We start from the raw sequence: 53,849 nt of genomic DNA on the forward strand, positions 1-53,849 counted from the left end.
TTTCGGTGAGGGATTCGTTGTTGCCCGAGGTCCGCACGACAACTTCGCTCAAGGCGAGAGCCTGGCTGACGGAAAGCCCCAGACCGGCAGCCGCGATCAAGGCCGCGTTGCGTAATCCGTTGGGATACGGAAAGAAAAGGCGCCTGTTGCCCACCACGAATGCCCCCCACTCGAAAACACTTTTCTCAAGCCCCGGTTTTTGCCCGCAAGGGCTTCCGGTTTTCAGGGTCCATATGATGCGATTTGGGGCTTTCGGGCAACCTCTATCCCCGTCCGGAAGCCGATCCGCGGCGGATCGTGTCAGTCCGGCACGTCCCAGTCTTCCGGCGTCATCTCTTTGCCCCGGCCCCGCCAGAGCGGCACGCCGGTGCGCACGGCGGCGCGGCCAATCATGTGGCTGCCGACGGGGGCGGTGAAGAGGATGAAGGCCACCACGGCCACCACGCGGAAGCTGATGGCGAGATCCCAGAAGGCCACCGCCGCACCGGCGAGGATCAAGCCGCAGGCCAGCGTCCCGGCCTTGGTGGAGGCATGCATCCGCACCAGAACATCCGGCAGGCGCAAGACGCCAAGGGCGGCGATGAAGGCGAAGAATCCGCCGGAAAGCACCAGAAGCCCGGCCAGAATATCAAGCATCGCTGCCCCCTTTCACGCTCTCATCGGCGGCCTCGACAACCTCTGCCACCTGCTCGTTCAGCCGTGCCGCCCGCCGCCGCCGCCGCACGCGGCGCTCGGCAAAGCGCGCCAGCGCCACGGTGGCCAGAAAGCCCACGAGCGCCATCACGAGGGCCACATCGAGGAAGGTCTGATCCCGCGTCGCCACGGCGAAGAGCCCGCAGAAGGCCACGATGAGGATCGTCATCATATCGAGCGCCACCACGCGATCCGGCAGGCTCGGCCCCTTGATCAGGCGGATGAAGCCCAGAACCAGCGCCAGCACGATCATCACGAAACCGGCGTTCACGGAGAAGGCAAGAAAACCAGCGCTTGTCATGTTTCGATTGCCTCCTTCACCCAGCGTTCCATCCCGTTTTTCAGCGTCTTGCGCAGCGCCTCGGGATCGTCTGAGAACATCGCGTGCACGAAGAGCGTCTTGCGGTCCTCGCTGACATCGAGGCTCAGCGTGCCCGGCGTGAGCGAGATCAGGTTGGTCACCAGCAGGATGCCGACCTCGGTCTCGATGTCCAGCGGCACCTCCACGATGCCCGGCACGGAATGCTGCGTGGGGGTCAGCACGTCCCACACCACCACAAGCGAGGAGACGATGAGTTCGTAGTGGAACATCACCAGCAGCCGCGCCCAGTAGTAGGCGCGCAGGAAGTACAGGTTTTTCCCGCCCAGAAGCGGCTGCAGAAGCCACAGGACGGCGAAGCCGATGATGAAGCCGGTGAACAGCGTCAGCAGGCTGAAACTGCCCGCCCAGGCCGCCCAGACAAGCGCCAGCATCACGTTGAACAGCAGAAGGTTCATTGCGCGGCCTCCTCACCCAGCCCCAGCACAGTCTGCACGTAATCGCTCGGATCCAGCAACTGCGCGGCGGCGGTTTTGGCGAACTCCATGAAGGGTTCGGGGTTCAGGCCGATGAGGATCGTCAGCAGCGCAAGGCCGATGATCGGCAGCAGCAGCGCCACCTGCGCGAAGCTCGACAGGCTCTTGAGCGTCGGGTTGATTTCCTCCGGGTGCGGCTCCCAGAAGGCCTGCGCCCAGATCTTCGTCATGGAGTAGATCGTCAGCAGCCCCACGAAGAGCGCGATGCCTGCAGCCCACCACATCTCCACCTCCAACGCGGCCTTGATCAGGATGAACTTGGCCCAGAAGCCCGAAAGCGGCGGGAAACCGGCGAGCGAGAAGGCCGGGATCAGGAAGAGGATCGCGAGGAAAGGCGCTGTCTTGTAGAGCCCGCCCATCTTGGACAGCTCGGTGGAGCCGGTGATCCGCCGCGCCACGCCCGAGATCAGGAAGAGGTTTCCTTTCACGATGATGTGGTGGACGAGGTAGAAGACGCTCCCGGCCAGCGCCAGCGGCGTATAAAGCGCAAGGCCAAGGATCATGTAGCCGATCTGGCTCACGATATGGAACGACAGGATCTTGCGGAAGTCGCTTTGCGCCGCCGCACCCAGAACGCCGGTGAGCATCGTGAGACAAGCCACCCACAGCAGGATCTGGTGGGTATAGGCCACATCCTCCACGAAGATCAGCGTGAAGGCGCGCACCAGCGCGTAGACGCCCACTTTGGTGAGAAGCCCCGCAAAGACGGCCGAGACGGAAAAGCTCGGCGTGTGATAGGCGGCGGGCAGCCAGAAGAAGAGCGGAAACAGCGCCGCCTTTACCCCGAAGGCGACCATGAACATCATCGCCACAACGGTGAGAAGCGACTGGTTTTCAACGCCCTGCACGGCAAGGCTCAGATCCGCCATGTTGAGCGTGCCTGTCATGCCGTAAAGGAAGCCAACGCCTGAAAGGAAGAAAATCGTGGAGACGAGGTTCATCGAGACGTAGCGGATCCCGGCGTCGATCTGGCTTTTCTTGCCGCCCAGCACCAAGAGGCCGAAGGAGGCGATGAGCATCACCTCGAACCAGACGTAGAGGTTGAACAGATCCCCCGTCAGGAAGGCCCCGCAGACCCCGGCGATCAGCACCTGAAACAGCGCGTGGTAGCCGAGATAGGTCTGGCGGCCGCTGATTTCGGCGGAGGCATAAACGGAGACCGCCAGCGCAGTGATCGCGGTGATCACCACCATGACGGCGCTCAAGTAGTCGGCCACAAGCGTGATGCCGAAGGGCGCGGGCCAGCCGCCCATCTGCGCGGCCACCACACCCTCTTGCAGGACGACGTAGAACAGCGCGAGCGAGGCCGCGAGCAGCACACCCGAGCCGATCACGCTGGCCCAGCGGCACAGGCCCGAGCGGCGCAGGAAGAAGGCGAAGATCGCCGTCAGGAAAGGGATCAGGATGGGCAGCGACAGCAGCCAGCTCATTTCAGGGGCTCCTGCGGTTCGGCGGCGTCCATCTCATCGGAATAGAGCGTGCCGAGGGTGGTATAGGCGCGGTAGACGAGCACCAGCGCGAAGGCAAACAGGCCAAAGCCGATCACGATGGCGGTGAGCACCAGCGCCTGCGGCAGCGCGTTGGCGACGCCTACTGCGGGCGCATAGGCGCCCTCCTTGATCAGCGGCGGCTCGCCGGGTGTCAGGCGCCCGGCGGTGAAGATCACGAGGTTGGCGGCGTTGCTGATCAGGATCAGCCCGAAGATGAAGCGCAGCACATTGCGCGCAAGCATCAGGTAGACAGCCGTAGCCACCAGCACACCGACGGTTATGGCAAGCAGGAATTCCACCCTCAGATCTCCTCTTCCATGGCGAAGACAAGGGTCAGGATCGCTCCGAACACCACCAGATACACGCCGATGTCAAAGACAAGAACGGTGCTCAAGGGGATGCCCTTGCTCTCATCCGTCGCGCCGATGAACAGCCATTGCCCGGTGAAAGGCGCATCGCCGAAGATGGCGGAGGCGAAGGCCGAGATAAGCGCCGCCGCGAGCCCCGCCATGGCGATGCTCTGGGGCTCCACCATCAGCGTGGCGCGGGCCTCCTTGGTGCCGCAGGCCACGGCGTAAAGGATGAAGCCCGTCGCCCCGATCAGCCCGCCGATAAAGCCGCCGCCGGGCTCATTGTGGCCGCGAAACAGCATGTAGATCGAGAAAACGAGCAGGATCGCGGCCAGATAGCGCGCCGCGACGCGCAGGATCAGCGAGTTCATTGCAGCTCCTCCTCTTCCTCATCGCGGTCGCGGCTGTTGTCGGTGGTGCGCAGCAGAGCATAGGCCGAGAGCGCCGCCACCACGATCACCGCGATCTCGCCGAAAGTGTCGATTGCGCGGAAGTCCACGAGGATCACATTGACGATGTTGCGTCCGAAGGCCTCCGGTGCAGCTGTTTTCTCAAAGTATTCGGTGAGGCGCAGATCCAGGTGGCCCTGCAGCACGCCGATCAGCACGAAGGAGACAACCACCCCCATCAGCACCGCCAGCACCATGTCTTTCGGGCGGTGATCGTTTTTGCCGCGTTCATCAAGGAAGGGCAGGCTCAGCATGGCCACGGCCACCAGCACCACGACGAGGGTCTCGACCAGCAGCTGGGTGATGGCCACATCCGGCGCGCCGAACGAGATGAAGATCAGCGCCACGCCGATCCCCTGCACCCCAAGCGCGGCCACGGCGAGCATGCGCGAGCGGGAGGTGGCCGTCACCAGAGCGGCAACGATGATCAGCACCAGTTCGGGCCAGTGGCGCGGGCTGTTGGCCTCGTCGATGGCGACGCCAAGGTTCACCGCGCCTTTGAGGATCATGGTGCCGCCGACGGCGATGACGAAAGTCGCAAAGATGGTGAAGAGGTAGCGCTGCAGGTTGCCCGATTGCAGGATGCGCGTCTGCCATTTGGCCGCCTTGTAGAGGCCATTGAGGATGTTGTCCCAGCCGTTGTCAAAGCTCGGTGTGGCCGCATCGGCGCGCTCCAGCAGGCGGCGCACGGGGGTGTAGGCCAGCAGCAGGATGAAGCCGATGGCGAAGGTGGCGAGGCTGAGCATAAGCTCGGTGTTGACGCCCGCCCAGAGATGCAGGTGCTTGGCCTTGCTGGCGTCTCCCAGAATGGCGGCCACGGTGGGGGTGGTGAAATTCACCTCCGCCCAGAGCGGCATCAGGCCGAAGGCGAGCCCCAGCAGGGCCAGCACGATGGGGCCTGCGAGCATCGCCCAGCTTGCCTCATGGGGCTTGAGCGGCGTCTCGCCCTTCTTGCCCCAGAAGGGCCGCAGCGCCACGACGCCCGCCACCGCGAACATCAAGGCATTGGCGGCCAGCGCCATGAAGGTGACGAAGGTGGCGGCATCGCCCGCCGTGATCGTGTTGGCGTAGATCAGCTCCTTGCCGATATAGCCGATGAAGGGCGGAAGGCCCGCCATAGACAGCCCCGCAAGCGCGGCGGCGAAAGCGGTGAAGGGCATGGCGCGTGCGAGCCCGCCCAGAAGGTCCGCATCGCGCGTGCCGGTGCCGTGATCCACGCAGCCCACAATGAGGAACAGCGCGGCCTTGTAGAGCGAATGCACCACGAGGAAGGTCGCGAAGGCGGTGATGGCGTAGCCCGAGGACGGCGCAAGCAGCATGGTGAGCGTGCCAAGCGCCATCAGCGTGGAATAGGCCAGCGCTTGTTTCAGATCGTCCTGCCGCAGCGACAGGAAAGAGGTGAACACCGCCGTGACCGCGCCAAAGATCGTCAGCGTCCAGAACCAGACATCGGTGCCCGAGAGCACCGGATGAAGCCGCGCCATCAGGTATACGCCAGCCTTCACCATGGTGGCGGAGTGCAGGAAGGCCGAAACCGGCGTCGGCGCGGCCATGGCGTTGGGCAGCCAGAAGTGAAACGGCACCTGCGCGGATTTGGTGAAGGTGCCCGCAAGGATCAGGATCAGGATCGGCAGGTAGAGCGCATCGCCCTTGATCGCCTCAGCCTGCGGCACAAGCTGGCTGATCTCGAAACTGCCGCCGACCGCGCCCAGCAGGATCAGCCCCGCGAGCATCGCAAGTCCCCCTGCCCCCGTCAGCAGCAGCGCCTGCAGCGCGGAGCGGCGGGATTTGGGGCTTTCGTTGTCAAACCCGATCAACAGGTAAGAGGTGAGCGTCGTCAGCTCCCAGAACACGAAGAGACCGATCAGGTTGTCCGAAAGCACAAGCCCGAGCATCGAGAGCATGAAGCTGAAGAGATAAAGCGCAAAGCGGCCGTATTGCGGGTGCCCCGCCAGATAGCTGTTGGAATAGAGCAGAACGAAGGTGCCAATGCCCGAGATCAGCAGCGCGAAGGTCAGGCTCAGCCCGTCGACGAGGAAAGACAGCTCCACCCCGAGGCTTGGCGCCCAGGCGAAAGCGGTGCGCAGTGTCTCTCCGGCTGCGATTTGCGGCAGGAACCGCAGGAAAAATGCGAAAATACCGGCCGACAGCACCACAGGCAGCCAGCCGACAAACCCGTTGCCCTTCGCTTCATCGTGACCCGCGGCCATGCCATCCCCGTTTGCGCTGCCCCGATTGCAGCCGGGGGTGGTGAGCTTTTCTGCCGGAAACGGTTTTCCGACGCTTTTCCTTTAGATAGGGAAAACCACGGCAAAGGCCAAAGGGAAATCGTCAAAAAATACCCCCAATCGGCGGGGCTCTGCCGCCTTTGGCCTGCACAATCAGCAAAAGCCCCTTGCGAAATGGCGGCCAAACACCGAGTTAGACGCGCAACGCCCCTCGCCGGAGATCCCCATGCGCGCCCGCCTTGCCCGCCTGATCCAAAACCCGTGGTTTGACCGCGTCATCATGGCCCTGATCGTTATCAACGCGATCTGCCTCGCCATGGAGACCTACCCGGCGGTGATGGCCCGCTTCGGCGGCCTGCTTTACGCGCTCGACAAGGCCATCCTCGGCATTTTCGTGCTGGAGATCGCCGCCCGGCTGATCGTCGATTTCCGCGGCTTCTGGCGCGATCCCTGGCGGATCTTCGATTTCTGCATCGTCGCCATCGCCCTGATCCCGGCCACCGGCAGCCTTTCGGCGCTGCGGGCCTTCCGCATCCTGCGGGTGTTGCGGCTTGTCTCCTCCGTTCCGGCGATGCGGCGCGTGGTGGGCGGCCTGCTCTCCGCCCTGCCCGGCATGGGCAGTATCGTGCTGCTGCTGGGGCTGGTTTTCTTCGTGTTTTCCGTGATTTCCACGAAGCTCTTCGCGCAGGCTTTCCCGGATTGGTTCGGCACGCTTTCGGCCTCGGCCTATACGCTGTTTCAAATCATGACGCTGGAAAGCTGGTCCATGGGCATCGTGCGCCCGGTGATGGAGGTCTTCCCCTACGCGTGGATGCTATTTGTACCCTTCATCATCATGACGGCCTTCACCGTGCTCAACCTTTTCATCGGTGTGATCGTGGACGCGATGCAGAGCGAGCATGAGGCCACGGCGCGGGCCGAACGCGATGCGATGATGACGGAGAACGAACTGATTCTTTCTGAAATCAGGGCCTTGCGCGCCGAAGTTCAGGAGATGCGCGCCGGGAAATAGGCCCCGGCGGAACCCACTCTAACCCACCACGGCCCGCAGCAGCCGCTTGCGCGCAGGCGGGATCGCGGCCACGTCGAGGCCGGTGAACACATGCAGCGTGTTCAGATCCCGGTCCACCACCGCGTGATCCGACACCCAGCCCCCCATCAACAGGTAGCTGCGCAACAAAGGCGGCATGCCCTGCTGTGCCCGCCGCGCGTCCGGCTCGCGGCGCAGCCGCTGGGCAAAGCGGAAGACATTGGGCGCTTTCACCTTGGGCAGAAAGCGTTTGGGGCCAAGGTGGCGCTCTTTCAGCAGGGCGAAGGCATCGCGGTAGGCCTCGGTCTCGGTGCCCTTGAAGGAAGAGCAGCCAAAGAGCATCCGCACCCCGTTGTCGTCCACAAAGCGGGTCAGTGCGGCCCAGGCGATGCGGGGAATGTCCGGATCATGGCAAGCGGGGTCCACGCAGAAACGCCCCATCTCGACCATCGGCGCATCGAAGGAGGAAAGCCCTGACAATTCATAGTATTGCGCGGCGTAGCTGCGGTTGATTTCGCCACCGTCGGCCAGTGTCAGCAGCCGGAAACAGCACACCAGCCGCCCGCTTGCGGCCTCCTCTACGAGCACATGGGTACAGGCCTCATCGAAGTCGTCAGCCTCGATCCCGTCGGCCCGCACGCCCCCGGCCTGCGCGCCGCTGGCCTGGATGAAGGCCTTGTAGCGCAGCGCCTGTGCGGCGCGCACATCGGCTTCGCTCTCTGCAAACCGCACCACGTAACGGCCTCTGGAGATACCCGACATCGTGATCCCTCGCTGCCTTGGCGCACGCGCGCCCACGGCCTAAGTATGTTGCCATCGCCTCTATCACACAAGATGTGACAGGCATTTGAACGAAAGGGCCAGATATGGACAAAATCACCAAGTCAGACGCCGAATGGCGCGCCCAGCTTTCCGATCTTGCCTATAAGGTGACGCGCAAACACGGCACCGAACGCGCGCGCACCCATGAGGATTTCCCGAAATCGCCGGGACGCTTCGCTTGCGTCTGCTGCGGCGCGCCGCTCTTCGGGCAGGAAACGAAATACGAGTCCGGCTCCGGCTGGCCCAGTTTCTACGCCCCACTGGAAGATGCGCCCATCGGCACGCAGGAAGACCGCCGCCTCTTCATGCGCCGCACCGAGGTGCATTGCACCCGCTGCGATGCGCATCTGGGCCATGTCTTCCCAGATGGCCCCGCCCCCACGGGCTTGCGCTACTGCATCAACGGTGTGGCGTTGGATTTCAAACCCGACGACGAAGCCTGACGCCTCGCCCTAGCGCGTCGCGTCTTGCGGCGCGCGTCAGTTGCCCAGCAGCTGGTCAGAGGTCACGTTGCCGACGCTGTTGAGGATCTGGGTGATCAGGTTCACGTTGGCGATGTTGGTCTCGGTCACGCGGCGGTTCAGAGTAACGACGCGGCCGTCTTCCAGCCCGAAACGCTCGATGTTCTGGATCACGCCATCTTCCGAGAAGCTTACCGCCACCAGCTGGCGGTCGATCACTTCCGGCGCGCGATAGGCGAAGTGGCGCCAGCGCGAGCCGACGTAGAACCAGGTGTCATCGCCCACCACGCCCGAGATCGACGGCTCGCCGAACAGCTCCGCCATCGTGTCGCGCGTGTCGACGCCCACCGTCACCTGCGCGAGATCAAGCTCGCTTGGGGCAAAGCCGTGGTTCTGGTACGTTGAGGAGCAGGCGGTGAGCCACAGGGCAAGGCCCAGTGCCGCGACGCTTTTACCGGCGATCCAGCCTTTGCGCATTCCGTCCCTCTTGTCTTGCCTTTGCTTGCCTCGTATCCGGCTTTACAGAAGGAATGGCACCGGTTCAAGAATGGATGACGCGAGATGACACAGGCAGAGCACCCCAAGGGCGGCGGACCACAGCGATTTGCGGTGGCCGATCTTTCGCAGAAGAAACCCACCCGCTTCGTGATCGAGCCCTCTGCCGAAGCCCGCACCGCGCTGGCGCAGGAGCTGGGCATCAGTGGCGTGAAGAAACTGCGCTTTGAGGGTAAGCTGACCCCGCGCGGCAAACGCGACTGGATTTTAGAGGGCCATCTGGGCGCCACCGTCGTGCAGCCCTGCGTGGTGACGCTCGATCCCGTGACGACCCGCCTTGAAGAACCCGTACACCGCCACTTCTCCGCCGACTACGCCGCGCCGGAAGAAGAGGAAGTCGAACTCAGTGAAGACGACAGCACCGAGCCGCTCTCCGAGGTGATCGATGCGGGCATCGTGATGGCCGAGGCGCTGGCGCTGGCGCTGCCGCTCTATCCGCGCGCCGATGGGGCGACGATGGAAAACCAGGTCTTTACAGAGCCGGGAAAAGCGCCCATGAGGGACGAAGACGCACGCCCTTTTGCAGGCCTTTCGGCCCTGCGCGACAGCCTCAAAAAAGGCGAGAATTAAGGGTTCAAGAAAACACTTGCGCTGGCCGTGAATCGCAGTATGTTCCCGGCCTCGTTTACATGATGGGTTGGACTCGGGCAGCGCGGTAGCGTATGTAGCCGAAAAACCCGGGAAATCAGGGGTACGCCCCTCCTAGCTTCGAGGTTGAGACATGGCTGTCCCTCAGAATAAAATCACGCGGTCCCGCCGCGGTCAGCGCCGCTCGCACGACGCCCTGGTTGCAGGCAACCCGGCCGAATGCCCGAACTGCGGCGAACTGAAACGTCCGCACCACGTGTGTGGCGCTTGCGGTCACTACGATGATCGCGAAGTGGTCGCTCAGGCCGACGAGATCGATCTGGACGAAGAAGACGCGGCGTAAGCCGGCGTTTTTGTGACGCGCCCGGGCATGGCGACGGAAATCCAAACCACGCAAGACCCGGGTGTGCGCCGCACGATCATATCGGTCGACGCCATGGGCGGAGACCAGGGGCCGGCAGCTGTTGTTGCCGGCATTGCCAAATCTGCCGCGAAGAACGCCGAGATCGGCTTCATCGTGCATGGCGACGCCAAGATCCTGAAAAAGCTGATCGGCAAGAAACGCGGCCTCGCTGAGCGCTGCGAGATCCGCGATTGCGCCGAGGTTGTCACGATGGACGCCAAACCGTCCCACGTGATGCGCAACGGCAAGAACACCTCCATGTGGTCGGCGATTGACGCCGTACGCAATGGTGAGGCCACGGCCTGCGTGTCCTGTGGCAACACCGGCGCGCTCATGGCCGTGTCTATGATCCGCCTGCGCAAGATCCCCGGCGTGAACCGCCCGGCGATTGCCTGCCTCTGGCCCTCGCGCAACCCCGGCGGCTTCAACGTGATGCTCGACGTGGGCGCCGACATCAAGGCCGACGCCGAAGATCTTTTGCAATACGCGCTGATGGGGGCCTCCTACGCCCGCAACGGCATGGGGCTGGCCCGCCCCCGCATCGGCCTGCTGAACGTGGGCACCGAAGAGCACAAGGGCCGCGCCGAACTGAAAGCCGCGCAGGAGCTGATTCAGGAAAAGGCCGAAGAGGCCAATTTCGATTATGTCGGCTTCGTGGAAGGTGGCGACATTCCCTCGGCCCGCGTCGATGTGATCGTCACCGACGGGTTCACCGGCAACGTGGCGCTGAAAACCGGCGAAGGCACCGCCCGCCTGATCAGCGAATTGCTGCGCGAGGCCTTCAAATTCTCGCCGCTCTCCCGCCTCGCAGCGCTTCTGGCGCTGACCTCGCTCAAGCGCCTGCAAAAGCGCATCGATCCGCGCCGTGTGAATGGCGGCGTCTTCCTCGGGCTCAACGGCACCGTGGTGAAATCCCACGGCTCGGCGGATGCCACCGGCGTCTCTGCCGCCATCAAACTTGCCTTCACGCTGGCCCAGTCCGGTTTCACCGAAAAGCTCACCGCTCGGGTTGCATCTGCCGTAACGTCACGACATGATGCGCCAACTCCTGAGCAGTCAGCTGACCGGTAAAAACCAATGACACTACGCGCCGTGGCCACGGGGATTGGCCACTACCTGCCGGAACGCATCGTTCCCAACAGCGAATTCGAAAAAACCCTCGACACATCGGACGAATGGATTCGCTCCCGTTCGGGCATCGAGCGCCGCCATTTCGCCGCCGAAGGCGAAACCACGTCGGATATGGCCACCAAGGCCGCAGAGGCCGCACTGGCCGACGCCGGGCTGACGGCGGCCGATCTGGACGCCATCGTCGTGGCCACTTCCACGCCCGATTTCACATTCCCCTCCGCCGCCACCATGGTGCAGGCCAAGCTGGGGATGGAGCAGGGATTCGCTTTCGATGTGCAGGCCGTCTGCGCGGGTTTTGTCTATGCGCTCACCAACGCCAATGCTCTGATCGTCTCCGGGCAGGCCAAGCGCGTGCTGGTGATCGGGGCCGAGACGTTTTCGCGCCTTATGGACTGGGAAGATCGCGGCACCTGCGTGCTCTTTGGCGACGGCGCGGGCGCGTTGATCCTTGAGGCGCAGGACGGCGATGGCACCAGCGCGGATCGCGGCATCCTCGCCACGGATCTGAACTCCGACGGGCGCTACAAGGATCTGCTCTACGTGGACGGTGGCGTCTCCACGCAGAGCACGGGCCACCTGCGCATGGTCGGCAAGGAAGTGTTCCGCCACGCGGTGGAAAAGCTCTGCACCACGGCCAACACCGTGCTTGAGAAGGCCGGGCTTACCTCGGAAGACGTGGACTGGATCGTGCCGCATCAGGCCAACCTGCGTATCATCAAGGGCACCGCCCAGAAGATGAAGATTCCGATGAGCCATGTGGTGGTGACGGTACAGGATCACGGCAACACCTCCGCCGCCTCGATTCCCCTCGCGCTCTCGGTTGGCAAAGCGCGCGGGCAGATCAAGGAAGGCGATCTGGTTGTCACCGAGGCAATCGGCGGCGGATTGGCCTGGGGAGCGGTCGTCATCCGCTGGTAAAGGCAAATGAAGCTGCCCTGACAAGTGGTTGATATTGACTCGGAATTTCCCCGCCCCTTATTCTGCGCGGATAGATAGGGGGATGGTATGAGTCCGAAAACATTGACGCGTATGGATCTGAGCGAGGCCGTATTTCAGGAAGTCGGGCTCAGCCGCAATGAATCGGCGCAACTGGTCGAGGCCGTGCTGGATCACATGTCCGACGCACTTGTCGCCGGGGAGACGGTGAAAATCTCCTCTTTCGGCACCTTCGGCGTGCGCGACAAAGCCGCCCGTGTTGGCCGAAACCCGAAAACCGGGGAAGAGGTGCCGATCCACCCCCGGCGCGTGCTGACATTCCGCCCCTCGCATCTGATGAAAGATCGCGTGGCGGCAGGGAACAAAAGCTAAGCACGACAAGCCGCAAGCAACGGGACGAGCACAATGGCGAAATCCGCAGACGCCTTCCGGACGATCTCCGAAGTGTCGGACTGGCTGGACACCCCGGCCCATGTGCTGCGATTCTGGGAAAGCCGCTTCACGCAGGTGAAGCCGATCAAGCGCGCCGGCGGGCGGCGTTACTACCGCCCGAACGACATGCTGCTTCTGGGCGGGCTGAAGAAACTTCTCCATGAAGACGGGCTGTCGATCAAGGAAGCCCAGCAGGTTTTACGCGATCAGGGCGTGAAAGAGGTCTCCGGCCTGTCGCGCCCGATCGAGGGCGAAGCGGCTGAAAAGAGCGATGCGGCCTCGGTCAAATCGGCGATGGACCGGGTCACGGCGCGCGGCACCGCCCCTGCCCCCAAGCCCGACATCCTTGCAGATGTGCCCGCCGCCGCCAATTCGCCCAAGCTTGTGCAGCAGGATCTTTTCGCAGCGCCCGAACCTAAGCCTGAGCCTGAAGCGCCCGCTGCCACTGAGGCCCCAGCACCGGACGCGGTTTCGCCCACTGCACCTGAACCGACACCTGTGGTAGCCGAGGATTTGGGCCGCATTCCCCGCCTGCGCGCCGCGCTGCAAGCACGCACGAAGGCCGATGCCGAAGCGCTGCGCCCGCTCTATGAGCGGCTGCGCAAGCTGCGGGCCCAGATGGACGCGCCACTGGCCCGAAATAATGAAAAATAACCGCGCAATTGGCCCTTGCCCCTGCCGCCAAAACCAGTATGAAGAGCCTCAAGTCGGGCTATGGCGCAGCCTGGTAGCGCGTCCGTCTGGGGGACGGAAGGTCGCAGGTTCGAGTCCTGCTAGCCCGACCAAATCAAAACCGCCCGCACCTGTGCAAACAGGCCGCGGGCGTTTTGCTATCTGCTGAATGCCTTGGGAGGACCGATGAGCGGAACCGGCGTACTGCCCTGTCAGACCATCGAAAAGATGATCGAAAACGGCACCTTGGCTGGCGATCCTGCGATCCTTCCCGACCAGATTCAACCTGCCTCGCTTGATCTGCGGCTGGGCCATGTGGCCTACCGCGTGCGCGCGTCCTTCCTTGCGGGCCATGGCCGCACCGTTGCCGAGCGCCTTGCAGAGTTCGAGATGCACCGCGTGGATCTCTCAGGCGGCGCTGTGCTGGAAAAGGGCTGCGTCTACGTCGTGCCGCTGATGGAAAGCCTGCGCCTGCCGGAGGGCGTGCAGGCGGTGGCCAATGCGAAATCCTCCACGGGCCGCATGGATCTTCTGACCCGCACCATCACCGATGGCGGCGTGGAATTTGACCGTATCGCGCCCGGCTACCAAGGCCCGCTCTATGCCGAGATCTGCCCCCGCTCCTTCTCGGTGCTGGTGCGCCCCGGCATGCGGCTGAACCAGATCCGCTTCCGCTCCGGGCAGGCCGTGCTTTCCGATGCTACGCTGCAGGCGATGCACGCCGATGTCGGGCTTGTCTCGGGCGCGGCCCATATTGACGATGGCTTGGGCTTTTCGGTGGATCTGCGCCCCGAGGGCAGCGATCTGGTGGGCTACCGCGCCAAGCCGCACACGGGCGTCGTGGATCTGGACCGGATCGGCCACTACGATCCGGCCGAATTCTGGGAGCCGATCCGCACCTCCGAGGGGCGCATCATCCTTGATCCGGGCGCATTCTACATCCTCGTGAGCCGCGAGGCTGTGCATATCCCGCCCGATTGCGCCGCCGAGATGGCGCCGTACCTTGCCATGGTCGGCGAATTCCGCGTGCATTACGCGGGCTTCTTCGATCCGGGCTTCGGCCATGCCGCAGCTGGTGGCGCAGGCTCACGCGGGGTGCTGGAAGTGCGCTGTCATGAAGCGCCGTTCGTGCTGGAACACGGGCAGATCGTGGGGCGGCTCGTGTATGAGCGCATGGCCGAGGTGCCCGCGCAGCTTTATGGCGCAGGCATTGCCTCGAACTATCAGGGCCAAGGACTCAAGCTCTCCAAGCATTTCCGCGCGCCTTAAGCGGCGCGAGAGGCCCTAACCGGCCAGCATCACCGCCGCTTCGTAGTGTGTGGCCAGCCGCGCGGCGGGCGCGCTGCCCTGCCCCTGCGCGAGTTGCGGAAAGAGCGACAGCAGCTCATCGCGCACGGCGGCTTCAAACGTGTCCAGCACCTCGAGGCCGGGGCGGAAGCTCTCCGTCCAGCAGCCTTCGGCGCAGATGATCTGATGCTCGGCGCACATGATATGGTGGTAGGTCACATCGCCCGCCGGAAGCACGGCGCTGATGCCGGGCTGGCCCACGAGATGCAGCGCCGCCACCAGCAGGCGCTCTTCGCCCGTGGCAAGCTCCGCGCGCCAGTCCTCAAACAGCATCCGGTGCTGTGGCGAGACCATGAGATCGCGCTCAGGCAGGCCGCCGCCGAGCGCGCCTGCCGCGATCAGGATCGGGCGCAGCGCTTCCTTGCGGGCCGCCGCACGGCGCGTGATGCGTGCCTGACCGACCCAGACAAGCGGTTGAAAACCGTTGTCCTGTGTCATCACCCGATCGCCCGGCCGCAGGGCCTCCACGGGCAGGCAGCCGCGATCGGTTTCGATCCGTGTGCCGGGCAGGAAACAAGGCGGCGTGGCGTAGGTGTCATAGCCAGTGGTGGTGCCGCCGGGGCCCTCGGCGGTGCTGACAACCGTGAGCGGCACGCCAATGGGCGGAAACTCCCCTTCGCCACCGATAAAGGCGAGCCCCTCCACGGTGGCGTAGCTCGTGACACCCGGTTCGTTGATGTTGAAGCCGATCAGCGTGTATTGGTTGCCGTCGGGATCTTCCACGGTGAGCGTATATTCCGCCTCCACCCGCCGCCCGGCATCATAGGCCGTGCCATCATAGGTGATCGCATTGGTCAGCGTCTGGCTGCTGTCGGAATCGCCAAAGAAATCATCGGTATCGGTGATCGTCACCGGCTCCCAGGCATTGGAGTTCAGCGTGATCGTCTGCCCCGCGAGATGCACGCCGCTGCCTTGCGAAATCCCGGACAGCTGCTGCCCGCCGGAGATGGTGATCTGCGATTCCGGCAGCGTGTAAACAATGAACTCGGGCATGGGGAAACCTTCTTTTGCACGGCGCAACCCTAGGCGGGAAATCGGGCAGAACTGTGGACACAGCAAGGGGAAAACCCGTTCATTTTCATCAATGTAACGAGATCAGATCCCTTTCCGTTGCGTCACCCCATGGCGCGCCTCATCGCAGGGTTTCCATCGCCTCCAGCGCCACTGTGACTTCGGCCTGCGGGCTGCGCTCCAGATGGGTGGAAAGTGCCACATAGGTCTGGGTGCCGCGCACTTCGGGCAGGTCGTAGATGCGCGACAGCAACCCCTCCAGCGCCAGCGAGGAAGCCACGCGCACCTTCATGATCAGGCAGGTATCACCGGTGGCGGAGTGGATTTCCTCCACCTCCGGCAAATCCGCCAGCGCCATCAGCGCGCGGGTCTTGCCCCAGCCCTTGGTGGTCACATGAACAAAGGCCAGCAAGGGCTTGCCCAGCCGCGCGCCATCGAGCTGTGCCACGGTCCCCTTGATCACGCCCTGCGCCTTGAGCCGCTTCACCCGCTCGTGCACCGCCGGGGCCGAGAGCCCCACTGCCTCACCGAGTTGCGCGAAGCTCTGGCTGGCATCGCGCGCCAATTCGCCTAATATTCTTCGGTCAACCGCATCCACCTCCCGCATTGGGCCACTGCGTTTCTGAAGGCTGTCTGTTTTTTGCGCCATCTGCGGGAATCCTTTTGTCCGAAAACAGTTCGATCAATAGAAGAAAACACTGAACCTCATTCAAGGCAATACATATGAAGCGCGCGATTCTTCTGCTTACTGTGACCGTCGGCGTGATCGGCTCCAACTCGTTGGTGCTGTCTCCCATTGCGGGCGCCGTGGCCGCGGGCCTTGGGGCAGAGAGTGCCGCGGGCGTAATGATCGCCGCCGGGATCTACGGGCTGGGCGTGGCGCTGGCCGCGCTGCTGATCGCGCCGCAGGCCGACAGGATCGGCGCGGACCGCGCCCTGTTCTGGGCCGCGCTCGCCATGGCTGCGGGGCTCACCTGCAGCGCGCTTTCGGTGAATGTGGCCACGCTTTCCGCCGCGCAGGCGCTGGCCGGGATCGGCGCGGGCGTGGGCCTGCCCGCCGCCTACAGCCTTGCCGCCCATGTGGCGCCAAGGGGGCAGGAAAGCCGGGTGATCGGGCAGGTTTTATCGGGCTGGACACTCTCCATGGTGGGCGGGGTGACGCTCTCGGCTTTCCTTGCGGAATTTGCCGGCTGGCGCAGCGTCTACGCGCTTCTGGCGGGGCTTTCGCTGCTCTGCGCCTTCGCGCTGACCCGCCTGCCCCTGTCAGAGCCCGCCCCGCGCGGCAAACCCACGCGCCCGGCCGCCGCCTTGCGCATTCCCGGCGTGAAGCCGGGGCTTTACGCGGTCGCCATGCTGGGCACCGGGTTTTACGTGATCTACACCTACCTCGGCGCACATCTGGACGTGGCCCTGAGCCGCCCTGTGCGTGATTCCGGGCTGATCACGCTCTTCTATGGCGCGGGCTTTGCCAGTGCGATGCTGCTCGATCCCCTGCTGGACCGCACCGGTCCACGCCGGGGGCTTGCGATCGTCTTCTCCCTGCTGGCCGTCTTCTACGTGATCTTCGCAAGCCAGATGGGCCATTACGCCGCCCTGCCCGGCTTTGCCTTCGTCTGGGGCATCCTGCAGCACCTCGGGTTGAATCTGACGGTGAGCCGCCTCACCGCCATCGCGCCCGCACAACGCGGGGCGATCATGGGGCTGAATTCGACGGTGATGTATGTGAGCGTTTTCGTGGCCTCGCTCGCAGGCGAGCGGCTCTTTGCCATGGGCGGGCTACCGCTCTGCGCGCTGGCCGCAGCCGTTCTGGCGGTGCTGGGGCTCAGCGAGGCCGTCTTCGCGCGCTGGCTGGCGGTCAGAAGCGGTTCATCCGCCGCGCCATCCGCGCCGCCTTGCGGGCCTGTTTCGTCCCCTTCCGGGCAGCTCTGACCTGCTTGCGCTCCTCGGGCGTCATTTCTTCGAAGCTCTTGCCCTTGCCGAGCGTGGCATCGATGCCCTTGTTCACACCGGCATTGATGAAACGCCCGATGAAGGGGCGCAGGAACATGCGGATCATTTGTTCGGGTTTCATCGGATCGCTCCTCAATCCTCGAAAAGTTCGCTCTGACCTTCCAGAAGGTCCATATCGTCGTCCTCGTCCGGCTCCGGCGCGCCGGGCAGCGACGAAGGCAGCGGGCGGTTGTCCAGCAACCCTGCAGCCCGCAGATCCTTGAGCCCCGGCAGATCGCGCGCGCTTTCCAGCGCGAAGTGATCAAGGAAGCCCTGCGTGACGACGAATGTCACCGGCCTGCCCGGAGTCATACGCCTGCGGCCGAAGCGAATCCATTCCATTTCGATCAATTGGTCAATGGTGCCCCGGCTCACAGAGACGCCGCGGATCTCCTCGATCTCGGCGCGGGTGACGGGCTGGTGATAGGCGACGATGGCCAGCGTCTCGATCGCGGCGCGCGAAAGCTTGCGGGTTTCCACCGTTTCCTTCTGCATCAGAAAGCCGAGATCGGGCGCAGTGCGGATCGCCCAGTTGTCGCCGACTTTCACCACCCGCACCCCGCGCCCCTCGTAGCGTTTGCGCAGGTGTTGAAGCGCCTCGGCCGGATCCGAGCCATGGGGCATCCGGCTTTCCAACTCGCGCAGGCTCACGGGTTCGGCGGTGGCGAAAAGGATCGCTTCCACCATGCGCTCCTGCTCCCCCATCGGCGGAGCCTCAAACAGGCTTTTCTCTTTTTCCAAAGCCTCTTGCTGGGTGTCGCTCATGTTCTCGTCAGCCATCGGGGTTCGCTTTCCTGCGCAGCTGAATGGGCGCAAATGTCTCGGATTGGCGGATCTCGGCGCGGCCGGATTTCACCAGCTCCAGCGAGGCCGCGAAGGTGGCCGCCGTGGCCGAGCGGCGGCGAGCCGGGTCTTTTTCCCAGCCGTCCGGCAGGTAGGAGGAGATATCCGTCCAGTCACCGGCAAAGCCGATCAGCCCGCGCATCCGCTCCAGTGCCTGCTCCATGGTGAGGATCGACTCCCGGTCCATCACGAAGGGGCGGAATTCATCCTTGGTGCGGATACGGGCATAGGCCTGCATCAGGTCCAAAAGCGTGGCCGTATAGGTCACCCGGCGCACGCGCGTCATGTCTTCGGGGATGCCACGCGCGAAGAAATCGCGGCCCATCTGATCGCGCGCCATCAGCTTGGCGGCGCTTTCGCGCATCGCCTGCAGGCGCTCGAGCTGGAAGGCCAGATGCGCGGCGAGTTCCTCGCCCGAGGGCCCCTCTTCGCTGGGATCAGGCGGCAGCAGCAGGCGTGATTTCAGGAAGGCGAGCCAGGCCGCCATCACGAGGTAATCCGCTGCCAGCTCCAGCCGCAGCGCCTTGGCTTTCTCCACGAAGGCCAGATATTGCTCGGCCAGTTGCAACACGCTGATCTTGCGCAGATCCACTTTCTGGGTGCGCGAGAGCGTCAGCAGCAAATCCAGAGGCCCCTCGAATCCGTCCACATCCACAATCAGAGCTTCGGCTTCGAGCCTTGCCTGAACGCGGGCGCGTTCGTCTTCCGAGAAGAAATCCTCGCTCATGGGGCGGGCACCCTTAAGAGTGCTTCATGCTCCGCCAGAAGCGCCTCCAGATCCGCCGGTTCCGGCGCGCGCCGCGCGGCCATGGCGGCTTTTGCGCGGGCAAGGGCTGCGCCCCCAAGCGCTCCGGCCTCAGCGGCGATGGCCTCCATCTCGGGCAGTTTGCCGTTGCAATGCAGGATCATGTCACAGCCCGCCGCCAGCGAGGCGCGGGCGCGCTCAGAGACGCTGCCCGAGAGGGCCTCCATCGAGAGGTCATCGGTCATCAGGAGGCCGTCAAAGCCGATCTCCTCGCGGATCAGCCGCACCATCGTAGGCGATGTGGTGGCTGGGCCATCAGGCGCAATGTCTTCGAAAACGATATGCGCGCTCATTCCGAGCGGCAGGTCGGAAAGCGCCTTGAAGGGTGCAAAATCAACGGCTTGCAGCTCACGCTTCAGAGCGGAAACGCGCGGCAATTCCTTGTGGCTGTCAAGGCTCGCGCGGCCATGGCCGGGGATATGTTTGAGCACCGGCAGCACGCCTCCGGCCAGATGCGCCTCGGCCACAACCCGCGCCAGCCGCGCGACCTCGCCCGCATCCGAGGACAGGCAGCGGTTGCGCAGAACCGGGTGCGTGTGCGGCGTGGCGACATCGGCGCAGGGCGAGCAATTGCCATCGATCCCCACGGCGCGCAGTTCCGCTGCGATCAGCCGGTAGCGCAGGAAGAGTGCGCGATCGGCAGAGGTGCCAGCGCGGGCGACCTCCTCCAGCGGCGGCAGCCACTCGCGCCAATGGGGCGCGCGCATGCGCTGCACGCGGCCGCCTTCCTGATCGATGAACACCGGCACATCGCGGCCCACGGCGGCGCGCAGATCACTTGTAAGCCGCACCAGCTGCGCCGGGCTTTCCACGTTGCGCGCGAAAAGGATGAAGCCCCACGGCTGGGCTTCGGCAAAGAATGCCTGTTCCTCCGGAGTGACGGCCAGCCCTTCGCAGCCGAAGATCACCGCACCCTGAGCACTCATCGGTAGATGACCGGGATACATTCGGCCCCTTCGGCCTGCAGCGCGGAGCAGAAGCGGCGGGCGTCGTTGATGTCCTCGAAACCGGCGGCGCGCAGGCGGTAGAACACCTTGCCGCCGCGCTCGGCCTTCTCGATCACGCGGGCCTTGGGATCAAGGTAGTCCGACAGGCTCGCGGCCAGCCGGCTCCATTCGTTGCGGGCGGTGTCGAGCGTGTCAAAGGCGCCAAGCTGCACGAGGCTCGTGCCCGGCGCGATCTGCTCCATCGGCACTTCCAGCGCGCCATCGGCCGAGCCCTCTTCCTCGGCCAGCGGCCCCTGCGGCGTGGCTTTGAGCCCGGCAGGGCGCGGGCGCGGCAGGATCGAGCGGGCCACGCCCGGCACGGAGGCGGGAATGACGTCCGGGTTCACGGCGGCGAGTTCGATGGTGTCGGTTTCCTCGGCCTGCAGCGCCTCGGCTTCGGCCTGCGGCGAGGGTGCGGCGACCGCATTAGGCGCGACCTGCCCAAGCGGCTCGGCCTGCGCGGCGATCTGATCGGCGAGCGCCAGAATGGCCTCGGCTTGTGTGTCGGCAGGGGCTGCGGCTTTAGCGGGCTGAACGGTTGCGGCGGCCACCGGTGTGCGCTCGCCTCGGGCGATGCCATCCGGGCGCGGCGCGAGGCCTGCGTTATCGGCGTCGATCACATCCACGGCCACGGGCGCGAGCGCCACTTCCTCGGCCATGCCCTCGGCCTCGCCCTGTGCCTGCACGGCGTTCACTGCAAGGCCCACGTGATCGGCGAGCTGGCCGCCGGGATCAGAAGGCGCGATGCGCATCGGCCCTTCCAGCGCGCGCACCACGGGCACGCCCGTCACATCGCGCAGCGCGAGCTTGTAGCCCCAGAAGCCGAGCCCGGCCATGAGCGCGAGCGACAGCCCCGCCCCGGCCCATTTTACCGCTTTGGAAACCTGTTCTGCCGGAAGCCCATAGGTCTCGGGCTGGGGATCCCCAGCGCCATAGGCCGCCTGATATCCTGAATCGAACTGCGCCATCTCGATGCCTCTATTCCCGCCTTCCAGCAAAGAAAACGGGCCCATAACCTGCCTGACACCGGCTGGCGCTTCTTGTCGTTCAGCGCATTTCTTCGACCGGGGTCACGCCAAGGATACCAAGACCGGCGGAAATAACAACGGCCACGGCACGGATGAGCGCGATTTTGGACTGGCTCGCAGCCTCGTTGCCCTCCTGGAAGAAGCGCAGCTCCGGCTGGTCGTTGCCACGGTTCCAGAGCGCGTGGAAATCGCTGGCCAGTTCGTAGAGGTAGAAGGCCACGCGGTGCGGCTCATGGGTGCGCGCGGCGATCTCCACGAGGCGCGGCCATTCGGCGAGCTTCTTGGCCACGGCGATCTCGGCCGGATCAATGAGGCCGGAGAGATCGGCCTGCAGCAACGCGGCATCGTCCACGCTCATCCCGGCTTCCACGGCCTTGCGCAGCACCGAGCAGACCCGTGCATTGGCGTATTGCACGTAGAACACCGGGTTTTCCTTGGATTGCTCCAGCACCTTGTCGAAATCGAAATCCAGCGGCGCGTCGTTCTTGCGGGTGAGCATCACGAAACGGGTCACATCGGGGCCGACCTGCTCCACCACGTCGCGCAGGGTGATGAACGTCCCAGCCCGCTTGCTCATCTTAAAGGGCTCGCCGTTCTTGTAGAGCTTCACGAGCTGGGTGAGCTTCACGTCCAGCGGCACGGTGCCGCCGGAGAGCGCGGACACCGCCGCCTTCATCCGCTTCACGTAGCCGCCGTGATCGGCGCCGAAGACGTCGATCAGGCTGTCGAAGCCGCGTTCGATCTTGGTGTAGTGATAGGCGATGTCGGGGGCGAAATACGTCCAGCTGCCATCGCTCTTCTTCACCGGACGATCCACGTCGTCGCCATGGGCGGTGGAGCGGAACAGCGTCTGCTCGCGCGGCTCCCAATCTTCGGGCGTCTTGCCTTTCGGCGGCTCCAGCACGCCTTGGTAAATCAGGCCCTGATTTTCCAGCGCCTTCAGCGCGCCTTCGATCTGGCCAGTGCCGTAGAGGGATTTCTCGGAATAGAAGACATCCATCTCCACGCCGATGCTCGCCAGATCCTCGCGGATCAGGTGCAACATGGCGTCGGTGGCGTAATCGCGGATCTCGTCCAGCCACTCGGATTCCGGCTTACCGACGAGCTTGTCGCCATAGACCGCCGCCAGCGCCTCGCCCACGGGGATCAGGTAGTCGCCCGGATAGGTGCCATCCTCGAAGGCGACCTCCTGCCCGTTGGCTTCCAGATACCGCAGGTAAACAGACCGCGCGAGCGTATCGACCTGCGCGCCGCCGTCGTTGATGTAATATTCGCGGGTCACGTCATAGCCGGCGTAGGCCAGAAGGCTCGCCAGCGCATCGCCGAAGACAGCGCCGCGCGTGTGGCCCACGTGTAGCGGGCCCGTCGGGTTGGCCGACACATATTCCACGTTCACCTTCTCGCCCGCGCCCATGGGGGATTTGCCGAAATCCGTGCCCTGGCTCAGCGCGCCCGTGATCACCCCGTGCCAGACGGACGGCGACAGCCGCAGGTTCAAAAAGCCCGGCCCGGCCACATCTGCCTCGGTGATGCGCGGATCCGCCGAGAGCTTCGCCGCCAGCGCCTGCGCGATCTCGCGCGGGTTCATCTTCGCCGGTTTCGCCAGCACCATGGCGGCATTGGTGGCCATGTCCCCATGGGCGGCATCGCGCGGCGGCTCTACGGCGACATTGGCGAAGTCCAGCCCCTCGGGCAGCGTGCCTTCGGCCTGCAACTCAGTGAGCGATTGCAGCACAAGCGTTCTGATTTCGGCGAAGAGGTTCATATCGGCATCCTTTGATCTGATGCCGGGTTTACCACCTGTATCGGCGGGGTCAATCCGCCGTGCGGGGCGCGGTTTGGTGCCCGATCAGCCCGCCTGCCCCGCCGCCGTGGCCTCTTCGGTGGTGGTGCCCTTGGCGGCGGCCACCTTGGGCCGCGGCGGGGCCAGCGCGATCAGGCGGCTTCCCGAAGGCGGCTCCTTGACGTGGAAGGCGATCTCGCCTTTCTCCAGCAGCGCCACCACGACGGCGTCCGGGTGCATCTCTTGCCAGGCGGCAAAGGGGAATTCCTCGGTGATACGGGTGGTGCGGAACTCCCAACCCGCGATCATCTGGCGCTCCAGATCGCCATAGGTCAGCCCCTGCGCAAAGCCGCGCCCGCCCAGGGTGGACGGCAGCGCGTGACGGGGCGCGTCTGCCTTGTAGCGAGCCACCTGGAACACGCGATCCCGCCCGAACTCCGGTGCCAGATCGGTGGCTACGAGCGTGTTGTAGGCGTCATTGTCCGTGACTGTGAGCAGCGTGCCATACTCCACCAGATGCAGCTGCTGCTCGGCGCTTTCCGAAAGAATATCGCCGTAGAACACCGGCACCCCGACTTCGCGCGCCCGGCGCAGGTGGTAGAGATTGCCATCGGCCACGCGCACCGGGATCTCGGCCGCCGCGATCTCCTCGGCCAGCCCCGCGCTGAAGCGCGAGCCGCCCACGATCAGCACGCCGGGCGTGCCCGAGGCGGTGAGCCCGAGGAAGCGGGCAAACGGCGCGAGCGTGAAGCCGTGCAGCACCACCGTTGCCGAGACCAGCACGAAGGCCAGAGGGCCCAGGAGCGCGCCGTCGGCCACGCCGATGTCCACGAGCCGCACGCCAAAGAGCCCAGCAACGGCCACCAACACCACGCCGCGCGGGCCCGTGAAAGCCACGAGGATGCGCTCCTTCCACGGCAGGTTCGTGCCCAGAAGCGCCAGCAGCACCGCCGCCGGGCGCGCGAGCAACACCGTTGCGGCCACGAAAGCCGCCGTGCGCCAGTCCAGCCCGGCCAGAGTCGAGAAATCCAGATCCGCCGCCAGCAGGATGAACACGCCGGAGACAAGCAGGATCGTGGCGTGTTCCTTGAAGCGGCGCAGTTCCTCGTAGGAGGGCAGATTGGCATTGGCGATCACCACGCCCATGACCGTGACCGCAAGCAGCCCGCTTTCGTGCATCACGAGGTCCGTCACCGCGAAGACAGCCAGCAGGATCGCCACCAGCGCAGGCACCTTCATGAACTCCGGCACCCGCCCCCGGCGGAAGGAGTACGACACGAGCCAGCCCGCCGCAAAGCCCGCAAGCCCTGCAAAAACAGTGCCATAGATGAAATGCCACAGGCCATGTCCAAGCGATTCACTGTCGTTCAGCACCATCACGATGCCGAAGGCGAAGACCGCGGCCAGCGCGCCGATGGGGTCGTTGACGATGGCCTCCCACTGCAGAAGCGTCGCCGGGCGGCGCTGCAGACGGGCTTGGCGCAACAGTGGCGCGATCACGGTGGGGCCGGTGACAATCATGATGCCGCCAAACACGGTGGCCGCCTCCCAGCTCAGCCCCGCGCCATAGCGCAGCGCCAGCGTGGAGGTGAGCCAGCCCAGTGGCGCGCCGAGGATCACGAGGCGGCGCACGCCCTTGGCGGCATCTTTCAGAGTATGGAAATTGAGCGTCAGCCCGCCTTCAAAAAGGATCACCGCCACGGCGATGGAGATCACGCTGTCGGTGATGGGGCCGATGTCGCGCTGCGGGTCCAGCAGGCCGAAGACGGGGCCGACGAGCACACCGGCCAGCAGCATGAGCACGATGCCCGGCACCCGCAGCCGCCACGCCAGCCACTGCGCCCCGATGCCCACCGCGCCCACAAGGGCGATGGCGGAAACGGGATCAAGCCCCTCTGCCGGTGTGCCTGCCATGCCGAAATGCCCCCGCTGCGCGCTGCGTCTAGCTGTGAACGCTATCGGCCAAGCGCCCGTGCCGCAACGGATTCCTTGAAGCAAGCTTGCGTGCCTAGCGCGGCAGCCCGTCCAGAATATCGGTGCCAAAATGGCGGGTGTATTCCTGCAGCGCGAAGCGGTCCGTCATCCCGGCGATGTAATCGGCTACGATGCGCGCGAGCGCGGTTTCATCCGGGGCCTCGGCCACATCCTTGCGCCACTGGCGGGGCAGTTGCTCGGGGTTGGCCATGTAATAGGGGAACAGCTCGCGCACCACCTGCGTGACCCGCTTGCGCATCTCCACCACCGAAGGCGCGCGGTACATGCGGTAGAAGAGGAACTCGCGGATCACTTTAAGATCCTGCCACAACCCATCGGAAAAGCGCACAATCTGCCGTCCGCCATGGCGCACGTCTTCGACGCTCTGCGGTTCCAACGCGGCGATCTCGCGGCGGGTGACCTCCAGCACATCTTCCACCAACACGCCAAAGAAGCGGCGCAGGGCCTCGTGGCGGCGGCGGTAGTAGTTCAGACCCGGATAGAGCTTGTCCACCCGCGCGAAACACTCGTGCAGGATCGGCATTTCGGCCAATTCATCGGTGGAAAACAACTCTGCCCGCAAGCCATCGTGCAGATCGTGGTTGTTGTAGGCGATGTCGTCCGACAGCGCCGCCACCTGCGCCTCGGCGCTGGCGTAGGTGCCCAACTCCAGATCATGGCGCGCGTTATAGGCGGCCAGCGCGTAAGGCAGTTCCCCAACCACGGGGCCATTGTGCTTGGCGATGCCTTCCAGCGTCTCCCACGTCAGGTTCAGCCCGTCCCACTCCGCATAGTGGCGCTCCAGCGAGGTGACGATATGCAGCGCCTGCGCGTTGTGATCAAAACCGCCGTAAGGCGCCATCAGATCATGCATCGCATCTTCGCCGGTGTGGCCAAAGGGCGTGTGGCCCAGATCATGGGCCAGCGCCACGGCCTCGGTGAGTTCCTGATTGAGCCCCAGCGTGCTCGCGATGGTGCGCGCCACCTGCGCCACCTCGATCGAATGGGTCAGCCGGGTGCGGAAATAATCCCCCTCATGCTCAATGAAGACCTGCGTCTTGTGCTTGAGCCTGCGGAAGGCCGAAGAATGAATGATCCTGTCCCGATCCCGCTGGAAACAGGAGCGGTGCGCGCTTTCCTCCTCCGCGTAAAGCCTGCCTCGGCTCTTGGCGGGGTCGGAGGCAAATGGTGCAAGCATGTGATCTGCCGGTTGTCGCCTCTTTTGCGGCACCTTATATTGAGGCTTGCGTGAATGGAAACCGCAAAGCGAACACCGAGATGGATCTGAACCTGCCCCCCAAAGTCACCCCCCGCGCCTTCGCGCGGCTGGCCGAGATCAACGAGGCCTCCGGCGAGGCCAAGGCCCTGCGCGTGGCCGTGGAAGGCGGCGGCTGTTCGGGCTTTCAGTATGACATCCGGCTGGATGATCCGGCGGCCGATGATCTGGTGCTGGAAGGCGAAGGCCAGAAAGTTGTGGTGGACAGCGTTTCCCTGCCCTTCCTCGCCGATGCGGTGATCGATTTCTCCGAAGAGCTGATTGGCGCGCGCTTCACTATCGAAAACCCCAACGCCTCCTCTTCCTGCGGCTGCGGCACCAGCTTCTCGATGTAGGCGACGCGCCCGGCTGCCACATTGCGGCGCCGGGCAAAGGCCTTAGTCCTCAACACCCATTTCCTTGAGCAGGCGCTGCGCGACCTCATCACCCTGCGCGGCCGACATGCGGTAGTAGCGCACGGCGGTGTCGGGATCGCCATCTTCATGAGCGATACGCCCGTATTTGCGCTGCGCGCCCGCGTGGCCCAGATCCGCCGCTTCCAGCCAGATCTGCTTGGCGCTGTCGCGATCCGGCGAGATCCCTTTGCCGTTGTAGAGCATCAGCCCGAAGTTGTGCATCGCCTCCACGTCGCCCTTGTCAGCGGCGATGGCATAGAGCGTCAGGGCTTTGTCGTAGTCATAGGCATATGCCCCTTCGCCGTTCTCATACATCACGGCAAGATGGCGCGCCGCGGACGGCAGCCCGGACGTCGTGGCCTCGATCAGGTAGTCCTCGGCCTTGCTGATGTCCTGCTCCACGATCACCCCGTCGCGATAGAGAAGCCCGAGCTTTTCCTTGCTGAAGACCTCCCAAAGGCTGGCCCCTTTTTCATAGAGCGCGAGGGCGCGGTCGGGATCCTTTTCCACGCCCCAGCCGTATTGGTAAAACTGGCCCATGTTGAAGAGGCCAAGCTGGAAGCTGCGCTCTGCGGCGGCCTCGTACCACGCCAGCGCGGTGGTAAGATCCTTTTCCACGCCATTGCCATAGCGATACATGCTGCCAAGCAGGTTCATCGCCATGCCATTGCCCATCAGAGCCGCCCGCTCCGCCTCATCCAGCGCACGATCCCAGTCTTCGGCCTTGTTCAGAGCGCGGGCATAGGCCGCAATCACATCGTCCTGCGGGCTATCACTGTCCAGCAAGGCCGTTGAACAGGCCCAGAGGGCAAGCACCGGATCCAGCTCGGACCAATAGACGCCGTCGATGTAAGGGGTTTGCCCGGGCGCACCAGCCAGGGAGATACAGTCGTACTCCGCATCATTGAAATCCAGCTCGGGGTGGCGGCTGTCGGGGTCCGGCTCTTTCAGTGGCGGCAGATCGGCCACTTGCAGGCGGCCCGCAGTGTCCAAGGCGCGCTGTGATGTGAAGCTTTCATTGCGCGCGCCACCGGGATCGGGCACCGGATCAGGCGAGGCCGCCTCATCGGCCGCGGCCATCTCTTCGCGCATCCCGGTCAGCTGATCGCGCGCCAGAGCGCCATAGATCGGGCAGGTGCCGAAAATTTCCACAAAGGCCAGCAGCGCCTCCTCGGAGCCCGAGCCCTTCACGTCTCCCCAGATCGCGCGGGCCTCTGTGCAATCGGCCTCCTGTGCCAGAGCGCCTGCGGGCAAAAGCGCCCCTGCCGCCAGAACGGCAGCCTGTTTCCACGTGATCAATTCCCAGCCCTCGCCTGCAACCTGTTGTGATTGCCCGCCAATCTGCGCACATCTTCTGCGCGAGGCAAGCGAAAATACCCCAAGCCGCCTTGCGCCCCCCCTTCGCCCGGTGATTGCGGGCCGCGCCCGAATGCGCGATAGAGGGGAAGCACGCCACAGGGGGGCCTCATGATCATCGCGACCTTCAACATCAACGGCATCAAGGCGCGGGTGAACGCGCTAACCGACTGGCTTAAGGAGCGCCAGCCCGATGTCGCCCTGCTGCAGGAAATCAAATCCGTCGATGAAGCCTTTCCGCGCGAGATCTTCGAAGATCTCGGCTATCAGGTCGAAACCCACGGCCAGAAAAGCTTCAACGGTGTCGCGATCCTGTCCAAACTTCCGCTGGAAGATGTCACCCGCGGCCTGCCTGGCGACGAGGAAGACGAACAGGCGCGCTGGATCGAGGCCACGGTGGTGGGCAAACAGGCGGTCCGCCTCTGCGGGCTCTACCTGCCCAACGGCAATCCCGTGCCGGGGCCGAAATACGATTACAAACTGGCCTGGATGGAACGCCTGAAACAGCGCGCCGAGGCGCTGCTGGCCGAAGAAACCCCCGCGCTGATGGCGGGCGATTACAACATTATCCCGCAAGCCGAAGACGCCAAGCGCCCCGAAGCCTGGGTGGAAGACGCGCTCTACCGCCCCGAAAGCCGTGCCGCCTACCGCCGCATCCTGAACCTCGGCTTCACCGAAGCCTTCCGCGCCCGCGTCCACGGGCCAGAGCACTACAGCTTCTGGGACTATCAGGCCGGCGCATGGAACCGCAACGACGGCATCCGGATCGACCATTTCCTGCTCACCCCGCAATGCGCGGACCTTTTGCAGGACTGCCAGATCGACAGCGAAATCCGCGGCCGCGAGAAACCCTCCGACCACGTCCCCGTCTGGATCGATCTCGCCGCCTAAGCGCGCGCCTTACTTTGTTCTGAAAATATCCCCGCCGGAGGCTTCACCGGCCGCGCCAGCGGCGGGTGAAATCCTGCTCAGGCAGCGCCCTTTGTCACGTCCAGCCCGTAGAGCCAGTCAAACTGCTTCACCGCCGCGCCGGGGGCGAGGTTTCCGGCCAGCCGCAGCGCGGTATGGGCGGCAAGGCGCAGGGGCGGGAAGCTCAGGTGATAGCGGTAGGCGTTTTTGTTGGCCGCCTCGATCACCCGTGGCACGCGCTTGAGGCGCTGCGACTGATAGGCCGCAAACCCCGATTCCGGGGTCTCTGCATTGGACAGGCTCTCCGCCAGAACCCAAGCGTCTTCAAGCGCCATGCAGGCCCCTTGGGCAAGGAAGGGCAGTGTCGGGTGGGCCGCATCGCCAAGGATGGCGGCGCTACCCCGATACCAATGCCGCGCCACCGGGTGGCGGAACAGCCCCCATTGGTGCACCGTCTCCACGCGGGAGAGCCAGCCCTTCACCTCGCCGTCGAAATCGGCGAAAGCGCGCAGCAGGTTTTCCGGGCTGTCTTCCTGCGTCCAGCTTTCGGCCGTCCAGTCACGCCGCTCCTGTACGGCCACGATGTTCATCAGCTGGCCTTCGCGCAGGGGATACATCACCACATGGCGGTGCGGCCCCATGAAAACCTTCACACGGCGCTCAGCAATGGCAGGGCTGGCCGGGATCGTGGCCCGCCAGGCCACCTGCCCGGTGAAAAACGGCTCTGCCGGCCCGTTCAGGACGGTGCGCAGCTTCGAATGCACCCCGTCCGCGCCCAGCAGGATCTGCGCCTTGTGGCAGCCGCCAAGCGCGGTGCGCACCTCGAAGCCCTCTTCGCCGTGATCTTCGATCGCCTCCACCTGTTGCAACAGGTTGATCCGCGCCCCGGCGGCGCGCGTGGCCTCGGCCAGAACCTCTACCAGATCGCTGCGGTGCACGAAGAAGTAATCCTGCCCCTCGGGCAGCGAAGAAAGATCCACCGTCATCACATGACGCCCGGCGCGGTAGTCGCGCAGTTCCACCGCCACGGCCCGCACCGCGCGCGCTTTCAGGGCTGCGCCCACGCCGAGCGCGTTGAGCACGGCAAAACCGTTCGGGCTCACCTGGATGCCCGCGCCCACTTCGCGGATCGCCTCGGCCTGCTCCAGCACCGTCACCTGCGCCCCGCGCAGCGACAGCGCAAGCGCAGCGGAGAGACCGGCAATGCCCGCGCCAAGAATTGTGATTTTCTGCCCGATCAGCATCGCGGGCTCCTTCCGGCGAAAAAAGTGCCGCCGGAACGGATCCGGCGGCAACGGGTCTTTGCGGTGATGGCTCCGGGTCGCCCCGCCCCATCAATCGTCGCGATGCACCTTCTCGCGCCGCTCGTGGCGCTCCTGCGCCTCCAGCGACAGCGTCGCGATCGGACGCGCGTCCAGCCGCTTCAGGGAAATCGGCTCGCCGGTTTCCTCGCAGTAGCCGTATTCGCCCTCGTCGATCCGGCGCAGGGCGCTGTCGATCTTGGCGACAAGCTTGCGCTGACGATCCCGGGTGCGCAGTTCAAGTGCGCGGTCGGTCTCTTCAGAGGCGCGGTCGGCGATGTCGGGAATGTTGCGGGTGCTGTCCTGCAGCCCCTCGATGGTGTCCCTGCTGTCTTCCAGCAGGTCGTGCTTCCAGTTGATCAGCTTACGGCGGAAATACTCAAGCTGCCGTTCGTTCATGAACGGCTCGTCTTCAGCCGGTTGATAGTCGTCTGGCAGGAAAACCTCGGCTTTCATACCTGCTCCCTCTTGCTCGCTGGTTGTCAGCTGTTGTGAGTCTGTCATCCAGCCCCCTTTCTCTGCGCTCCGTTTAGCGCCTCCCTTGGGGAATGTCTACACGCGCAGGCAGGCGTCTTGATGCCGCGCCGCGCTGTGTTAGTGTTTGCCACGACACTCACAGACAGGCCCATCGTATCGCTATGAAATTCAACGGAACCGACGCCTATGTCGCGACGGATGATCTGAAGATTGCCGTCAACGCCGCCGTGGCCCTTGAGCGCCCCCTTCTGGTCAAGGGCGAGCCCGGCACCGGCAAAACCGAACTGGCCCGCCAGGTCAGCGAGGCCCTGGGCCTGCCGATGCTGGAATGGCACATCAAATCCACCACCAAGGCGCAGCAGGGGCTCTATGAATACGATGCCGTCTCGCGCCTGCGCGACAGCCAGCTTGGCGATGCGCGCGTGCAGGACGTGGCCAATTATATCAAGAAGGGCAAGCTCTGGCAGGCGTTTGAGGCCGAGGGCCGCGTGGTGCTTCTGATCGACGAGATCGACAAGGCCGACATCGAGTTCCCCAACGATCTGCTGCAGGAACTCGATAAGATGGAGTTCCATGTCTACGAGACCGGCGAGACGGTGCGCGCGCGCCAGCGCCCGATCGTGATCATCACTTCCAACAACGAGAAAGAACTGCCCGACGCCTTCCTGCGCCGCTGTTTCTTCCACTACATCCGCTTCCCCGACATGGAGACGATGCGCCAGATTGTCGAAGTCCATCATCCGGGCATAAAAGAACAGCTTCTCACCACAGCATTGACGCAATTCTACGAAATACGGGACACAGGCGGGCTCAAGAAGAAGCCGTCAACGAGTGAAGTTTTGGATTGGTTGAAATTGCTGCTTGCCGAGGATCTCTCCGCAGAGGACCTGAAGCGTGACGGTGCGAACGCCCTGCCCCGGCTGCATGGCGCGCTGCTGAAGAACGAACAGGATGTGCACCTCTTCGAACGCCTTGCCTTCATGGCGCGGGGTCAGCGGTGAGCCTTGTCATCCGGCCCCTTTCCGCCACGGACGAACCGGAATGGCGGCGGTTGTGGAAAGCCTATCTGGCCTTCTACGAAACCGAGTTGGCAGATGAGATTTACCAAACCTATTTCACCCGCCTGCTCGGCGATGATCCGCAGGACTATAGCGGACTGATCGCCGAGGTGGACGGCCAAGCCGTGGGCCTTGTCCATTACCTCTTCCACCGCCATGGCTGGAAGATCGAGAACACCTGCTATCTGCAGGATCTCTACGCCGACCCTGCCGTGCGCGGGCAAGGCGTGGGGCGGGCGCTGATCGAGGCCGTCTATCAAGAGGCAGACGCGGCCGGCGCGCCTTCTGTGTATTGGCTCACGCAGGAGTTTAACGGCACCGCACGCAAACTTTATGACCGCGTGGGCGTGCTGACACCGTTTATCAAGTATAACCGTCACTAGTGCGAAGTGGTTTTTATGATGCGTTCCCTGTTCCTACCCATTCTTGTGCCCCTCACGTTCACGCTGGCCGCCTGCGGCGGCGGGACCTCCACCGATGTGGCCACGCGCGCCACGGCGATCGACACGAAACTCCCGCCGATGAATGTGTTTGCGGCGGAGCGCGCCGCGCCGCCCACGCGGGCCAACAGCGAAATGGTGCGCGATTTCCTCGATCTCAGCTTCAAGATGGAGAGCGGCAAGACGCTGGCCACGCTCACCCGTTTTGAAGAGCCGATCACCGTGCGCGTCGCCGGTGCTGCACCTGCCTCGCTCAACACCGATCTGGCCCGCCTGATTGACCGTCTGCGCAACGAGGCCGGGATCGACATTTCCCGCGCCAGCGGCAGCGCGCCCGCCAATCTCAACATCGAGGCCGTCCCCAGCCGCGAGATGCGCCGCCTTGCCCCCAGTGCCGCCTGTTTCGTCGTGCCGCGCATCACCAGCTGGGCCGACTACAAGCGCAACCGCAAGACAAGCCTCGTGGACTGGACAACGCTGGACCGCCGCGAAACCATGGCGATCTTCGTGAAATCCGATGAAAGCCCGCAGGAAATCCGCGACTGCCTCCATGAGGAAGTCGCGCAGGCGCTTGGCCCGGTGAACGATCTCTTCCGCCTGCCCGACAGCGTCTTCAATGACGACAACATGCAAAACGTGCTCACCGGCTTCGATATGCTGATGCTGCGCGCCTATTACGATCCTGCTTTGAAAAACGGCATGAGCCGCAATCAGGTGGCCGAGATCCTGCCGGGCCTGCTTGCGCGGCTGAACCCGCGCGGCGAGGGGCGCAGCCCGAATTACCTGCCCTCCACCACGCCCGCCTGGGTGTCGGCGGTGCAGGAAGCGCTCGGCCCCCGTGGCTCTCTGGGCAACCGCCGCGCCGCCGCGCAGCGCGCCGTTTCCATCGCACAGGCCGAAGGCTGGACAGATCACCGCCGCGGCTTCAGCCATTATATCGTGGGGCGGCTTTCGGTGTCTTCGCAGGCCGAGGCGGCGCTGGCGGCCTTCCTGAAGGCCGATGCCTTCTACGCGAAGTCCCCGCTCACCGATGTGCACCGCGCCCATGTGGGCGTGCAGCTCACAGCCTATGCGCTCTCGGCCGGTCAGGCGACAAGCGCGCTGGAGCTGGCCAACCGCCACATGCCGCCCCTGGCCCGCAGCCAGAACGCGGCCCTGATGGCCAACCTGATGATGATGAAATCCGAAGCGCTCGAGCTTCTGGATCGCCCAGCAGAGGCCCGCAACGTCCGCCTCGACAGTCTGGGATGGGCGCGCTATGGCTTCGCCGATGCCAACGAAGTGCGCCGGCGTCAGGCCGAAATCGCGGCCCTCGCCCCGCGGCGCACCGCAGCCGGAAGTGGAAACGGATGATCGTGATTGCAGGCTTTGTGCTCGGCGGCGTGCTGGGCGCGCTCCGGGCGAAGAAACGCGGCGGCAACGGCAAGGACATTGCCCAATGGGCCATCGTCCACGCGATCCTCTTCGCGCTGATCGGCCTCTTCGCCACGCTTTTCATCCACCGCTCGCTCTAAGCGGATGTTCCTGCCCTTCTTCGACACCCTTCGCAAAAACGGCGTGCCTGTCTCGCTGCGCGAATATCTCGGGTTTCTGGAAGGGGTGAAGGCCGGGCTCGTCACCTACGACGTGGACGCCTTCTATTACCTCGCCCGCACCGTGATGGTGAAGGACGAGCGCAACCTCGACAAATTCGACCGCGCCTTCGCGGAAAGCTTCTCAGGCATCGAGGATCTGAAGATCGAGCAGGTGCTGGAGGCGGTGGACATCCCCGCCGAGTGGCTGGAGAAACTCGCCGAGAAGTATCTTTCCGACGAGGAAAAGGCCGAGATCGAGGCCCTTGGCGGCTTTGAGAAGCTGATGGAGACGCTGCAGGAGCGCCTGAAAGAACAGCAGGGGCGCCATCAGGGCGGCAACAAGTGGATCGGCACCGCCGGCACCTCCCCCTTTGGCGCCTACGGCTACAACCCGGAAGGCGTGCGCATCGGCCAGAAGGAAAGTCGCCACCAGCGCGCCGTGAAGGTCTGGGACAAGCGCGAGTTCAAGAACCTCGACGGCGACGTGGAGCTGGGCACCCGCAACATCAAGGTCGCGCTCAAGCGCCTGCGCCGCTGGGCGCGCGACGGGGCCCATGAGGAGCTGGATCTGGACGGCACCATCCGCGCCACCGCCGAACACGGCTATCTCCATGTCCAGACACGGCCAGAACGCCGCAACGCGGTGAAGGTTCTGCTGTTCCTCGACATCGGCGGTTCGATGGATCCGCATATCCGCGTGGTGGAGGAGCTTTTCTCGGCGGCGAAGAGCGAGTTCAAGCATTTCGAGCATTTCTACTTCCACAACTGCCTCTATGAGGGCGTCTGGAAGGACAACCGCCGCCGCTGGCAGGAGCAGACCCCGACATGGGACGTGCTGCGCACCTACGGGCCGGACTATAAATGCATCTTCGTGGGCGACGCCTCGATGAGCCCCTACGAGATCGCCTATCCCGGCGGTGCGAACGAGCATTGGAACGCCGAGGCCGGGCAGGTCTGGCTGCAGCGGGCACGCGAGCAATGGCCGCATAACCTCTGGATCAACCCGCTGCCCGAAAAATACTGGGATTACACCCATTCGGTGCAGATGATCCGCGAGATTTTCGAGGATCAGATGGTCCCGATGACGCTGGACGGCATCGAACGGGGCATGAAAGCGCTCTCCCGCTAGGGGATTTTCCGCCCTTCACCGGGCGGGAAGCCGGTTTTTGCCACCTGCCAAGCTGGCCCGAGCGAAAAAAGCACAAAAACTTTGCGCATTTCTGCCCAGCCTCTGCACTTTCCTGCACAGGCCGATTGCCCTTCTCCCTCAAGCCTTTGGCCCGGATTGTCGCAGCTTCTCACACGTCTGTGAGCGCGCGCGACTGAACTGAACGGTTTAGTGGGGTATTTTCAGGTGTTTTCGCCCCCACACGCCCTTTCCGCACCGATTTCGCGCAAGAGCCTCCGTCTGTGAAAAAATGCACAGAGCTTGCGCAGGCGGCTTTGCTCACATTTGGGCGACAGAGCGTGAAGCTCGCCCCCCTTTTCACTGCCGCTTGCCAGCCATATCTCAGCCTCATCGCAACGACGGGCCCCAAGCCCAACCAGACTTCAAACCCCAATCGACGGCCACCCTCCCCAATGTGGCCAAAGGAGAAAACAAGATGTTCAAGAAAATCGCCCTCACCGCTGTCGCCGCTGCCATCGCCGTCCCGGCTTTCGCAGGCAACCCGCAAAGCGCCGGTGCCATCCAGATGTCGCTGGAAGCCGGCGTCACCCCCGGCATCTATGATGTCGCCCAGCTGCAGCGCCTGCAGGAAGCCCGCGCCAACTCCGACAAGGAAACCGTGGCCTTCATCCTGAGCCAAGGGGCCGACTACGGCGTCAACACGCTGGACGGTTCTTCCGTGACCGGTGGCAAGCAGCAGCTCGCCAATGAGGCCGGTGTGAACGCCGCCGACTTCACCATCGCCCAACTGGAGCGCCTGATCCAGGCACAGCGCGACGAGGATGACGAAGAGATCAACTTCGTCCTGAGCCAGGCCGGCACCTTCACCGACAACGGTGTCGTATCCACCTCCTCCGTGCCGACCGCCGGTGACCGTATGCTCGCCGCAATCAACGGTGTGGATGCTTCGAACCTGTCGCGCCATGACCTGATCCTGCTGGATCAAGCCATCTCCGACAACGATCAGGAACGCATCCGCTGGATCCTGAACAAGTAAGCGCGACAGCCCTGATCGCGCCCGGCCCTTCTCCCAAGGGGCCACAGGGCGCGGCGGTGGCCCTCCCCCCGGCCCCGCCGCGCCTGAAAGTCTTTTGAAACAGATCCCCGGATCCCTGCCGCTGCCCCCATAGCGCCGGATCCCCATCAAGGAGGCCAAGACAATGCTGAAGCCCGCCCTTCTGACAACCCTTGCCCTTGCCATCGCCGCCCCCGCGATGGCCACGGACGCCTTCTCTCCCGGCCACAACACTCTGGCCCGCATTGCCGGTGTTGACCCCGCAATGTTCACCACCGCCGATCTGCAGCGGCTGATCCAGGCACAGCGCGAAGGTGATCAGGCCAAGGTGAACCACATCCTCAACACGACATTTGCCCCCGGCGAGGTGATCTCGATCACCTATGTGCCGGGCTATGAGTTCGACACCTACGCCGAAGACGCGCCCGCCGTGGGCCGCGCCGCGACCGTCACCAACTGAGCAAACTCACTCACTCCCTGCCTGCGTCACACAGGCTCCCTCCCCACCTTGCGCCTTTGCCCCCCGGCAGAGGCGCTTTTTCTGTGCGCCCTCCCCTTCTGCCCCGCCTCGCCGCTTGCCGCCTTGCCGGAGCGGCCCCATATTCAGAGCATGCTCAAGTTCATGCCCATCCTGCTGGCGATCCTTTACGGGCTGGCGATCTACCATTTCTCCGCGATCCGCACCCGCAAGGAGTTGGACGCGAAATCCACGCGGCTGGCCGATCCGGCGCTGAAGGCGATCACCGATCGCTTTGCCACCGCGCTCGACGTGCCGCAGGTGCCGGTGCATGTCTATGAGATCGGCCCGGTGAACGGGCTCGCCGCGCCGGATGGGCGCATCTTCATCACCCGTGGCTTCTATGAGAAATACCGCGCAGGCCTTGTGAGCGCCGAGGAAATGGCCAGCGTGATCGCCCATGAGCTGGGCCATGTGGCGCTTGGCCATTCGCGCCGCCGTATGATCGATTTCTCAGGCCAAAACGCCCTGCGCACCGCCATGGCCATGGTTCTGTCGCGCTTCATTCCCGGCGTTGGCGTGTTGATTGCGAATTTCTTCACCACGCTTCTAGCCGCGCGGCTGTCCCGTTCGGATGAATACGAAGCCGACGCCTATGCCGCCGCGCTGCTGGTGAAATCCGGCATCGGCACCGCGCCGCAGAAGGCGCTTTTTGGCAAGCTCGAGGCCCTGACCGAAGCCAATGCGGGCGCCATGCCCGCGTGGTTCCTGAGCCATCCGAAAACCGTGGACCGCATCCGCGCGATCGAGAAGCTTGAGGAGAAATGGGCGGTCTGACAGGCCCTTTTTCTTGCCCAACAGGCACTGTTGGGCCGCGCCGACCCGCCCCCATGGGGCGGCGCGATTGCGCCACCCCGCGGGCCGGCGCTACCGTTTCAACATCATTTCAAGCTTTAGCAGGCGCCCTAGCCGTAAAGAGCCTTCGCCATGCGCGGCAGCCGGGCCTTCTTGTAGAGCTTGCGCGGATCCAGCGCCTCACCAGAGAGCCGCTCGGCCTCCGCATGGACCCGATCCGTCACCGCGCGCAGCAGTTCCGGCGTCGCCTCGGCAAGCCCGCGCAGGAAGGCATCCGGCCCCAAAGGCGCAAGCCCGTGGGCGGCCAGTTCCCGGCGCGGAAAATCCTTCAGGTTCAGGGTCAGGATGCCATCGGCCTGCCCGGTGATCCCGGTGGCCAGCACATGGCAATCCGCCGGATCGGGCAGGTAGAGCCGCGCTTCCAGATCCGCATCCGCCGCCACCAGCCCCAGCGGGAAGCGCGCGCGCCAGAGCGCGGCCTCGCCTTCGGCTTGCGCGCCCTCTAAGGGGCCTAGCCGCGCGGCGGCATGGGTCCATTCGCCAAGGATACGGTCGGAATAGAGCGGCGCGAAGATGCCCGCCTGCGCCACCCCGCTCACCGCTTCGCGCAGCACGGTGGGGTAAAGCACGCAGGCGTCGACGACGAGCTTCACGGCAACAGCCGGTAGAAGAGCGCCTTCAGGTAGCCGCTTTCGGCCAGTTGCGGCATCAGCGGATGGTCGGCCCCGGCGAACCCTGTGTGAATGAGCTGGCTGCTGCGCCCGGCCCGACCAATGCCGCGCGTGGAGGCGGTGCGGAATTTCGCCAGATCGGCTGCATGGGAGCAGGAGCAGAGCCCCAGGTAGCCCCCTTCCACCACCAGCGGCGCGGCCAGACGGGCGACGCGCTCATAGGCGCGTAGGCCCTTGTCCAGCGCCTGCCGGTTGGGGGCGAAGGCGGGCGGATCGCAGATCACCACGTCAAACTGCGCGCCTTCCTCTGCCAAGGCTTCGAGCACGGCAAAGGCATCGCCCCGGCGGGTATCAAACCGCGCGGCAGTGCCAGCGGCTTCTGCCCCTTGCGTGGCCAGATCCAGCGCGGCGGCGGAACTGTCCACCGCCATGGCGCTTTCGGCCCCGCCCGCAAGGGCTGCCAGCGAGAAGCCCCCGACATGGGAAAACACATCCAGCACGCGCTTTCCGGCCACCAGCCTCTGCGCGAACGCGTGGTTGGGGCGCTGATCGTAGAACAGGCCGGTTTTCTGCCCACCCATCAGATCGGCGATATAGGTGGCCCCGTTCATCGGCACCGGGATCGGTGCATCCACCGCGCCCGAAACGACCTCGGTCACCTCCTCCAGCCCCTCCAGCGTACGCGCCCGGCCGGTGCCGTTCTTCACGACCGTGGTGCAGCCGGTGACGTCCTGCGCGGCCGCCGCCAGCGCCTCGAACGCCACATCGGCCCAGGCGGCGTTGGGCTGGATCACCAGCGCATCGCCGAAACGGTCGATAATCACGCCGGGCAGCCCGTCGGCCTCGGCGTGGATGAGCCGGTAGAAGGGGGCGTCAAACAGCGTCTCACGGTGGGCGAGCGCCGCCGAGAGCTTGCGGGCAAACCACGCCTGATCGATCACCGCTTCCGGATCGCGGTCCAGCATCCGGCAGAAAATCTTGGAGAGCGGGTTCACGGCAACCGTGCCCAGATCCTGCCCCTCGCCATCCTGCAGCCGGGCAATCGCGCCGGGCGGGATCGCCTTGGTGCGGCGGTCCGTCACCACTTCATTGGCAAAGACCCAAGGCGCGCCGTGGCGGATCGGGCGGGGATCGGATTTCGGCTTGAGCCGGACAAGAAAAGAGGAGGCATGCGTCATGCACACCTCCTACTCATTTGTCTTGGCGCTGGAAAGGGCGATCAGCGATCAGGCAACCGGGCCCGACAGCTGGCGCTGAAGTTCGCGCGACAGGTGATCGGTGATGCGCACCTTCTGCGTTTGCCCGGCGCGTTCGGCCTCGATGGCGCGCTGGCCGCCGAAGCCGTCCAGATCGGCGGAGATCTGGCGCGGGGCCTCGATCACCTCGCCGGTGTTTGCATCGATCACCGTCATCACGAATTTGATCGAATGGGTGCCGCCGATCGTGTAGCGGGTTTTTTCCGTCAGCGAGTGGAAACGCGTCACGCGGACGTCCACCACCACATCACGGCCACCGGAAAAGGTGCTCGCGCCGCGCGTCATGCCCTCTTCGAAGATCGCCGCCACCTGCTGGTGACGATCGCCGTAGACATCGCCACGCCAGACGATATCGGCGCGTGGGTAGTAGCTGTTGGCCTCGGAGACCTCCAGATCGCGGGGCACGTTCACGCGCACGTCCACGATGTTGTAATCCCGGCGCACGGCCACGGCGGCGGAGTCGCCAGCGAGCCCCCCTTCGATCGGCGCATAGCGCGACACCACCTGCGGCGTGCTGCAGGCCGAAAGCGCGGCGATCAGGCCAAGGGCGGCGGTCAGTTTCAACTTGTTCATCTTGCTTCTCCTTTTTCGGAGTCCCACTCATTTCAGGGGTGAAGATGCTCCTGAATTGCGGCGAAAATGGGCAATTGATTCAACCTTTCCATGTTTTTTAGGGGTTTCAGAGGCGCGCGGCCGGGGAAAAAGCCCGCCTGCGCCGGGCGGAAGTGTCGCGGCGTCAGCCACCCAAATCAGATTGTTAGCGCTAACGGATTGTGCTAGGACAGCGCCAAATTCAGCCAGCCCAGCGAGGAGCAGACATGCCACTCGATTCGACGATCGCCAAGGTCACCGACCGTATCATCGCCCGCAGCGCCCCCTATCGCGGCCCCTATCTGGAGCGCATGCGCGCCGCCGCAGAGTCCGGGCCGCGCCGCGCCCATCTCTCCTGCTCCGGTCAGGCCCACGCCTATGCCGCCATGGGTGAAGCCAAGGGCGATCTGGCCGAGGGGCGCGCCGCCAACCTCGGCATCGTGACAGCCTATAACGACATGCTTTCGGCGCATCAGCCCTTTGAAACCTATCCCGCCCTGATCCGGGACGCCGCCCGCAAGATGGGCGGTACGGCGCAGGTTGCCGGTGGGGTTCCCGCCATGTGCGACGGCGTGACCCAAGGCGAGGCCGGGATGGAACTTTCCCTGTTCTCCCGGGATGTTATCGCGCTGTCTTCAGGCGTCGCCCTGAGCCACAACACCTTTGATGCCGCCGTCTTCCTTGGCGTTTGCGACAAGATCGTTCCGGGGCTGATCATGGCCGCCGCCACCTTCGGCTTCATTCCTTCTGTCTTCCTGCCAGCTGGGCCGATGGTCTCTGGCCTGCCCAATGACGAGAAGCAGAAAGTGCGCAAGCTTTTTGCCACCGGTGAAGTCGGCCGCGACAAGCTGATGGAGGCCGAGATGGCCTCCTACCACGGCCCCGGCACCTGCACCTTCTACGGCACCGCCAACACCAACCAGATGCTGATGGAGTTCATGGGGCTGCACCTGCCGGGTGCCTCCTTCGTGAACCCCAACACGCCCCTGCGCGAAGCCCTCACCATCGCCGGCGCGCAGCGCGCGATGGAGATCACCGCCCTTGGCAACGATTACCGCCCGGTCTCAGAGATCCTGGACGAACGCACCTTCGTGAACGGCATCGTCGGGCTGATGGCCACCGGCGGCTCCACCAACCTCGTGCTGCACCTCCCGGCCATGGCGCGCGCCGCCGGGGTCATCCTTGATCTGGAAGATTTCGACGATCTCTCGCAGGTCGTGCCCCTGATGGCGAAGGTCTATCCCAACGGTCTGGCCGACGTGAACCACTTCCACGCCGCCGGGGGCCTTGGCTACATGATCGGCGATCTGCTGGATCAGGGCCTGCTGCACCCCGACACCAGCACCGTCGCAGGCGACGGGCTGGCGCTCTACACCCGCGAGCCGAAGCTGGTGGGCGGCAAGGTCAGTTGGGACGAGGGCGCGGGCCACTCCCACAACGAGAAAATCCTGCGCTCCTGCAAGGATCCGTTCCAGCCCAACGGCGGGCTGAAGCACCTGAAGGGCAATCTGGGCGACGGGATCATGAAGATCTCCGCCGTCGCCGAGGACAAGCGCGTGATCGAGGCGAAAGCCCGCGTCTTCCACACGCAGGAGGCCGTGAAAGCCGCCTTCAAGGCGGGTGAGTTCACCGAGGACACCATCGTCGTCGTGCGCTTTCAGGGCCCGCAGGCCAACGGGATGCCCGAGCTGCACGGGCTCACGCCCTCGCTCATGGTGCTGCAGGATCGCGGCCTGAAGGTGGCGCTGGTGACGGATGGGCGCATGTCCGGCGCGTCTGGCAAGGTGCCTGCCGCCATCCACGTCTGCCCCGAGGCCGCCGCCGGTGGGCCGCTGGCCCGCGTGCAAGACGGCGATCTGATGCGCGTTGATGCAAATGCAGGCGTGATCGAGGTGCTGGAAGCGGATTTTGCCACCCGCACGCCGGTTCAGGCCGATCTGAGCGGAAATGCGTTTGGCATCGGGCGCGAAATGTTCGATGTATTCCGCAAAACCGTGGGCAGCGCCGATACCGGTGCCGCCGTCATCCTGTAACGAAGCGAAGGATTCCAACATCATGACCCCTCAAGAGGCCAGCAAACGCGCCGCCGAAGTCTGCCAACTCGCCCCCGTGGTGCCTGTTCTGGTGGTGGATGACGTGGCCCATGCCGCGCCGCTGGCCGAGGCGCTGATCGCGGGCGGTCTGCCCGCGCTGGAAGTGACGCTGCGCACCCCGGCCGCGCTGGAGGTGATCGCCGCCATGGCCGCCGTGCCGGGTGGCGTCGTGGGTGCAGGCACGCTGCTGACCCCGGCCGACGTGAAGGCCGCCAAGGCCGCCGGGGCGACCTTCGGCGTATCTCCGGGCGCGACGGATCGCCTGCTGCAGGCCTGCGAAGACGAGGATCTGCCGCTGCTGCCCGGCGCGGCCACGGCCTCTGAAGCCATGCGCCTGCTGGAGCGCGGCTACACCACGCAGAAGTTCTTTCCGGCGGAGGCCGCAGGCGGTGCGCCCGCACTCAAAGGCATCGGCGCGCCGATCCCGCAGGTGACCTTCTGCCCGACGGGCGGGATCTCCTTGAAAAACGCGATGGATTACCTCTCGCTGCCCAACACCTATTGCGTGGGCGGAAGCTGGGTTGCCCCGAAAGACAAGGTACAGGCAGGCGATTGGGCCGGTATCGAAGCGCTGGCGCGCGAAGCCGCGCAGCTCGGCAAGTAAAAGGCACTGTTTCGCCCGGCGGCAACGCCGGGCAGCGCCCGCCCCGCCCCATGAGCGGGCGCTACGCTTCCGCCCCGGTTCGGGCGCTGCCCTCAGTTCAATGCGCCAGGCGCCCCGCGCGCCCGCCGCGCCGCCCGCCGGACGGCGCAGCCTCCAGCCCCTGCCGCAAGACTGCACTCATCGGATGATCGGGGGTTTCATCGGCGTAAAGCGCCACAAGCGCCGTCAGCGCGGCGCGCACCTCCACCCCTTCGGGCAGGCTGATCGCCCAATCCAGAAAAATCGACCGGCACTCGCCGATCTGGATGCCGTCGATGCGGTAGCTTTCGTAGATCAGCCCTTTCGGGTCGTAGCTGGATTTGCTCATGGCGGGCCTTTGCGTTCACTTGAGCCGCAATATAGCTTCCGTCACCGCGCTGGCACGCTCTGAATGCGCCGTCAGAGAGGCCTGCAGCGCCACGGCGCTCTCCTGACCGGTTTCGCGCAGCAGGAAGGCAAGTCCCCCCTCGCCCAGCGTTTCCGGCTCAAGCGCGCCATCGGTGAGCAGCTTGCCCGCCACCTGCAGGTGCCACATCAGGTGATAGGCCGCGAGCAGATCCCTTGCCTGCGCAGGCGTAAGCACCCCGGCCGCGCAACCTGCCTCAAGCTGGCCACGCACGCTCTGCGCCGCGCTGCCCGCGAGCAAGGCGCAGGTCTGGGCGGTCAGCTCGATGTCCTGCAAACGGCCCGCGCCAGATTTCGCGTCAAAGGCCCCTTTTGCAGGCTTGGCCTCGGCCAGCCGCGCGCGCATCTCCTGCACCTCGCGCAAGACCCGCGCCCGATCCGCCCCGGCGCGTGGCAGGAACGCCACCCGGAAAGTGTCAATATCGGCGGCAAGCCCTGCATCCCCGGCCACCGCGCGCGCCCGGGTGAGCGCCAGATGCTCCCAGACCCAGGCCTCGTTTTCCTGATAGTTCTGAAAGGATTGCAACGCCGTCGCCACCGGCCCCTGACGCCCCGAGGGCCGCAGCCGCATATCGACCTCGTAGAGCCGTCCTTCCGCCATCTGCGCCGAAAGCGCCGTGACGAAGGCCTGCGTGAGCCGCGCGAAATAAGGCCGCGTTGCCAGCGGACGCTTGCCCGCGGAGCTCTCCACCCCTTGCGCATCATAGATCACGATCAGATCCAGATCGGAGCGCGAATGCAGCCGGGCCGCGCCGAGAGAGCCCATGCCCAGCACCACCGCGCCGCGCCCCGGCATCGGGCCATGCTTGCGGGCAAACTCCGCCACGATATGGGGCGAAAGGGCGCGCAGGGTGGCCTCGGCCAGCTGGGCATATTCCGCACCGGCCTCTTCCGCGCCGATCAGCCCGCGCAGGTGATGCACGCCGATGCGGAAATGCCATTCCCGCTGCCAGCGCCGCGCGCCGTCAAGCCGCGCCTCGTAGTCCGGCAAGCCCGCCAGCCGCTCCGCCAGATCGGCGACAAGCGGCTTGAGCCCCGGCCAGTCGGTGAAGAAATCGCCCGCGATCACCGCATCCAGAACCTGCGAATTGCGCCCAAGATGCTGCGCCAGTTCCGGGGCGCTGGTGGCGATGTCCACGATCAGCTCGATCAGCTGCGGGTTGGCCTCGAACATGGAAAAGAGTTGAACACCCGCCGGCAAGCCCTTGAGAAAGCCGTCAAAATGGATCACGGCCTCCTCGGGGCGCGCGGCCCGCGCAAGGCGGCGCAGGATTTCGGGCCGCAGGCGTTTGAAGATCCGCTGGGCGCGTTCGGTGCGCAGGGCGGGATAGGTCCACCAGCGATCCACCACGGCTTCGCTACTGGCCGAGATCGCATCAGCCGCAGGCGCGGCTCCGGGTGCGTCAGGCGCAAAGAAGCCTTCCGTCAGGCTGTGCACCTGCTCCAGCCGCTCTGTGATCTCGGCGCGCAAAGCGCCCACATCCGTGCGGCCCATGAAGGCCGCGAGCCGGTCAAAGCCATCCGGCGATTTCGGCAGATCATGGGTTTGTGCGTCGTTGACCATCTGCAAGCGGTGCTCCACCTCGCGATGGAAAAGGTAATGATCCGTGAGGCTTGCGCGAACATCCTCAGGCACCCAGCCCTTTTCGGCGAGGGCCTGCAGCGCAGGCAGCGTCTCGCGCTGGCGCAGCTCCGGATCGCGCCCGCCGGCGATGATCTGGCGCGTCTGGGTGAAGAACTCGATCTCGCGGATCCCGCCGCGCCCGAGCTTCATATTGTGCCCTTCCAGCACGATCGGCCCGTGGAAGCCTTTATGATCACGAATGCGCAAGCGCATGTCGTGGGCGTCCTCGATGGCGGCGAAATCCAGATGTTTACGCCAGACGAAAGGCGTGAGCATCTTGAGGTAGCGCGCCCCGGCGGCCAGATCCCCGGCGCAGGGCCGCGCCTTGATATGGGCGGCGCGCTCCCATGTGCGGCCCACGCTCTCATAGTAGCGCTCCGCCGCTTCCATCGACAGGCAGACCGGCGTGACAGACGGATCGGGCCGCAGGCGCAGATCCGTGCGGAACACGTAGCCTTCCGCCGTCATATCGCTCAGCATCTTGGCCATGGCGCGGGTGGCGCGGATGAAGGAGGTGCGGGCCTCGTGGTAATCCTCGGGCGCAAAACGGCTTTCGTCAAAGAGGCAGATCAGATCGATGTCGGAGGAGTAGTTCAGCTCCCCTGCCCCCATTTTGCCCATCGCCAAAGCCACCATGCCCGCGCCGGTCGCCAGATCCTTTTCCGTTGCGCCGGGCAGCTTGCCGCGCCGGATTTCGCGCGCGAGCGCGGCTTTCATGGCGCGATCCACCGCCAGATCGGCGAAATCGGTGAGCGCGCCGGTGACCTCCAGCAGCGGCCAGACACCGGACAGATCAGCCAGCGCCGCCAGCAGCGCGACCCGGCGCTTGCCCTGCCGCAGCACGGTCTCCAGATCGCCATCGGCAGCGGCGCGGACCTCTGCCATCACGCCCGCCAGCGCATCCTCGGGCGCTTGCTCCAGAGCCGAAGGCAGCCAGCCGGCCTCCTTCTGCATCAGGCCCAGAAGGTAGGGGCTGCAACCTGCGGTGCCTTCCAGCAGGTCGGCCGTGGGGCCCGCGATCTGTGAGAAGAGCGCGCGGCCCTCGGCTCCCCGGTCGGAGTCATAGGGCAGCGGGCAGCGGGACATGAGGCGTGTGAATTCCATGCGCCAGCCTGTGCGCAAAACCCGCAAAAGCGCAACAGGATTGCCGCACGCTGGCCCTGCGGCACGTTGCGCGGGCGGGTTTTTGGCGTCAAACGCCCGGCTTTGCGTGGGGCTGCGCCCGGATCAGCGCCTGCCTCTCAGAAAGAATTTTCCGACTAAAGCGCTGAAATAAAATCAATAAATCGATTAATGTAAAAAACATTCACATACCCTCTTGACCCAAGGGCCGCCGATGCCAATCTGTATCCATGTGAAAGACATTCACATTAAAACAGCAACCTGGAGAAAACGAAATGAGTAGCGTCGCCACCTGGCCCTCGCAGGCCGAAACCTGGCTTGACGAGCGCGGAAAAGGGGCCTGGATCGCCGCAATGGTTCTTGGCTTCATCTTCTTCTGGCCCGTCGGCCTCGCCCTTCTCGCTTACATGATCTGGAGCAAACGCATGTTTTCCGGCAAATGCGCATCCAAGCGCGCCACCTACAAATCCCGCCATTCCTTCCGCACCTCCGGCAACATGGCGTTCGACAGCTACAAGGCTGAAACCCTGCGCCGCCTTGAGGAAGAGCAGGACGCCTTTGAGGCCTTCCTGCAACGCCTGCGCGAAGCCAAGGACAAGGCCGAGTTCGACCAGTTCATGGACGACCGCGCCAAGCGGGCCAAGGAAGTGAAAGACGAAGACGAAGACAAGACCGTCGAGGCCTAAGCCCCGGCCCCCAAGGCCCGATCCCCGGCCTTATCCCGGCACCGCCCGGCCCCCGCGCAATCGGGGGCCAAGGCGGCCACTCCTCCCCCTTTTTCCCTACCCTTTTTCCACCGGACCTTATGGTATGAGTATGACCGAGCCGCTCTGGGGCCTTCCCGACCCCGACTCCCACGCCGAATTCTATCAGGACGTCGCCGCGAAGCGGTTCTTCGCCTGGCTGATCGATACGGTGTTCATCCTGCTGATCACCGCCGTGATCGTGCCCTTCACCGCCTTCACCGCGCTCTTCTTCCTGCCTGCGCTGGTGCTGGGTGTGAGCCTGATCTACCGCACCGTCTCCATCGCGCGCCATTCGGCCACGCCAGGGATGCGCATTGTCTCGATCGAGTTTCGCACCCACCGGGGCGAAACCTTCGACACCGCCACGGCGCTGCTGCACACGGTCGGTTATCTGGTCTCCATGTCGATGGTGTTTCCGCAAGTGATCTCCATCGTGCTGATGCTCACCAGCCGCCGCCGTCAGGGCCTGACGGATATGCTGCTCGGCACGGCTGCCGTGAACAAGGCGGCGCGGTTTTAGGGCACAGCCTTACCAAATAGGACCGCCCGGCGGCACGCCGGGCAGCCCCCGTCCGCCCCCTCGGGCGGGGGCTTTGCCCCCACCCGCGGACGGGATCTGCCCGCCGTGGCGTAGCCCCCAAAGCTGGGGGCTTTTCCTTTTCCCAATCCATTGCTAGGCTCACCGCAACCGAACATTGCACCGGACCTATGCGCCACACATTACCGCTTGCTCCTCAGTTCTACGTCACGGCGCCGCAGCCCTGCCCCTATCTCGAAGGGCGCATGGAGCGGAAGCTGTTCACGGCTTTGCAGGGTGAAACCGCAGAGACGCTGAACGATGCGCTCTCCAAACAAGGGTTTCGCCGCTCCCAGAACGTGCTCTATCGCCCCTCCTGCGCCGATTGCGTGGCCTGCCTGTCGGCCCGGATCCGGGTGGCGGATTTCACCCCCTCCCGCAGCCAGCGCCGCACGCTCAAGCGCAACAACGATCTGGAGCGCTCCGCCAATTCGCCCTGGGCCACGGAAGATCAATTCGCCCTCTTCCGCCGCTATCTGGACAGCCGCCACGCCGATGGTGGCATGGCCGATATGGACATCTTCGAGTTCGCCGCGATGATCGAGGAAACCCCGATCCGTTCGCGCGTGGTGGAATACCGGGATGGGGCCGACGATCTGAAAGGTGTCTGCCTGACGGACGTGCTCGATGACGGGCTGTCGATGGTCTATTCCTTCTACGACCCCAAGAAAGCGCACCGCAGCTTCGGCACGCATATCATCCTCGATCACGTGGAGATCGCCCGGCAGGCGGGGCTGCCTTACGTCTACCTCGGCTATTGGGTGCCCGGCAGTCCGAAGATGGGCTACAAGGCCAGCTTCGGCGCGCTGGAAGTCTACCGCGACGGCGCCTGGCAGGACATCGGCAACCCCGAGGACTACGCCGCCGACACGCATCCGCTCTCCGTCGACCCCATCGCAGAGCAAGTGGCGCGCATCTCCCTGCCCGACACCTTCCGCACCAAGGGCTGAGCCATGCTCACCCGCATCGGCGCGCTGGCGCTGGTTGTTCCCGATTACGACGCAGGCATCGATTTCTACGTGGGCCGGCTTGGCTTCACGCTGCTCGCGGATGAGGATCAGGGCGCGGGCAAGCGCTGGGTTCTGGTGGCCCCGCCGGGCGAGGGCGGCAGCGCGCTTCTGCTGGCCAAGGCCGATGGCGCAGCGCAGCAGGCCGCCATCGGCAACCAGACGGGCGGTCGTGTGTTTCTCTTCCTGCATACGGACGATTTCGCCGCCGATCACGCGGCAATGCTGGCCGCCGGGGTGATCTTCGAGGAAGCCCCCCGCCATGAGCCCTATGGCACCGTCGCTGTCTGGCGCGATCCCTTCGGCAACCGCTGGGATCTGCTGCAACTGATCTAGCCGCGCGCGGCAGATTTCCGCGCAAGCTACGTCAGGTCACACCCCTGCCCCCCTTTCCGCCGCGCCCCACCGCACGGCATAGTTGCGCCTGAGAGCTTACGTCTTGAGGAGACACACCATGGAACCCGTTGTCATTGTCAGCGCGGCGCGCACGGCCATTGGCGGCTTCGGCGGATCGCTGAAATCGCTCACCCCCACCGATCTTGGCGCGACCACGGCCAAGGCCGCCATCGAGCGTGCAGGCATCACCGCCGATGCGGTGGAGCAGGCCTTCTACGGCAATGTCATTCACACCGAAGCGCGCGACATGTATGTCTCGCGCACCGTCGCCATGGCCGCGGGCGTGCCTGAAGGCAGCCCGGCGCTGACTGTGAACCGGCTTTGCGGCTCGGGCCTGCAGGCCATTGTCTCGGCCATTCAGGTGCTGATGCTGGGCGATGCGAAGATCGCGCTGGCGGGCGGCACCGAGAGCATGAGCCGCGCGGGCTACCTGATGCCGGCGGCGCGCTGGGGCCAGAAGATGGGCGATACCGGCGCAATCGACATGATGACGGCCGCGCTGCACGATCCCTTCGGCCACGGCCACATGGGGATCACGGCAGAGAACATCTCGGAGCAATTCGGCATCGACCGCGCCGCGCAGGATGCCTTCGCGCTGGAAAGCCACCGCCGGGCGGCGGCCGCGATTGAAGCCGGGTATTTCAAGGATCAGATCGTGCCCGTCACCGTGATGGAGCGCCGTCAGGAGGTGGTGTTTGACACCGACGAGCACGTGCGCCCCAACGCGACGCTTGCCGACATGGAAAAGCTGCGCCCGGTCTTCAAGAAGGACGGCTCTGTGACAGCGGGCAACGCCTCGGGCATCAACGACGGGTCGGCCTCGCTGGTGCTTATGGCTGAAAGCGAAGCCAAGGCGCGCGGGCTCGCACCGCTGGCGCGGGTGGTGTCCTACGGCCATGCGGGCGTGGACCCGAAGATCATGGGCATGGGCCCGGTGCCGGCGATGGAAAACGCGATGAAACGCGCCGGGATCACGGCGGATGATCTGGACGTTGTGGAAAGCAACGAGGCCTTCGCGGCGCAGGCCTGCGCGGTGAGCCAGCAGCTTGGGCTCGATCCCGCCAAGGTGAACCCCAACGGCGGGGCCGTGGCGCTTGGCCATCCGGTGGGCGCTTCCGGCGCGATCATCGCCACCAAGCTTCTGTACGAACTGAAACGCACCGGCGGGCGCTACGGCGCGGCCACCATGTGCATCGGCGGCGGTCAGGGCATCGCGCTGATCGTGGAGAACGCGGGCTGAGAATTTTTCACCTGCCACGCCAGTGGCAGGTACGCGCCCACCCCGGGCGGACGCTCAGCGCTGCAGAACAACGCACAAAAAAGAAACGCCCCGGATCTCTCCGGGGCGTTTCTCACTTCTTTGATGGCCTGCCTCAATGCCCGATCAGGTTAGGCAGGATCGTCACCACCGAGGGGAAGGCCCAGAGCAGCGCCAGACCGGCCACCTGGATCAGCACGAAGGGTATCACACCACGGTAGATGTGGCCCGTAGTGACCTCCTTCGGTGCCACGCCCCTCAGGTAGAAGAGCGCAAAGCCGAAGGGCGGTGTCAGGAAGGAGGTCTGCAGGTTCACCGCGATCATGATCGTCACCCATTTCGGATCCATCGTGCCGCCGTAGATCACGGGGCCGACAATCGGGATGACGATGTAGATGATCTCGAGGAAGTCCAGCACGAAGCCGAGGATAAAGAGCACCAGCATCACGATCAGGAAAACCTTCACCTCGCTGTCGAAGCTGCGCAGGAATTCCTGGATGTAGTGTTCACCCCCGAAGGAAATCACCACCAGGTTCAGCAGCTGGCTGCCGATCAGGATGGTGAAGACCATGCTCGTCACCTTCGCCGTTTCCCGGACAACCGGGCTTAGAACACCCCGGCGGAACAGAACCCAGCAGGAGAAGAGCACACCGAACATCGCGTAGAGGTAAGCCCCCTGCGCCACGACATAGGCGATCCAATCCTGTGCGGGCACGTCGCCGCGGTGGATCCGCAGGTCGAAGTTGATGCCGACGAGGATCATGATCACGATGGCGAAAGCCGCCTGGATCACAATCTTGCCGCCGGTGCCTTCCTCTTGAAGCTTGCGGAAGGCCGCCAGCATCAGCGCGCCACCAGCCCCCAGTGCCGCTGCCGGCGTCGGGTTGGTGATGCCCCCGAGGATCGAGCCCAGAACCGCCACGATCAGAACCAGCGGCGGGAAGACCACGCGCAGCAGATCGTTTTGCCCCAAAAGCCCCATTGCGTATTTGCAGGCCCAAAGGACAACAAGCAGCGGAGGCAGCAGCAGCACGAAGGTGGTGCCGGAGGTGGTGAGCGGGCCGATGAACAGCACATCCACCAGCAGCGCTGCCACGATCCCGGCAAAGCCGATCAGCAGCGGTTTCGGATCCGCACTCGGAGCGACACCGCGCGCCGTGGTCAGAACCAGCGCCAGCAGCAGGAAGCCAACGGCAACACCGGTGCCGATCGGGGCAGCCGCAGCAACCAGCGCGGCACGCGCCTCGACGATTTGTTCCGGTGTCAGGCGCTCGCTTGCTGCGGCCCCGCCAGCGGCTTCGATCTCGGCCTGCTGGGCAACGGCAGCATCCCACCGCTCCTGACCATGCAGCTCGATCATCGAGGCTTTACACTGATCGCTCACGTTGGTGCGCAGATCCGCGCTTGCCCCGGCATCGGAGTAGCTGTCCACGATGACCGACTGGCTGCCGACCACGTTGACGCTGGAGGCCAGAATGGTGCCGCCGATCAGCAGCGCCGGAACCACCAGCAGCCAGGTCAGGCCGTCACGCTTGGTGATGACCTCGCCCACGGAATCCTCGAACTGGATCGGGGGTGCCTTATGCGGCTTCAGCATGGCGTAGCCGAAGGCATAAAGACCGTAGAGAACCGCCAGCAGGATGCCCGGCAGGATCGCGGCCTGGAACAAAGTCCCGACCGAAACCACCGCGGCTTCGCCGAGGTAGGTCAGCGCGTCGGTACAGCCCGCCACGGAGGCGCGTTGCTCCTGCGCGGCAGAGTAGAGATCCCCGGCCAGCGTACCCAGCAGAACGATCACGATCGAGGGCGGAATGATCTGCCCCAGCGTGCCGGAAGCCGCGATCACACCTGTTGCCAGTTCGGGGCTGTAGTTGTTGCGCAGCATGGTGGGCAGCGACAGCAGCCCCATCGTCACAACGGTCGCGCCGACGATACCGGTGGAAGCGGCAAGGAACGCGCCCACGACCACAACCGACACGGCAAGGCCGCCCGGCAGCGGGCCGAAGACCCGCGCCATCGTGGTGAGAAGATCGTTGGCGATCTTGGAGCGCTCCAGCGTGATCCCCATCAGCACGAACATCAGCACGGCCAGCAGGGTTTCGATGGATTGCCCGGCCAGAACGCGCTCGTTCATCCGGTTAACGATGAAGGAGACGTTGCGGTCCACGGCCACTTCCCAGCCCTGCGGGAACACGGATTCCCCGTAGGTGGGCAATTCGGGATATCGGAATATCGATATCTTGTCCGGGTGAACGCCTGTGGCCGTCAGGGCCCGATAGGCATCGGAACCGGTGTCCACGGCATAGTGAATGAGCAGTCCAGCGCTATCCAGCGCGGCGATGATCGCGAACGACATCACCGCCGCCCCCGCGATGGCAAAGGCCACCGGGAAACCGGTCAGGATGCCTCCGAAGAGACAGAGGAAGACGATGATCAGGCCGACTTCGACGCCATCAAGTCCGAAAAACATAAGAGTCTGTCCCTATTATCTTAGTGGATTTCAGCAACGAGCTCGGCGTCAGGATCGCCAAGATCGTCCTTGTCCAGGAATTTGCCTTCGCTTTCGGGCCCTTCTTTCCACTCAAGGTAGGAGCGGTAGAAGAAGGCGATCGAATGCAGGAAGACGAGGCCCGCGAATGCCACCAGGAGCAGCTTGAACAGGAAGTAGGCGTTGAAGCCGTTCGGCGAGAAGCCGATGGTTTCCACGTTCCACTTCACGATCTTGGACTTGCGCAGCATCATGTCGAGCTGGTCGCTGGCCGAGACCTTGGGCGTGATCAGGTGACGCCACATGAAATACCAGCCGTACATCCACGTCAGGACAGCGAAAGGCATCATGAAAATGAGCGAGCCGATCATGTCGATCATCCGCTTCGTGCGGAAGCGCACCGCGGAATAGACAAGATCCACGCGCACGTGGCCGCCTTGCACGAAGGTGTAGGTACAGCACAACGTCACGATCAGCGCATTGTAGAACTTCAGCCCCTCGGCCCACCAGCTCAGGTCGAACGAGAAGACCGTTCCGAAGCCGAAGCCCAGTTCGGATTGCGCGAAGATCCGTTGTACGAAGACGATCACGAACTGCTGCAGCACCATCAGCAGGCCGGCCCAGGCGAAGAAGCGCCCAAGGCCATTGGCGAGCCCTTCAAGCACCCGGACAGTGCCCCAGAGGATGCTGTTCTTCCACATGCCGACCGCTGTCAGCAGGAGGAAGGCCGTGAACACCACGAAGAAGAATTCGATCGAGCCGCCGTAATAGACGAAGCGGATGAGCGATTCATTGTTCGACCAGTCGAGCCACATCCCGGGATGGGTCACGGCATAGCCGAAATTGTAGAACGCTGTCAGAATGTTTTGAAAGAACCAGAGAATGCCGTCCAGCATGTCTCCCCCCATGTCCCGATGACTGACCCCTGGCCGCAGGCCCGGTCAGATTTTTGTGGAGGCTCCCCGGTTTGCACCGGGGAGCCACGCCGTTTCAAAGTGAAAAGGCGATGCCTTAGCCCAGAACGCGGTCGCGCTGCGCCACGTAGGCGGTCGAGGACTGCGCGATCCAGCCGGAGGACGCTTTCATCGATGCCATGTAGTGGTCGTAGGTTTCCTTGAAGATGTCGTCGCCCATGAACTCGTCATAGACCTGAGCAGACGCGGCGCCGAAGGCATCCCAGACAGAATCCGGGAACTCCAGAACCTTCACACCGGAGGAGGCAAGGCGTTGCAGAGCAGCACCGTTGTTCATCTGGTATTGGCTCAGGTTCCAGACGTTGGCGTGGCCAGCACCGATCTCGATCGCTTTTTGCTGGGCCGGCGTCAGGTCGTTGAACACTTCGAGGTTGGTGGCCACGGAGAGGCCAGCAGATGGCTCATGGAAACCAGCGGTGTAGTAGAACTTGGTGATTTCCTGGAAGCCGACCTTCTCGTCGGACCACGGGCCAACCCACTCGGTGCCGTCGATGGCACCAGCGGCCAGCGCTTGGTAGATCTCGCCGCCCGGAAGGTTCTGGATGGACGCACCCATGTAGCCCAGAGCTTTACCACCGAGGCCCGGCATACGGAACTTCAGGCCCTGGAAGTCTTCGGGGCCTGCGATTTCCTTGCGGAACCAGCCACCGGCCTGCGAGCCGGTGTTGCCTGCGAGGAAGGATTTCAGCCCGAAGATTTCACCGAGCGCGTGGTGACGCTCCATACCACCATCGTGGTAGTACCAGTTGTTCTGCTCCAGCGCGGTCATGCCGAAAGGAACGCCGGTGTAGAACGCCCAGGCGGGGTGCTGGTTGACGAAGTAGTAGTCAGCAGCGTGATACATGTCGGCCTGACC

Annotated in this window: 58 protein-coding genes and 1 tRNA gene (2 of these 59 running past the window's edge); 28 read left to right on the plus strand and 31 right to left on the minus strand. The window is 64.5% G+C overall.

All coding sequences use genetic code 11. From position 1 onward, the window contains the following. From KVX96_RS11540 to KVX96_RS11575, 8 genes are all read right to left on the minus strand, one after another. On the minus strand, nt 1–100 hold the start of the coding sequence (locus tag KVX96_RS11540) for an autotransporter assembly complex protein TamA (RefSeq protein ID WP_261194597.1). 1,688 nt of this gene lie to the left of the window's left edge; 100 of the gene's 1,788 nt are visible here — the first part of the coding sequence; its start codon is at nt 98–100; the stop codon falls past the left edge of the window. 200 nt (nt 101–300) lie between these two features. After that, nucleotides 301–636 carry a monovalent cation/H(+) antiporter subunit G gene (gene mnhG / locus KVX96_RS11545; RefSeq protein WP_261194598.1) on the minus strand — a complete coding sequence of 112 codons (336 nt, stop codon included), beginning with the start codon at nt 634–636 and terminating at the stop codon, nt 301–303. Next, nucleotides 629–994 carry a monovalent cation/H+ antiporter complex subunit F gene (locus KVX96_RS11550; RefSeq protein WP_261194599.1) on the minus strand — a complete coding sequence of 122 codons (366 nt, stop codon included), beginning with the start codon at nt 992–994 and terminating at the stop codon, nt 629–631. The genes mnhG and KVX96_RS11550 overlap by 8 nt, the downstream gene beginning before the upstream one ends. Beyond that, nucleotides 991–1,470: a Na+/H+ antiporter subunit E gene (locus KVX96_RS11555; RefSeq protein ID WP_261194601.1), complete on the minus strand. Its 480-nt coding sequence runs from the start codon at nt 1,468–1,470 to the stop codon at nt 991–993. Before KVX96_RS11555 ends, KVX96_RS11550 begins: the two co-directional genes overlap by 4 nt. Further along, nucleotides 1,467–2,978, minus strand: a complete 1,512-nt coding sequence (locus KVX96_RS11560) for a Na+/H+ antiporter subunit D (RefSeq protein ID WP_261194603.1) — start codon at nt 2,976–2,978, stop codon at nt 1,467–1,469. Before KVX96_RS11560 ends, KVX96_RS11555 begins: the two co-directional genes overlap by 4 nt. Then, complete coding sequence (locus tag KVX96_RS11565) at nt 2,975–3,337, minus strand: Na+/H+ antiporter subunit C (protein WP_261194604.1); 363 nt, start codon at nt 3,335–3,337, stop codon at nt 2,975–2,977. Before KVX96_RS11565 ends, KVX96_RS11560 begins: the two co-directional genes overlap by 4 nt. 2 nt (nt 3,338–3,339) lie before the next feature. After that, a complete protein-coding gene (locus tag KVX96_RS11570; protein ID WP_261194605.1) occupies nt 3,340–3,759 on the minus strand; it encodes a Na+/H+ antiporter subunit B in 420 nt (139 codons plus the stop codon). Then, nucleotides 3,756–6,047: a putative monovalent cation/H+ antiporter subunit A gene (locus tag KVX96_RS11575; RefSeq protein ID WP_261194606.1), complete on the minus strand. Its 2,292-nt coding sequence runs from the start codon at nt 6,045–6,047 to the stop codon at nt 3,756–3,758. Before KVX96_RS11575 ends, KVX96_RS11570 begins: the two co-directional genes overlap by 4 nt. A gap of 244 nt (nt 6,048–6,291) precedes the next feature. Between KVX96_RS11575 and KVX96_RS11580 the strand changes: the two genes are divergently transcribed. Continuing rightward, nucleotides 6,292–7,077 (plus strand): ion transporter, encoded by a 786-nt coding sequence (locus KVX96_RS11580; protein WP_261194607.1) that lies wholly within the window; start codon nt 6,292–6,294, stop codon nt 7,075–7,077. An 18-nt stretch (nt 7,078–7,095) separates the two neighbouring features. On the opposite strand, the gene KVX96_RS11585 is transcribed toward KVX96_RS11580, so the two are convergent. Further along, a complete protein-coding gene (locus KVX96_RS11585; RefSeq protein ID WP_261194608.1) occupies nt 7,096–7,857 on the minus strand; it encodes a GNAT family N-acetyltransferase in 762 nt (253 codons plus the stop codon). Nucleotides 7,858–7,961: 104 nt separating this feature from the next. On the opposite strand from KVX96_RS11585, the gene msrB reads away from it, so the two are divergent. After that, the gene (gene msrB, locus KVX96_RS11590) at nt 7,962–8,360 is read left to right on the plus strand and encodes a peptide-methionine (R)-S-oxide reductase MsrB (protein WP_261194613.1); all 399 of its coding nucleotides are present in this window, start codon (nt 7,962–7,964) and stop codon (nt 8,358–8,360) included. Between the two features lie 36 nt (nt 8,361–8,396). Here msrB and KVX96_RS11595 read toward each other — a convergent pair whose 3' ends face one another. After that, complete coding sequence (locus KVX96_RS11595) at nt 8,397–8,855, minus strand: outer membrane protein assembly factor BamE (protein ID WP_261194614.1); 459 nt, start codon at nt 8,853–8,855, stop codon at nt 8,397–8,399. Between the two features lie 84 nt (nt 8,856–8,939). On the opposite strand from KVX96_RS11595, the gene KVX96_RS11600 reads away from it, so the two are divergent. From KVX96_RS11600 to KVX96_RS11635, 8 genes are all read left to right on the plus strand, one after another. Then, on the plus strand, nt 8,940–9,503 hold the full coding sequence (locus tag KVX96_RS11600) for a DUF177 domain-containing protein (RefSeq protein WP_261194615.1): 564 nt from the start codon (nt 8,940–8,942) through the stop codon (nt 9,501–9,503). A gap of 151 nt (nt 9,504–9,654) precedes the next feature. After that, a complete protein-coding gene (rpmF, locus tag KVX96_RS11605) occupies nt 9,655–9,864 on the plus strand; it encodes a 50S ribosomal protein L32 (RefSeq protein ID WP_261194616.1) in 210 nt (69 codons plus the stop codon). 27 nt (nt 9,865–9,891) lie between these two features. Next, complete coding sequence (gene plsX / locus KVX96_RS11610) at nt 9,892–10,995, plus strand: phosphate acyltransferase PlsX (protein ID WP_261194617.1); 1,104 nt, start codon at nt 9,892–9,894, stop codon at nt 10,993–10,995. Nucleotides 10,996–11,001: 6 nt separating this feature from the next. Beyond that, nucleotides 11,002–11,973, plus strand: a complete 972-nt coding sequence (locus tag KVX96_RS11615) for a beta-ketoacyl-ACP synthase III (RefSeq protein WP_261194618.1) — start codon at nt 11,002–11,004, stop codon at nt 11,971–11,973. An 87-nt stretch (nt 11,974–12,060) separates the two neighbouring features. After that, a complete protein-coding gene (gene ihfA, locus KVX96_RS11620) occupies nt 12,061–12,363 on the plus strand; it encodes an integration host factor subunit alpha (RefSeq protein WP_261194619.1) in 303 nt (100 codons plus the stop codon). Nucleotides 12,364–12,396: 33 nt separating this feature from the next. Beyond that, nucleotides 12,397–13,077, plus strand: coding sequence for a MerR family transcriptional regulator (locus tag KVX96_RS11625; RefSeq protein ID WP_261194620.1), 681 nt, complete (start codon nt 12,397–12,399; stop codon nt 13,075–13,077). A 54-nt stretch (nt 13,078–13,131) separates the two neighbouring features. Then, nucleotides 13,132–13,208: transfer RNA gene (locus tag KVX96_RS11630), tRNA-Pro, on the plus strand. Between the two features lie 73 nt (nt 13,209–13,281). Then, a complete protein-coding gene (locus KVX96_RS11635) occupies nt 13,282–14,364 on the plus strand; it encodes a 2'-deoxycytidine 5'-triphosphate deaminase (protein ID WP_261194621.1) in 1,083 nt (360 codons plus the stop codon). Nucleotides 14,365–14,379: 15 nt separating this feature from the next. On the opposite strand, the gene KVX96_RS11640 is transcribed toward KVX96_RS11635, so the two are convergent. Both KVX96_RS11640 and KVX96_RS11645 read right to left on the minus strand, forming a co-directional pair. Beyond that, on the minus strand, nt 14,380–15,435 hold the full coding sequence (locus KVX96_RS11640; protein WP_261194622.1) for a Hint domain-containing protein: 1,056 nt from the start codon (nt 15,433–15,435) through the stop codon (nt 14,380–14,382). Nucleotides 15,436–15,574: 139 nt separating this feature from the next. Next, a complete protein-coding gene (locus KVX96_RS11645) occupies nt 15,575–16,102 on the minus strand; it encodes an Lrp/AsnC family transcriptional regulator (protein WP_261194623.1) in 528 nt (175 codons plus the stop codon). 74 nt (nt 16,103–16,176) lie between these two features. Between KVX96_RS11645 and KVX96_RS11650 the strand changes: the two genes are divergently transcribed. Beyond that, complete coding sequence (locus KVX96_RS11650) at nt 16,177–17,382, plus strand: MFS transporter (protein WP_261194624.1); 1,206 nt, start codon at nt 16,177–16,179, stop codon at nt 17,380–17,382. On the opposite strand, the gene KVX96_RS11655 is transcribed toward KVX96_RS11650, so the two are convergent. The 8 genes from KVX96_RS11655 to KVX96_RS11690 all read right to left on the minus strand — a co-directional run bounded on the left by KVX96_RS11655 (nt 17,309) and on the right by KVX96_RS11690 (nt 26,059). Further along, on the minus strand, nt 17,309–17,524 hold the full coding sequence (locus tag KVX96_RS11655; RefSeq protein ID WP_261194626.1) for a hypothetical protein: 216 nt from the start codon (nt 17,522–17,524) through the stop codon (nt 17,309–17,311). The genes KVX96_RS11650 and KVX96_RS11655 overlap by 74 nt on opposite strands. Before the next feature lie 11 nt (nt 17,525–17,535). Then, the gene (gene scpB / locus KVX96_RS11660) at nt 17,536–18,222 is read right to left on the minus strand and encodes an SMC-Scp complex subunit ScpB (protein WP_409977105.1); all 687 of its coding nucleotides are present in this window, start codon (nt 18,220–18,222) and stop codon (nt 17,536–17,538) included. Further along, nucleotides 18,215–19,012, minus strand: a complete 798-nt coding sequence (locus KVX96_RS11665; protein ID WP_261194628.1) for a segregation and condensation protein A — start codon at nt 19,010–19,012, stop codon at nt 18,215–18,217. Before KVX96_RS11665 ends, scpB begins: the two co-directional genes overlap by 8 nt. Continuing rightward, nucleotides 19,009–20,016 (minus strand): beta-N-acetylhexosaminidase, encoded by a 1,008-nt coding sequence (gene nagZ / locus KVX96_RS11670; RefSeq protein ID WP_261194629.1) that lies wholly within the window; start codon nt 20,014–20,016, stop codon nt 19,009–19,011. Before nagZ ends, KVX96_RS11665 begins: the two co-directional genes overlap by 4 nt. Next, nucleotides 20,013–21,044 (minus strand): SPOR domain-containing protein, encoded by a 1,032-nt coding sequence (locus KVX96_RS11675; RefSeq protein WP_261194631.1) that lies wholly within the window; start codon nt 21,042–21,044, stop codon nt 20,013–20,015. The genes nagZ and KVX96_RS11675 overlap by 4 nt, the downstream gene beginning before the upstream one ends. Nucleotides 21,045–21,123: 79 nt before the next feature. Then, complete coding sequence (gene argS, locus KVX96_RS11680; protein ID WP_261194632.1) at nt 21,124–22,869, minus strand: arginine--tRNA ligase; 1,746 nt, start codon at nt 22,867–22,869, stop codon at nt 21,124–21,126. An 84-nt stretch (nt 22,870–22,953) separates the two neighbouring features. Continuing rightward, nucleotides 22,954–24,801, minus strand: coding sequence for a cation:proton antiporter (locus tag KVX96_RS11685; RefSeq protein ID WP_261194634.1), 1,848 nt, complete (start codon nt 24,799–24,801; stop codon nt 22,954–22,956). Between the two features lie 94 nt (nt 24,802–24,895). Further along, nucleotides 24,896–26,059, minus strand: coding sequence for a deoxyguanosinetriphosphate triphosphohydrolase (locus KVX96_RS11690; RefSeq protein WP_261194636.1), 1,164 nt, complete (start codon nt 26,057–26,059; stop codon nt 24,896–24,898). Nucleotides 26,060–26,145: 86 nt separating this feature from the next. Here KVX96_RS11690 and KVX96_RS11695 point away from each other — a divergent pair, with 86 nt between their 5' ends. After that, nucleotides 26,146–26,472, plus strand: a complete 327-nt coding sequence (locus KVX96_RS11695; RefSeq protein ID WP_261195445.1) for a HesB/IscA family protein — start codon at nt 26,146–26,148, stop codon at nt 26,470–26,472. 42 nt (nt 26,473–26,514) lie between these two features. On the opposite strand, the gene KVX96_RS11700 is transcribed toward KVX96_RS11695, so the two are convergent. Then, on the minus strand, nt 26,515–27,831 hold the full coding sequence (locus tag KVX96_RS11700) for a tetratricopeptide repeat protein (RefSeq protein ID WP_261194638.1): 1,317 nt from the start codon (nt 27,829–27,831) through the stop codon (nt 26,515–26,517). 168 nt (nt 27,832–27,999) lie between these two features. On the opposite strand from KVX96_RS11700, the gene xth reads away from it, so the two are divergent. Next, on the plus strand, nt 28,000–28,779 hold the full coding sequence (gene xth / locus KVX96_RS11705; RefSeq protein ID WP_261194640.1) for an exodeoxyribonuclease III: 780 nt from the start codon (nt 28,000–28,002) through the stop codon (nt 28,777–28,779). 77 nt (nt 28,780–28,856) lie between these two features. Here the strand turns inward: xth and KVX96_RS11710 are convergent, their stop codons facing one another. Beyond that, nucleotides 28,857–30,041 (minus strand): FAD-dependent oxidoreductase, encoded by a 1,185-nt coding sequence (locus tag KVX96_RS11710; RefSeq protein ID WP_261194642.1) that lies wholly within the window; start codon nt 30,039–30,041, stop codon nt 28,857–28,859. 90 nt (nt 30,042–30,131) lie between these two features. Then, nucleotides 30,132–30,554, minus strand: a complete 423-nt coding sequence (gene dksA / locus KVX96_RS11715; protein ID WP_261194644.1) for an RNA polymerase-binding protein DksA — start codon at nt 30,552–30,554, stop codon at nt 30,132–30,134. A 182-nt stretch (nt 30,555–30,736) separates the two neighbouring features. Here dksA and KVX96_RS11720 point away from each other — a divergent pair, with 182 nt between their 5' ends. From KVX96_RS11720 to KVX96_RS11755, 8 genes are all read left to right on the plus strand, one after another. Further along, complete coding sequence (locus KVX96_RS11720; RefSeq protein WP_261194645.1) at nt 30,737–31,576, plus strand: AAA family ATPase; 840 nt, start codon at nt 30,737–30,739, stop codon at nt 31,574–31,576. After that, nucleotides 31,573–32,016: a GNAT family N-acetyltransferase gene (locus KVX96_RS11725; RefSeq protein WP_261194646.1), complete on the plus strand. Its 444-nt coding sequence runs from the start codon at nt 31,573–31,575 to the stop codon at nt 32,014–32,016. Before KVX96_RS11720 ends, KVX96_RS11725 begins: the two co-directional genes overlap by 4 nt. Before the next feature lie 15 nt (nt 32,017–32,031). After that, entirely contained in the window at nt 32,032–33,426 is a 1,395-nt protein-coding gene (locus KVX96_RS11730) for a DUF2927 domain-containing protein (protein ID WP_261194647.1), read from the plus strand. After that, nucleotides 33,423–33,587 carry a hypothetical protein gene (locus tag KVX96_RS11735; RefSeq protein ID WP_261194649.1) on the plus strand — a complete coding sequence of 55 codons (165 nt, stop codon included), beginning with the start codon at nt 33,423–33,425 and terminating at the stop codon, nt 33,585–33,587. The genes KVX96_RS11730 and KVX96_RS11735 overlap by 4 nt, the downstream gene beginning before the upstream one ends. A 4-nt stretch (nt 33,588–33,591) precedes the next feature. Beyond that, nucleotides 33,592–34,776: a vWA domain-containing protein gene (locus tag KVX96_RS11740; RefSeq protein ID WP_261194650.1), complete on the plus strand. Its 1,185-nt coding sequence runs from the start codon at nt 33,592–33,594 to the stop codon at nt 34,774–34,776. Nucleotides 34,777–35,251: 475 nt separating this feature from the next. Continuing rightward, nucleotides 35,252–35,812 carry a hypothetical protein gene (locus tag KVX96_RS11745; protein WP_261194651.1) on the plus strand — a complete coding sequence of 187 codons (561 nt, stop codon included), beginning with the start codon at nt 35,252–35,254 and terminating at the stop codon, nt 35,810–35,812. Between the two features lie 163 nt (nt 35,813–35,975). Continuing rightward, the gene (locus KVX96_RS11750; RefSeq protein ID WP_261194652.1) at nt 35,976–36,290 is read left to right on the plus strand and encodes a hypothetical protein; all 315 of its coding nucleotides are present in this window, start codon (nt 35,976–35,978) and stop codon (nt 36,288–36,290) included. 150 nt (nt 36,291–36,440) lie between these two features. After that, nucleotides 36,441–37,124, plus strand: a complete 684-nt coding sequence (locus KVX96_RS11755) for a M48 family metalloprotease (RefSeq protein ID WP_261194653.1) — start codon at nt 36,441–36,443, stop codon at nt 37,122–37,124. Nucleotides 37,125–37,252: 128 nt separating this feature from the next. Here the strand turns inward: KVX96_RS11755 and KVX96_RS11760 are convergent, their stop codons facing one another. Genes KVX96_RS11760 through KVX96_RS11770 form a run of 3 tightly spaced genes read right to left on the minus strand, consistent with a single transcriptional unit; the run spans nt 37,253 to nt 39,642 of the window. Continuing rightward, nucleotides 37,253–37,795, minus strand: a complete 543-nt coding sequence (locus tag KVX96_RS11760; RefSeq protein WP_261194654.1) for an RSP_2648 family PIN domain-containing protein — start codon at nt 37,793–37,795, stop codon at nt 37,253–37,255. Further along, entirely contained in the window at nt 37,792–38,991 is a 1,200-nt protein-coding gene (locus KVX96_RS11765) for an RSP_2647 family RNA methyltransferase (RefSeq protein ID WP_261194655.1), read from the minus strand. Before KVX96_RS11765 ends, KVX96_RS11760 begins: the two co-directional genes overlap by 4 nt. Nucleotides 38,992–39,039: 48 nt before the next feature. Beyond that, entirely contained in the window at nt 39,040–39,642 is a 603-nt protein-coding gene (locus tag KVX96_RS11770) for a DUF6778 family protein (RefSeq protein WP_261194656.1), read from the minus strand. Nucleotides 39,643–39,887: 245 nt separating this feature from the next. On the opposite strand from KVX96_RS11770, the gene edd reads away from it, so the two are divergent. Beyond that, complete coding sequence (edd, locus tag KVX96_RS11775) at nt 39,888–41,693, plus strand: phosphogluconate dehydratase (protein WP_261194658.1); 1,806 nt, start codon at nt 39,888–39,890, stop codon at nt 41,691–41,693. 22 nt (nt 41,694–41,715) lie between these two features. Further along, a complete protein-coding gene (gene eda / locus KVX96_RS11780) occupies nt 41,716–42,357 on the plus strand; it encodes a bifunctional 4-hydroxy-2-oxoglutarate aldolase/2-dehydro-3-deoxy-phosphogluconate aldolase (RefSeq protein ID WP_261194659.1) in 642 nt (213 codons plus the stop codon). Nucleotides 42,358–42,454: 97 nt separating this feature from the next. On the opposite strand, the gene KVX96_RS11785 is transcribed toward eda, so the two are convergent. Together KVX96_RS11785 and KVX96_RS11790 are read right to left on the minus strand one after the other, a co-directional pair. Further along, on the minus strand, nt 42,455–42,724 hold the full coding sequence (locus tag KVX96_RS11785; protein WP_261194660.1) for a hypothetical protein: 270 nt from the start codon (nt 42,722–42,724) through the stop codon (nt 42,455–42,457). Between the two features lie 15 nt (nt 42,725–42,739). Further along, nucleotides 42,740–45,529, minus strand: a complete 2,790-nt coding sequence (locus tag KVX96_RS11790) for a glutamine-synthetase adenylyltransferase (protein ID WP_261194662.1) — start codon at nt 45,527–45,529, stop codon at nt 42,740–42,742. Nucleotides 45,530–45,822: 293 nt separating this feature from the next. Between KVX96_RS11790 and KVX96_RS11795 the strand changes: the two genes are divergently transcribed. From KVX96_RS11795 to KVX96_RS11815, 5 genes are all read left to right on the plus strand, one after another. Beyond that, on the plus strand, nt 45,823–46,233 hold the full coding sequence (locus KVX96_RS11795) for a DUF2852 domain-containing protein (RefSeq protein WP_261194663.1): 411 nt from the start codon (nt 45,823–45,825) through the stop codon (nt 46,231–46,233). A 130-nt stretch (nt 46,234–46,363) separates the two neighbouring features. Beyond that, a complete protein-coding gene (locus tag KVX96_RS11800; RefSeq protein WP_409977123.1) occupies nt 46,364–46,813 on the plus strand; it encodes an RDD family protein in 450 nt (149 codons plus the stop codon). Nucleotides 46,814–47,001: 188 nt separating this feature from the next. Next, entirely contained in the window at nt 47,002–47,820 is an 819-nt protein-coding gene (locus tag KVX96_RS11805; protein WP_261194665.1) for an arginyltransferase, read from the plus strand. A gap of 3 nt (nt 47,821–47,823) precedes the next feature. Then, the gene (locus tag KVX96_RS11810) at nt 47,824–48,213 is read left to right on the plus strand and encodes a VOC family protein (protein WP_261194666.1); all 390 of its coding nucleotides are present in this window, start codon (nt 47,824–47,826) and stop codon (nt 48,211–48,213) included. 118 nt (nt 48,214–48,331) lie between these two features. Then, nucleotides 48,332–49,513, plus strand: a complete 1,182-nt coding sequence (locus KVX96_RS11815; protein WP_261194667.1) for an acetyl-CoA C-acyltransferase family protein — start codon at nt 48,332–48,334, stop codon at nt 49,511–49,513. Between the two features lie 133 nt (nt 49,514–49,646). Here the strand turns inward: KVX96_RS11815 and KVX96_RS11820 are convergent, their stop codons facing one another. The 3 genes from KVX96_RS11820 to KVX96_RS11830 all read right to left on the minus strand — a co-directional run. Further along, the gene (locus tag KVX96_RS11820; protein ID WP_261194668.1) at nt 49,647–52,001 is read right to left on the minus strand and encodes a TRAP transporter large permease subunit; all 2,355 of its coding nucleotides are present in this window, start codon (nt 51,999–52,001) and stop codon (nt 49,647–49,649) included. Between the two features lie 20 nt (nt 52,002–52,021). Further along, nucleotides 52,022–52,915, minus strand: a complete 894-nt coding sequence (locus tag KVX96_RS11825) for a TRAP transporter small permease subunit (protein ID WP_261194669.1) — start codon at nt 52,913–52,915, stop codon at nt 52,022–52,024. Nucleotides 52,916–53,030: 115 nt separating this feature from the next. Next, nucleotides 53,031–53,849 carry the 3' portion of a TRAP transporter substrate-binding protein gene (locus KVX96_RS11830; RefSeq protein WP_261194670.1) on the minus strand. 264 nt of this gene lie beyond the right edge of the window, so only the last 819 of its 1,083 coding nucleotides appear in the window; the start codon falls outside the window, past its right edge; the stop codon is at nt 53,031–53,033.

Source organism: Pseudoruegeria sp. SHC-113 (assembly GCF_025376885.1).
Taxonomy (GTDB): domain Bacteria; phylum Pseudomonadota; class Alphaproteobacteria; order Rhodobacterales; family Rhodobacteraceae; genus Pseudoruegeria.

What these genes read in the sequence shown, in the direction of transcription:
- mnhG (WP_261194598.1), bottom strand. Translation starts at nt 636, where the DNA reads ATGCTTGATATTCTGGCCGGGCTTCTGGTGCTTTCCGGCGGATTCTTC.
- KVX96_RS11550 (WP_261194599.1), bottom strand. Translation starts at nt 994, where the DNA reads ATGACAAGCGCTGGTTTTCTTGCCTTCTCCGTGAACGCCGGTTTCGTG.
- KVX96_RS11555 (WP_261194601.1), bottom strand. Translation starts at nt 1,470, where the DNA reads ATGAACCTTCTGCTGTTCAACGTGATGCTGGCGCTTGTCTGGGCGGCC.
- KVX96_RS11560 (WP_261194603.1), bottom strand. Translation starts at nt 2,978, where the DNA reads ATGAGCTGGCTGCTGTCGCTGCCCATCCTGATCCCTTTCCTGACGGCG.
- KVX96_RS11570 (WP_261194605.1), bottom strand. Translation starts at nt 3,759, where the DNA reads ATGAACTCGCTGATCCTGCGCGTCGCGGCGCGCTATCTGGCCGCGATC.
- KVX96_RS11575 (WP_261194606.1), bottom strand. Translation starts at nt 6,047, where the DNA reads ATGGCCGCGGGTCACGATGAAGCGAAGGGCAACGGGTTTGTCGGCTGG.
- KVX96_RS11580 (WP_261194607.1), top strand. Translation starts at nt 6,292, where the DNA reads ATGCGCGCCCGCCTTGCCCGCCTGATCCAAAACCCGTGGTTTGACCGC.
- KVX96_RS11585 (WP_261194608.1), bottom strand. Translation starts at nt 7,857, where the DNA reads ATGTCGGGTATCTCCAGAGGCCGTTACGTGGTGCGGTTTGCAGAGAGC.
- msrB (WP_261194613.1), top strand. Translation starts at nt 7,962, where the DNA reads ATGGACAAAATCACCAAGTCAGACGCCGAATGGCGCGCCCAGCTTTCC.
- KVX96_RS11595 (WP_261194614.1), bottom strand. Translation starts at nt 8,855, where the DNA reads ATGCGCAAAGGCTGGATCGCCGGTAAAAGCGTCGCGGCACTGGGCCTT.
- KVX96_RS11600 (WP_261194615.1), top strand. Translation starts at nt 8,940, where the DNA reads ATGACACAGGCAGAGCACCCCAAGGGCGGCGGACCACAGCGATTTGCG.
- rpmF (WP_261194616.1), top strand. Translation starts at nt 9,655, where the DNA reads ATGGCTGTCCCTCAGAATAAAATCACGCGGTCCCGCCGCGGTCAGCGC.
- plsX (WP_261194617.1), top strand. Translation starts at nt 9,892, where the DNA reads ATGGCGACGGAAATCCAAACCACGCAAGACCCGGGTGTGCGCCGCACG.
- KVX96_RS11615 (WP_261194618.1), top strand. Translation starts at nt 11,002, where the DNA reads ATGACACTACGCGCCGTGGCCACGGGGATTGGCCACTACCTGCCGGAA.
- ihfA (WP_261194619.1), top strand. Translation starts at nt 12,061, where the DNA reads ATGAGTCCGAAAACATTGACGCGTATGGATCTGAGCGAGGCCGTATTT.
- KVX96_RS11625 (WP_261194620.1), top strand. Translation starts at nt 12,397, where the DNA reads ATGGCGAAATCCGCAGACGCCTTCCGGACGATCTCCGAAGTGTCGGAC.
- KVX96_RS11635 (WP_261194621.1), top strand. Translation starts at nt 13,282, where the DNA reads ATGAGCGGAACCGGCGTACTGCCCTGTCAGACCATCGAAAAGATGATC.
- KVX96_RS11640 (WP_261194622.1), bottom strand. Translation starts at nt 15,435, where the DNA reads ATGCCCGAGTTCATTGTTTACACGCTGCCGGAATCGCAGATCACCATC.
- KVX96_RS11645 (WP_261194623.1), bottom strand. Translation starts at nt 16,102, where the DNA reads ATGGCGCAAAAAACAGACAGCCTTCAGAAACGCAGTGGCCCAATGCGG.
- KVX96_RS11650 (WP_261194624.1), top strand. Translation starts at nt 16,177, where the DNA reads ATGAAGCGCGCGATTCTTCTGCTTACTGTGACCGTCGGCGTGATCGGC.
- KVX96_RS11655 (WP_261194626.1), bottom strand. Translation starts at nt 17,524, where the DNA reads ATGAAACCCGAACAAATGATCCGCATGTTCCTGCGCCCCTTCATCGGG.
- scpB (WP_409977105.1), bottom strand. Translation starts at nt 18,222, where the DNA reads ATGGCTGACGAGAACATGAGCGACACCCAGCAAGAGGCTTTGGAAAAA.
- KVX96_RS11665 (WP_261194628.1), bottom strand. Translation starts at nt 19,012, where the DNA reads ATGAGCGAGGATTTCTTCTCGGAAGACGAACGCGCCCGCGTTCAGGCA.
- nagZ (WP_261194629.1), bottom strand. Translation starts at nt 20,016, where the DNA reads ATGAGTGCTCAGGGTGCGGTGATCTTCGGCTGCGAAGGGCTGGCCGTC.
- KVX96_RS11675 (WP_261194631.1), bottom strand. Translation starts at nt 21,044, where the DNA reads ATGGCGCAGTTCGATTCAGGATATCAGGCGGCCTATGGCGCTGGGGAT.
- argS (WP_261194632.1), bottom strand. Translation starts at nt 22,869, where the DNA reads ATGAACCTCTTCGCCGAAATCAGAACGCTTGTGCTGCAATCGCTCACT.
- KVX96_RS11685 (WP_261194634.1), bottom strand. Translation starts at nt 24,801, where the DNA reads ATGGCAGGCACACCGGCAGAGGGGCTTGATCCCGTTTCCGCCATCGCC.
- KVX96_RS11690 (WP_261194636.1), bottom strand. Translation starts at nt 26,059, where the DNA reads ATGCTTGCACCATTTGCCTCCGACCCCGCCAAGAGCCGAGGCAGGCTT.
- xth (WP_261194640.1), top strand. Translation starts at nt 28,000, where the DNA reads ATGATCATCGCGACCTTCAACATCAACGGCATCAAGGCGCGGGTGAAC.
- KVX96_RS11710 (WP_261194642.1), bottom strand. Translation starts at nt 30,041, where the DNA reads ATGCTGATCGGGCAGAAAATCACAATTCTTGGCGCGGGCATTGCCGGT.
- dksA (WP_261194644.1), bottom strand. Translation starts at nt 30,554, where the DNA reads ATGAAAGCCGAGGTTTTCCTGCCAGACGACTATCAACCGGCTGAAGAC.
- KVX96_RS11720 (WP_261194645.1), top strand. Translation starts at nt 30,737, where the DNA reads ATGAAATTCAACGGAACCGACGCCTATGTCGCGACGGATGATCTGAAG.
- KVX96_RS11730 (WP_261194647.1), top strand. Translation starts at nt 32,032, where the DNA reads ATGATGCGTTCCCTGTTCCTACCCATTCTTGTGCCCCTCACGTTCACG.
- KVX96_RS11735 (WP_261194649.1), top strand. Translation starts at nt 33,423, where the DNA reads ATGATCGTGATTGCAGGCTTTGTGCTCGGCGGCGTGCTGGGCGCGCTC.
- KVX96_RS11740 (WP_261194650.1), top strand. Translation starts at nt 33,592, where the DNA reads ATGTTCCTGCCCTTCTTCGACACCCTTCGCAAAAACGGCGTGCCTGTC.
- KVX96_RS11745 (WP_261194651.1), top strand. Translation starts at nt 35,252, where the DNA reads ATGTTCAAGAAAATCGCCCTCACCGCTGTCGCCGCTGCCATCGCCGTC.
- KVX96_RS11750 (WP_261194652.1), top strand. Translation starts at nt 35,976, where the DNA reads ATGCTGAAGCCCGCCCTTCTGACAACCCTTGCCCTTGCCATCGCCGCC.
- KVX96_RS11755 (WP_261194653.1), top strand. Translation starts at nt 36,441, where the DNA reads ATGCTCAAGTTCATGCCCATCCTGCTGGCGATCCTTTACGGGCTGGCG.
- KVX96_RS11765 (WP_261194655.1), bottom strand. Translation starts at nt 38,991, where the DNA reads ATGACGCATGCCTCCTCTTTTCTTGTCCGGCTCAAGCCGAAATCCGAT.
- KVX96_RS11770 (WP_261194656.1), bottom strand. Translation starts at nt 39,642, where the DNA reads ATGAACAAGTTGAAACTGACCGCCGCCCTTGGCCTGATCGCCGCGCTT.
- edd (WP_261194658.1), top strand. Translation starts at nt 39,888, where the DNA reads ATGCCACTCGATTCGACGATCGCCAAGGTCACCGACCGTATCATCGCC.
- eda (WP_261194659.1), top strand. Translation starts at nt 41,716, where the DNA reads ATGACCCCTCAAGAGGCCAGCAAACGCGCCGCCGAAGTCTGCCAACTC.
- KVX96_RS11785 (WP_261194660.1), bottom strand. Translation starts at nt 42,724, where the DNA reads ATGAGCAAATCCAGCTACGACCCGAAAGGGCTGATCTACGAAAGCTAC.
- KVX96_RS11790 (WP_261194662.1), bottom strand. Translation starts at nt 45,529, where the DNA reads ATGGAATTCACACGCCTCATGTCCCGCTGCCCGCTGCCCTATGACTCC.
- KVX96_RS11795 (WP_261194663.1), top strand. Translation starts at nt 45,823, where the DNA reads ATGAGTAGCGTCGCCACCTGGCCCTCGCAGGCCGAAACCTGGCTTGAC.
- KVX96_RS11800 (WP_409977123.1), top strand. Translation starts at nt 46,364, where the DNA reads ATGACCGAGCCGCTCTGGGGCCTTCCCGACCCCGACTCCCACGCCGAA.
- KVX96_RS11805 (WP_261194665.1), top strand. Translation starts at nt 47,002, where the DNA reads ATGCGCCACACATTACCGCTTGCTCCTCAGTTCTACGTCACGGCGCCG.
- KVX96_RS11810 (WP_261194666.1), top strand. Translation starts at nt 47,824, where the DNA reads ATGCTCACCCGCATCGGCGCGCTGGCGCTGGTTGTTCCCGATTACGAC.
- KVX96_RS11815 (WP_261194667.1), top strand. Translation starts at nt 48,332, where the DNA reads ATGGAACCCGTTGTCATTGTCAGCGCGGCGCGCACGGCCATTGGCGGC.
- KVX96_RS11820 (WP_261194668.1), bottom strand. Translation starts at nt 52,001, where the DNA reads ATGTTTTTCGGACTTGATGGCGTCGAAGTCGGCCTGATCATCGTCTTC.
- KVX96_RS11825 (WP_261194669.1), bottom strand. Translation starts at nt 52,915, where the DNA reads ATGCTGGACGGCATTCTCTGGTTCTTTCAAAACATTCTGACAGCGTTC.